Genomic DNA, 57671 nt, shown 5'->3' on the forward strand with positions numbered 1-57671 from the left:
GCCGTGGTGACCAAGGATCACGACTATTCCGGCGTCATCTGCGCCGAGATGATCAAATCTCACCATCCCGAGCTGACGACGCAGGTTTTTTCCGGCATCGTGCTAAACAACGTGGTGGGCGGGCTGAACCCCTATGCGGTCGAACACACCGCAGCAATGGGGGGCAAGATCGTCTGGCTGCCGACGCTCGCCGCCGAAAACCACCTCGCCTGGGAAGCGTCGTCCGACTGGTCACACCCGGCCTCCACCCAGAAAATCCGCCCCGCAAGCGCGGTGCCGCTTTTCGACGAGGACGGCGCGATGCTGCCCGAGCTGCTCGACATCCTCGATGTCTGCGCGGCAACCGGGCTGGCGCTCGCAAGCGGCCATATCCATGTCAGCGAGACCAAGAAAGTCTTTGCTGAGGCGAAAAAGCGCGGCGTTGAGCGTCTGATCTTCACCCATCCCGAGGACATCGTCGGCGCCTCGATGGAGGACACGCTGGAGATCGCAAACATGGGCGCGCAGGTCGAGCACTCGCTGGCTTTCTTCGTCGAAGGGTCGAAGTTCCGCAATCGGACCTATGAAGAGCTCAAGGCCTATATCGACCTTGTCGGACCGGAGCGGACGATCCTCTGTTCCGATCTCGGCCAGATGGGCACCATTACCCCGCTTCAGGGTTTCCGCACGGCGGTCGCGGCCTGTCTCGGCCTCGGCTACACGGACAATCAGATCAAGCCGATGGTGTCGGCAAACGCGGCACAGGTGATCGGCTTCGACGGCTGATCGGGCGCGGGGGGCAGGGGACTGCCCCGCGACCGGATCGTATTGAACGGTTTCCATCAGACAACGGACCGCGCACCGGGGCCGGTCGCCCCGTCGCGCGCATGAGAGGACATGGGCATGCAGGACGTATTCATTCTGGGCGCGGCGCGGACGCCGGTCGGCAGCTTTGGCGGCGCGCTCTCGGCATTCGGCCCCGACGAGCTCGGCATCATCGCCGCCACCGAGGCGATCCGCCGGGCGGGTGTGGCAGCGGAGGAGATCGACAACGCGGTCGCCGGGAATGTCATCCCGACAAAACCGCGCGACATGTATCTTGGGCGCGCTATCGGCATCGGCGCCGGGTTGCCCGCCAGCTCGCAGGGCCTGACGCTCAACCGTCTTTGCGGCTCGGGCGCGCAGGCCATCGCTACCGCCGCCGGCATGATCCGCGCGGGCGAAAGCCGCCTCTCGCTCGCCTGCGGCGCCGAAGCCATGAGCCGTGCGCCGTTTTCCATCGACGGCATGCGCGACGGTATCAAGATGGGTGACGCAAACGCGACCGACTGGATGATGGGGGCGCTGACCGATCCCTTCGGCTGCGGCGCCATGGGCGTGACCGCCGAAAACGTGGCCGACCGCCACACTATCAGCCGCGAGGATCAGGACGCCTTCGCCGCCGAAAGCCAGCGCCGCGCGGGTGTGGCGCTGAGCGAGGAGCGCTTTGCCACACAGATCGCCCCGGTGACCGTGAAGACCCGCAAGGGCGAGACCACCGTTGGCGTCGATGAATACCCTCGTCCGGGCACCACCACCGAGCAGCTTGCCGGGCTGCGCCCGGTGTTCCGCAATGGCGGCAGCGTCACCGCCGGGAACGCCAGCGGGATCAATGACGGCGCCGCCGCGCTGGTGCTGGCGGGCGGCGAGGAGGTCTCGGCACGGGGTCTGAAACCCATGGCACGGCTGCTGTCCTGGGGCGTGGCGGGGGTCGCACCGGAGGTCATGGGGCTTGGCCCGGTCGAGGCGGTGCCGCTGGCGCTGTCGCGCGCCGGGCTGAGCCTGAGAGACATCGACGTGATCGAATCCAACGAGGCCTTTGCCGCGCAGGCCATCGCGGTGAACCGGCTTCTGGGGCTCGACCCCGAGAAGGTGAACCCCAACGGCGGCGCCATCGCGCTTGGCCACCCGCTGGGCGCCACCGGCGCGATCCTCACGGTCAAGGCGCTATACGAATTGCAGCGCACCGGCGGGCGCTACGCGCTGGTTACCATGTGCATCGGCGGCGGTCAGGGCATCGCACTGGTACTCGAAGCGCTGGACGCATGAGCAGGGTAGGGAGGACCACACCATGACCGCCACTTTCAGAGACCGTCTCCGCGCCGGAGAGCTTCTGGTCGGCACCTTCGTCAAGACACCATCGCCGCATGTGGTCGAGATTCTCGGCCATGCCGGGCTCGACTTCGCGGTGATCGACCAGGAGCACGCGCCCATCGAGCTGGGACAGATGGACATGCTTGCGCTGGCGGGCCGGGCGGTGGGCCTGCCGCTGCTGTCGCGACGCTGGGGCAAGGGCACCGACTGGATCGCCCCGCTGCTCGATCTGGGGCTCACGGGCGTGATGGTGCCGCATGTGCTGGATGCCGAGGGCGCCGAGGCGGTCTGCGATGCCATCCGTTTCGAGCGCAACAAGCGCGGGCTGTCGCCCTCGCCGCGCGCGGGCAATTACGGTGGCATGAGCATCCGGGCCTATCGCGCGGCCAGCGACGGCACCAGCGTCGCCATGGTCCAGATCGAGGATGAAAGCGCGCTCGACCATCTCGACGCGATTGCCGCCATCGAGGATGTCGATCTGCTCTTTGTCGGGCCGGCGGACCTGTCGCAATCCATGCGTGTGGGTTTTCCCTCGCCCGAGCTGGACGCCGCAATCGAGCGCGTGATCGCCGCCTGCCGTGCCGCCGGACGTGCCGCCGGGCTTTTCGTGGGCGATCCGTCCCAGATCCCGGCATGGCACGAGAAGGGCGTGACGGTGTTTGTCTGCGGGTCCGATCAGGCGCTGTTGCGAAAATCCGCCTCCGCATTGATGAGCGTTGCCCGGGGCTGACGCCTCGTGGATCCGGCGGATCTGGCCCGCCGGATCCGTCTTCCGTTTAGCGATTGCGACGGCCTAGCGGACGTTCAGCTCGCCCACCGGATCCGCCTCTTGCAGCCAGTCGAGCAGCGCCCGTAGCTGACGGTCACGCTTTGCGACCACTTCTTCGGGCGTATCCTTGAACCTGTACCAGCCCGCGCCGTTGATCGCGCCCAAATGGTCCTGCGCTACCAGATCGCGCAGCACCTTGCGGCCCTTGTAGGTCTCGTCGCCGGTCTGCTGGTAGATCGAGTCCGTGACCGCGAGCGCGGTCTTTTTGGATACGATAAGGTCCTCGGTCAGAAGCGGTCCCCAGAGCGCCAGTCGCGGGCCGAGGCTCAGCCGCACCGCATCGTCGATATCCTCGCGGGTGGCCAGCCCCTCATCCATCAGGCGATAGATCTCGGTCAGCATGGCGAACTGAATCTTGTTGACCAGAAAGCCCGGGCGCTCCAGGCAGGCGACGCCCACATGGTCGATGCTCTTCACCATCGCTCGGGCCCAGGCGATCAGTTCCGGCGGCGTGGTCGGGCTGTGGATCAGCTCGACGACCGGTACGATATGGCCGGGTGTGACATAGTGAATGCCAATGACGCGCTCCTTATGCGACAGCCGTTTCGCGATGTCGGAGATCGGAAGGGACGAGGTGTTCGTCGCCAGCACCACGCTGTCCGGACACAGCCGGTCGAGCTCTTCAAACAGCGCCTGCTTGATCTCCAGCGATTCCTGTATCGCCTCATGCACCATGAACGCGCCGTCCACCGCCTCGGGAAGGCTTGCCTGCCGGACGACCCGTTGCAGCAGCGCCTCGACCTGCGCATCGCTTTCGACCAGCCCCGCCGCGATGGGGCGCGCGCGCTGGGAATAGCTGTCGAGCATAGCGGGATTGCTGTCGCAGATGACGACATCATAGCCGTGATGCACGTAAAGGGTCGCGATCACGCAGCCCATGAACCCGGCACCGACAACGCAGATGCGGCCCCCCTCGGGCGGCTGTTTTCCGAACGCGTAATCTGTCATACGGTCTCCTCCTTGACCTGTTGCCCAGGCCGCATCTCTTTGGCGGCGATCATTTCGAATGCCGGAGGTTTCGTGCGGGTTCGGGCGCTGAATTGCACCTTGTTGTCATACGCGGTCCGCGGCGCTGTCTAATATCTATTCATCGACAAAATATACCTAATATCTTATGTGTATGAAGGAGTAGCTTAGGGGTTTCTCCGAATCCTGGTCGGAAATATCTTGATTTCAGTATGATTCGTGTGGCGATTTCGATCTGGAAACTGGTGGGGAGGTGACGTGAAATGAGTCAGGATACGCCTGATGAGCCGTTGGACGCGCTGTCCCCGGATCTGTCGCGATCGCGCAACTTGACGCTGCACAAGCTCAACGTCTTCTGTACCATCGCAAGGTTCAACAGCGTCACCCGCGCGGCTGAGCATCTCAATATTGCCCAGCCGGCCGTGACAGCGCATCTGCGCAGTCTTGAGGACAGCCTCGACGCGCGGCTGGTGCGCAAGGTCGGGCGCAATATCGAGCTGACCGAGGCCGGGCAGCGAACCTATCAGTGGGCGACGGAGGTCATGCAGCGCAGCTCCGAGATGCTGCTCGATCTGGCCGATATCAGGAAAGGCATTTCCGGCAAGACCAAGATCGCCACCTCCATGGTCGCGGGCACCTACAAGCTTTCCGAGATCGTGATCGAGTTCAAAAAGCATCACCCGTCGATGAATATCTCGGTCTCGACGGCAACACCCTTTCTGGCGACCGAGGCGGTGTTGTCGGGGGACTGCGATTTCGGTGTGACGCTGATAGATCCCAGCCGCGACACCTCCCGGCTCGAGATGGAGCTGCTCTGGCGCGAGCCGCTGTTTCTCGTTGCGGCGACCGACAGCAAACTGGTCGGCGATGTCGCTTATATGCATGAAATCGCCACCCTGCCGCTTGTGACGCCGCCCAAGGGGCAGATGGCGCGCGAGCTGATCGAGGAAGCGTTGCGCGCCGTGGGCGTCGTGCGGACGAACAGCGTGCTGGCCTTCGGTCATCCGGAACCGATCCTGAACGCGATTCGCGCCGATATCGGTGCGGGCTTCGTATATCAGAGCGCTTTGCCGCCCGATCCGGAAAAGGAGGGTCTGCGGCTGGTGCGCACGCCGGAAATGAACATCTCGCTGCCGCTGTTCCTGGTTTATGACAAGCAGGCGACGTTCTCTGTCATGCAGACCAAGTTGCTCGACATTATCCGGCAGAGATTTGCCGCATTGGCTCCGGGGGCGATCAGGATGGCCGCGCAGCCAGTGTCGGAGTACTGAGACGGGTGCGACGACCGGTTTGCGCACCCTGCCATGCCGGATGTCACGGCAGGGTGGCGGCGGCGAGGCCGGCGTTGAGAGGGGTGGGAGTGTTCGCCGGTTTCGCCACAGCAGTTGGGGCGGTCAGGAGTCCAGGCTGTATGGAATCTGGACCGGTCCCTTCGTCTTGTTGATCTTGCCGGTGTCGGCGTCATAGTAATTTTGCAGGAAACCACCGACCCGCTGATCGCGGAAGATAACGCCGACGACCGGCTCGTCGCCGGTATGTTCGACGTGAATGTCGTAGGGCCGGACAAAGTCGATATAGCCCGGCTTCACCACATGATCGGAGATCTTCCTCAGATCGGCGTGTTCGTCATCCGCGGCATCGGCGGGCTTTTCGTCGGTGCGTTCGAAGCGGATCACCGTCTCGGTCCCGCGCAGCACGCCGTAGAGTGTCCAGGTATGCGCATGGTCATGGACCGGGGTGCTTTCATGCGGCTTTTTCAGAAGGGAATTCAGAACGAATTTGTAATCGGGATCTTCGTAGAAAAGAAGATTTTCGATATAGCCCTTTTCCGGTTCGTTCCGGAAGGGCCACGCTTTCGAGGCTTCTTTCAGCTCGTCGTCTTTCAGAAGCTCCTGGAGCAGCGGTCTGATTTCTGCAAAGCGTTCCTCCATGTCGTCTACGCGGCCATAAATCTCGCGTACCTTTCCGATAAAAGTCTCAACAGCCGTCAGCATTGCATTCCATCCTTTTCTGAAGAGCGTAAATCCAGAAATTGCGCGCCTTGGCATTCGCTGGCGGGCAACATGACTTAATGGGGTATTGAGCGCGGGTTCTTCTGGCAAGCGCCGCTCCCGAATCCCCAGGGATTTGCATGGATATGAAAATTTTCACGGATTTCGCGCAGGTCTGCGGAGAGGCTCATCGCGGTCCGGGAGCGGGCGCGGTTACGGGTCGGCCGATCCGGAACGGGCACCGTCCCTCCAACCTTTCGGCTGAGAAATGCGCCGCGAAGGGACGCGCGCGACGTCCGCGACGCCCGCGTTCGGCGACCGGGATCGGGCGGGGCCCGCCGGGGCGGATCTGGCGAAAAATAAATACACATATGTGAAATCGTCACCCGCCGCTTTGTTTGACGCAGCGGCGCGCATAGTCTGGAGGTTCGCTGGGGGGAGGACCGGTGATGACACGAAATTCGGTGAAATCCGCCGAACGGGTATTCCAGATTCTGGAGTACTTCGCGCACAAGCGAGAGCCGGCCAGGCTCAGCGATGTGGCGAACAGCCTTGCGCATCCGGTGTCGAGCGTGAGTGCGCTGCTCAAGTGCATGGTCGATCTCGGTTACATGAATTTCGACGACCGGACGCGGCGCTACATGCCCGCGGCGCGTATCGCGCATCTTGGGTCTTGGCTGAATTTCGATGCCTATGAACAGACCTCTGTTCTGGAGGCGATGTATCGGCTTCGCGAGGCGGCGAACGAGTCCGTCGTTCTGGCGACGCCAACGGATATCTATCTGGAATATATTGATACTTTGCACGGTTGGGAGGGTATAAACATTCGCCGGGGCACCCGCCGGCTGTTGGTTCAGTCCGGCACCGGCTGGCTGTTTCTGGCGCGGATGGATCTGGCCGAGGCGCTTGCCATCTATCGACGGACCATTGAGGCCGGCGAGCTGCGGCGCGACGAGTTCACCGAAACCGACTTCCTGAAGAAGCTGCTTGAGCATCGCGAGATGGATATTTCCTTTATACATGCGCGCGAGCTGCTGCGCCCGACCGCGCATTGGGGTGCCGCGATGATCTCGATGATCATTCCCACGCCGCCGGGACACAGGGGGCTGGCGATGGGGGTTCACGGGCTTTCCGAGCGGCTCGAAACCAAGCGCGCGCATGTAAATCAGGTGCTCTATGCCGTCGCGGCGGAGCTTGAGGAGGAGCTGTCACGCGAGGCCGAGAGCAAGGCGGCATCGCCGGCGCTCTGAGCTTTTCTTTGGGCTGAACCGGCCGCTGTTTGCATGTCCGGGTGCCTCTGAAAACGGTGGTTTTCATCGGCGAAATGGCGGCGCCAAAAGCTGCATTGTAGATTACACATATGTGCAAAAATGGAGGCTGGCGTGCTTCGAGTTGACTTGAGAGGGGGCAGGCGGAACCCTTTGGGAGCGAACTTAAGGTCCGGGACAATGTGCTAAAAGATGACTTTCTTTGATATCTAAGGCAGTGGTCAGAGCCGGGAGGACGGTTCGGCGAATACCCAAGGGAGGAGAAAAATGAACAAGGTCTTTAACACGGTTGCGGCCGGTGCACTGGCATTGGCGCTCGTCGCCGGACAGGCCCAGGCCGAAAGCATGCGGGTTCTGGCAAGCTGGGATCAGAGCTTTCCGTCGGTGGGCAAGGTGCTCAACGCCTTCACCGACTATCTCGAAGAGAATGTCGCGGATCTGAAGATGCCCATCTCGGGGCCCGAGACGGTGCCGCCGTTCGAACAGTTCGAACCGGTCTCGCGAGGGCTGTTCGATGTGCTCTTCACCAGCGGCTCGTATCACTACACGACGCTCAGTATGGGCATGGCGCTCGACACGCTCAAGGGCGGGCTCGACGACTGGGACGATGCCGGAATCCTGGCCTATGCCGACGAGGAGTACCAGAAGCTCGGCATGAAGCTGCTGGCGGTGCTGGTCGATCCCGGCGGATATCAAATCGTGCTCAAGGAGCCGCTGACCGGCGACGCGCTGACGGGGCGCAAGATCCGCGGCACGCCCAGCTATCACGCGGCGCTCAACAAGCTCGGCGCGTCGCCGGTCGTGCTTCCCGGCTCGGAGATCTATCCGGCGCTGGAACGCGGCACGATCGACGGCGCGGCCTGGCCGATCATCGGTGCGGTGTCGTTCCGTTGGTTCGAGGTGGCGGACTACATCATGCGGCCGTCTTTCGGTCAAACCGCCTATCTTGTGCTGGTCAATCTCGACACCTGGAACGGTCTTGACGAGGAAACCCGCCAGCAGATCGAGACGGCGGCGCATGCGTTCGAGCCGATGGCATCGGATCTCTTCCGTGAGATCGTCGATAACGAGGTCAACACCATGCAAGAAAACGGCATGCAGGTGACCGAGCTGACCGACGACCAGGCGAGCGCGCTGCAACAGGGCTGGTTCGTCGGTCAGATGGACCTCGCCACGACCACGAGCCCCGACCAAATCGCAAAAATGCGCAGCCTCGCGAGCGAGGCGGATCTCAGCTACTGACCTTTGCGGCCAGAGCGCGAGCAGAGGCGTCCGGGTTCGGGCGCCTCGTTTTCGACCCCGCGAACCGGAGGACTAGATGGGGACGTTCCTAACGCAGGCAGGCCAGTCCCTGCTGAAACTGCATGATGCGCTGTCGAAAGGCGCCTTCATTCTCGGATCCGCAGCGCTGGCCGTCATCGTGGCGAGCTTCGCCTACGAGGTCGTCATGCGGTATTTCTTTAATGCGCCGACACGCTGGGCCAGCGATCTGGTGTCGTTTCTCCTGCTCACTTCGGTATTTCTCGCCGCGCCCTGGCTGACGCGGGAGGGCGGGCATGTCTCGATCACGCTGCTGCCCGACCTGCTGCCGGCGAAATGGGCGCGCCGGGTCATTGCCGCCGGCTTTCTCGTCGCGGCCATTGTCTGCTTTTGGGCCGGGTGGATCGTCTCCGGCGAGGTCCGGATTCTGTTCGAGCGCGGCACCAGGACGCTCAGCGCCGTGTCGGTGCCGAAATGGTGGTTCACCGCGCTGATCCTGTTCGGGTTCATCAACAGCGCGTTTTACTTTCTGCGCCGTGCCTTCGACCCGTACGGCGACGCGACAACGGAAGATACTGGCAATGCCTGAAGGAATTCCCGCCATTTTCATGGGCGTCAGCCTGCTGCTTCTGCTCATGGCGACGGGCATGCCGGTCTTTGTCGCTTTCCTGCTGATCAACCTGATCACAGTGGGGCTGTTCATCGGCCCGGCAGGCTACAGCATGTTCACCAATAGCCTGTTCGAAACCACGACGAGCCAGTCGCTTGTGACGATCCCGCTGTTCATCCTGATGGGTGAGATTCTGTTCCGGAGCAGCGCCGTCGAGGTTTTGTTCCGCGCCATCGACACGTTGGTCGGGCGCGTCCGGGGGCGGCAATATGTGCTCGCGATCGTGCTGGCGACCGTGTTCAGCACGCTCTCCGGCGCCGCGATGGGGGTGGCCGCGATGCTCGGGCGTTCTCTGCTGCCGGGGATGATCGAGCGCGGGTATCACCCGCGATTGTCGGCGGGCACCATCCTTGCGGGGGCCAGTCTGGCACCGCTCATCCCGCCCAGTGTGCTGGTGATCATCATCGGTACGCTTGCGGGCGTGTCGATTGCCGGGCTGCTCGTCGCCGGTATCCTGCCGGGGCTGATGTTTGCAGCGCTGTTCCTTGGCTACATCTTCATCCGGATCTGGCAAAACCCGGACATGGCACCGAAAAACAGCGATGTGGTGCAGGATGTCAGCGCCATGGACGCGTTGCGAGCGGTGCTGAGCCTGATCCCGTTCACCATCATTATCGCCATGGTGATGGGGTTGATCCTCGCCGGCATCGCGACACCGACGGAATCCGCCGCCATGGGGGTGATCGGGTCTCTGGCCACCGCCGCGATCTATCGCAGCCTCAGTTTACGCATGATCTACCAGTCGTTGGGGGCGGCGATGAAGGTTTCGGCGATGATCCTCGTCATCATGGCAAGCTCCAAGCTTTTCAGCCAGTTGCTGGCATTTTCCGGTGGTGCTTCGGCGCTGACGGAATGGGTGGTTGGCACCGAGATGCCACCGTGGCTTCTGCTGGCGCTGATGATGGCGCTGCCTTTCGTCCTGTGCATGTTCGTGGATCAGATCGCGCTCATGCTGATCGTGATCCCGATCTACTTGCCCATCGTGGCGGCGAACGGGTTCGATCCGATCTGGTTCTGGCTGCTGTTTCTGGTGAACATCACCATCGGAGGGCTGACACCCCCGTTCGGCTATGTGCTCTTCGCGCTGAAAAGCACCTGGGCCGAGGGCACGCTGAACGATGTCTATGCGGCCTCCTGGCCCTTCGTGATGCTGTTTCTTCTGGGCATCGTGATCCTGGCGGTCTTTCCCGGTCTCGCAACCTATCTGCCCTCGTTGTTGTAGCGCTTCATCGGGCAGAGATGCCGTATCGATCCCGCTGACCGGGCCGGCGCAGAAAGCTGCGCCGGCCTTCGGTGTCTTTCCGCCATCGGCATGGTGTGAAATCATAAGTAATAAATTATATGTTTTTCAAATCTTCCTATTGGACAATGCGGTGTTTTCGCGGTCGAAATCTGCCGGTGCATTCCGATAAGACCATGCAGTCATGGCCGGATTTCGTCCCGCTCTATTGCTGGGTGGAATGCGTGAGGTAAATACGATTCGGCGGGATTTCACATATATGCAAATGGGGGTCGGTGCCCTTGTATCCGTTGACTTAAAATCTTTGCCGGTAGACATTTTGTCGCAACGGCACGGGGGAGTGCCGTGCGTCAGGGAGGAAAAAGCATGACGAATTTCAGGGATATGAACATACGTTTGGGTGTGTGGCGGTAACCTGCCCGACCATTGGCCCAACTGATCCAAAACCGGGTCGCGGGCCGGATAATTCTTAGAAAATTCAGCGCCGACGCGGCGGGAGATTCAAGGTCTTATAGGCCGTGATTTATTCGCAAACGGGTATGCATTGCCTCAGGCGACGCCCCTCCGCCCTCCGCTTCGGCAGGATCTGATCAAAAAGCTGCGAGTTGCCCGCAAGCCGTCGCCGGTTCGCCGAACGGTGGCCGCTACGGTTTTGCTGTGCCCGCGCGGAGGCGGGCGGAACGAAGGAGATGTTGAATGAAAGTACTGGTGACCGGAGGGCTGGGCGTCAACGGCGCGTTTGTCACGCGGGAGCTTGTGAGCCGTGGCCACGAGGTCGTCGTGGCGGACCGTCAGACCGACATGTCGCTGCTTGGGCCCGTTGCCGGCGAGGTCGAGCTGCGCAATGCCGACATCATGGACCGCGACGCGATGAGCGACCTGTTGGTGAGCCACCGGATCGAGGGGGTCATTCACATGGCCGCGCTGATCTCGGGCCTTCAAGAGGATCCGCTCAGGGGCTTCCTGGTCAACGGGCTTGGCGCGGTGCAGTTAATGGATGCGGCGTTGAAAGCGGGGGTGAAGCGGTTCGTCTACACCAGCTCGCGCGCCGTCTATGGCAATATTACCGGCGAACACGCCTACCCGACCTACAAGCCCGTCGGCGAGGATCACCCGCTCGACGCGAACAGCGTCTATGACGCGACCAAGCTCGCGGGCGAGATGATGGGCCGGAACTTCGCCAAGCTCGGGCTGGAATTCGTCGCCCTGCGTTTCGCGACGATCTACGGCCCCGGCAAGCTGGTGCGGCACGGCCCCATGGGCATCCTGTCGCGGATCATCGAGAACGGCATGCTGGGTGTGCCGCTGGAGATCGCCCAGGGCGGCGAGGAGCGCGACGACATCATCTATGTCGGCGATGTGGGCCGGTCCTGCGTGGCGGCGCTGGAGCATGAAAAGCCCGGCTTCGACGCCTATAACATCTCGTCCGGAACCGGCGTCACGCTTGGCGATTTCGCAGACGCCGCGAAAGCCCAGGTGCCGGGCATTGATTTCAAGATCGGCCCCGGCCTGGATTTCTTCAATGCCGGCGTTCGCTATGCCGGCGTGCTCGACAATTCCCGGGCGAAAACCGATCTGGGATTTGCGCCCAAATACGATCTGAATACCGGGATCGAGGCCTATATCGCGACAATGGACGAATTGGGGCTTTTGCCGACCGCGACGTGATTTCCGAAAGCTGGCCGGGCATTCGGTATTTTCCAAGGGAGGAGAAATAATGCAGCAGGTTCTGAGAGGGGTCTCTCTCAATCAGGAGCAAATGGTATTGGCGATATCCGCCGTGCTTTTCGTTCTGTTTTCCGTTGCGCTCGAAAGCTTTTTTCAGGTCTCGAACCTTCTGTCGCTTTTGCAGAACGTGTCGATCCTTGGCATTCTCGCAATCGGCATGTCGGTGGTGATCATTGGGCGCGGGATCGACCTGACGATGGTGGCGGTCATGGTGTTTTCCGTCGGCTGGAGCTTTTCCATGTATCTGGACGGCATGGCCATCGGCCCGGCGCTGGCGCTCGGCCTGCTGCTGGCGCTGGCGATCGGCGCGGTCAACGGCATCCTGATCGCCTATGTCGAGATCCCGGCGATCTTTGCCACCCTCGCCATGGCCACCGCGATCTCGGGTCTGGGGCGTTTCGCGCTCGTCGATACCGACACGCTCTTCATCACCCAGGATCTGGGGCTGCTGGGGCAGATCGGGTCGGGCCGTCTCGGGGCGGTGGTGCCGATGCCGGTGGTGCTGTTCCTGGTGCTGGCCTGCCTTGCCTATGTCGGGCTGCGCTTCACCCGCTACGGGGCCTTCGTCTACGCCATCGGGGACAACTACATGGCGGCGCGCAACAACGGCATCGCCAACCGTCCGATGACCGTGCTGATGTACACGGTGTCCGCCGCCATCGCCTTTGCGGCGGGGCTGATCATGACGACCACGGTGTCGACGGTGAACACCAAGCTCGCCAACTCGACCATGGTCTACGACATCATCCTCGTGGTGGTGATCGGCGGCATCGGGCTTTCGGGCGGCAAGGGCAGCATCCGCAACGTGCTTTCGGGCACGATCCTGATCGGGCTGCTGCTGAACGGCATGACCATCATGAACATCAGCTATTCGGTCCAGAGCATCATCAAGGCGGTCATCCTGCTGGCGGCGATCATCGTCGACTCGATGCTCAACCCGCGGGACGAACAGACCTCTCAGCAAGGGGACATCTGACGCCGCCATCTCAAAAACATTCCAAGTCTCAAGGGAGGAGAAATCATGGAATTCGGAAAGCTCAAGACGTCACTTGCCCTCGCCACGCTGCTTTGCGGTGCGGTTGGGGTGCAAAGCCCCGCCTTCGCCGAACGGCCGGATGACGGGCTCTACGATCTCTACGAGGCGGCCTTCGAGGGCAAGCGCGTCGCCTTCGTGCCGATCTCTGCCGGCTACGATCTCACGCAGGGCTGGATTGCCGCGCTCGAACGCGATGCCGAGCGGCTGGGATACGAGCTTCAGATCCGCGATCCCAACTGGAACATCGACGCCGGCGCGCAGGCGCTCGAACAGTTCATCGCCGAAGAGCCGGATATCCTGATCTTCCAGAACAACGACATGCACGCCTATACCAAGCTGGTGCAGCGGGCGATGCGCGCCGGCATCAACGTGATCCAGATGAACCTCAAGACGCCGGTCAATTCCGACGCCTTTATCGGCGGCGACTGGTACAAGGTCGGCGCCGATGTCGCCAAGGAGGGCGCGCGCATGTGCGGCGAGGGCACCTCTGGCAAGGTCGCGGTGCTTCAGGGGCCGGTGACCAGCCCGCCCAGCCTGCTCGGCGTCGCGGGGATCGAGGACACGCTGAAGGACTATCCGAATATCACCATCGTCGCCAATCAGGCCGCCGACTGGGACGCCTCCAAGGCGCATTCCATTGCCTCGACGATCATCAAGCAGCACGGCGATCTCTGCGCCTTCATCGGGCTCTGGGACAATCAGGATATCGGCGCTGCGGCGGCGGTGCGCGAGGCCGGGCTTCAGGGCAAGATCAAGGTGGTGACCGAAGGCGGCGGCAACCAGAAATCCGGCTGCGACAATATCAGCAACGGTATGTTCGCCTCTTACGTGAAGGTAGACACGCGCGATCAGGCCAAACAGCTCGCCTCTGTCGTCGAGACGCTGCTGCAAACCGATCCCGAGCCGGGTTCTGCGCCTTTCGGGCTCTATACCGCCAACACGCTTCTCACCCCGGAAACGGTAACGGCGACCTCCTGCTGGACGGTCGATCAGATCCAGGCCGGCAACTGATCTCCCCACCAGCCGGCTGCGGCCCTTACGCGGCAGCCGGCTCCCGAACATTCTGGAGCATCGAATGAGTGCAAGCGAAGCTTTCATGCGCTGGCGGTATCGCCTCATCCCCGATCATGTGGTGGGCGAGATCCTGTCGAAGAACTGGATCGACAACGCCATTCCCATCATTTTTCTCGGCGTCGCCGTCGCGATCTTTTCCACCATCCTGCCGGGGGTCATGACCACTGGCAGTCTCGCCATCCTCGCCCGGGTGCTCGGTGAATACCTGTTCATTGCCATGGGCATGACGCTGGTGCTGAAGGCCGGCGGCATCGACCTCAGCGTCGGCTCCAACTTCGCCCTGTGCAATTTCGGCGCGCTCTATCTCGTCAATGCGCTCGGCCTGCCGCTGATCGTCGTCATCCCCGCCGTGCTGTTTTTGGGCGGTCTCGTGGGCGCGGTGAACGGTTTCCTTGTCGGTTACCTGCGGCTGCGCGCCTTCCTGACCACGCTGGTGACGCTGATCCTCGTGCGCGCCATCGTCGAGCTGCTGTCGCTCAAATACAGTGTTGCCGCCTCTTATTCGACGACGCCGGTGCCGCAATGGGATTTCCTCGGCGCCGCCGACATTCTCGGTGTGCCCTTCAGCCTCGTCGTCGCCGGCGTCGTGGCGGTCGCCACCCATATCCTGATGACGCGCATGCGCTTTGGCTGGCATCTGAGCGCGGTCGGCGGCTCGCGCCGCTCGGCTTTCAATATCGGACTGCCGGTGAAGCGGATCGTGGCGCAGACCTATATCTTCAGCGGTGTGTTCACCGCCGCCGGTGCGCTGTTTTATGCCTCGCGCCTCGGCAGTACCAGCGGCACCGTCGGGGTCGGGCTGGAGATCATCATCCTGACGGCGGCGGTTCTGGGCGGCAACAGCCTTGGCGGCGGGCGCGGCTCGGTGGCCAAGACGGTGATCGGCACGATGATCGTGGTTCTGGTCTCGAACGCGCTGATCCGCATGGGTCTGCGCACCGGCGCGAGCGAGCTGGTGCTGGGCAGCATCATGCTGGGCGCCGTGGCCATCGACGTGAAGTGGATGAAGAACCGCCTCAAGGTGCTGAACAAGGCCTATGTCTCGCCCACCTTCCTGTCGCTGCCGCCGAACCCGGAGACGCGCGAGGGCTCGGGCTCGGTCTATGAGGTCAACAACAAGCTGGGCGATGTCGGCGTGATCGGCAAGGGCGAGCTCGACGGCCCCGAAGACGTGATCCTCGACGAGGACGACAACCTCTATTGCGGCAGCCGTCACGGCGATGTCGTGCGGTTCTTTGCCCCCGATTACACGCGGCACGAGGTCTATGCCCATATCGGCGGGCACCCGCTGGGCATGGCGTTCAACAGCGATCAGGAACTGGTGGTCTGCGTCGGCGGCATGGGGCTCTACAAGATCACCCGCGACCGCGAGGTGGTGAAGCTCTCGGACGAGACCAACCGCTCGCTGCTCTCGGTGATCGACGATTCCCGCATGCGGATCGCCGACGATCTCGATATCGCGCCGGACGGGCGGATCTTCTTCTCCGAGGCGACGATCCGCTACAACACAAGCGAATGGATGCTGGATGCCATCGAGGCGCGGGGCAACGGGCGGCTCATCTGCTACGATCCGCGCGACGGATCCTCGCGCACGGTGCTGTCGAACCTCAAGTTCCCGAACGGCATCTGCATGACCGATGACGGCGAGTCCTTCCTCTTCGCGCAGACCTGGGATTGCAGCATCACCCGCTACTGGTACGACGGGCCGAAGAAGGGCAGGCGGGAAAAGATCATCCCCGATCTGCCGGGCTATCCCGACAACATCAACCGCGCCTCGGACGGCCATTTCTGGTGCGGTCTGGTGGGGATGCGTTCGCCCACCTTCGATCTGGCGCTGCGCATGCCGCAATACCGCAAGCGCATGGTCTATCGCGTCGCCGCCGATGAATGGATGTATCCGAACATGAATTTCGGCTGCCTCATCAAGTTCGATATCGACGGCAACATCCTTGAGGTGCTCTGGGACCGCGAAGGCGCGAAACACCCCTCGCTGACCTCGATCCGCGAGCACAAGGGCAAGCTCTATCTCGGCGGTTTGTTCAACGACCGGATCGGTGTCTACGACATCCCGGGCGCCGACCCGACCTGGACCGGGATCAAGCATTACTGGGGAGGGAAGAAAGATGGGTAATATAATCTCCCGCTATTTCGACCGTCTGCGCGGCAGCGGCGAGGCGGCGATCACCCTGCCGCCGATGGACGGCGCGCTGCGTCCCAACAACCGCATCGAAGAGGCCGCGCTCGTGGCCTCTGTCGAGGCGCCGGACAATCTCGTGTCGCACGAGGGCAGGGTGCTGTTTTCCAGCGGCGCGGGGCTCTGCGCGCTGGGGCCCGACGGCCAGGTCGAGGATCTGGCAGCGGCCTCCAGCCCGATCAGCTTTCTCGCCAGCCATGCCTCCGGCGCGCTGGCCATGGGGCTCGAAGAGGGGCGCATCGACATCAAGGGCGGTGCCCATAACGGCAAGTCGTTTACCGCACTGGGTCAGACCCAGATCATGGCGCCGAGCGCTGCGGTCTTTGCCGATGCCGATACACTGCTGATCTGTCTGGCCAGCCAGCGCAACGTGCTCGCCAACTGGAAACACGACCTGATGACCTTCGGCACCAGCGGCTCGGTCTGGTCGCTCGATCTCGGCAGCGGCGAGGCGCGTTGTCTGGCAAAGGGTCTGGCCTTTCCGAGCGGCATTGCGCTCGGCGCGGGGGACGCGCTTTTCGTCTCCGAAAGCTGGCGGCACCGGGTGCTGCGGCTGACGCCCGACGGCACGGTTGCCCCGGTGCTCGACGAGCTGCCGGGCTATCCCTCGCGGCTCGTGCGCGGGCCGGGCGACGAGATCTGGATGTGCGTCTTTGCCCCACGCACCCAGCTTATCGAGTTCGTGCTGCGCGAGAAGGAATATCGCGAACGCATGATCGCCGAGATCGAGCCGGAATACTGGATCGCGCCCTCGCTGCATTACCCCAGCTCCTATCTGGAGCCGATGCAGGGCGGCGGGCTCAAGCAGCTGGGCGAGCTCAAGCCCTGGGCACCGTCGCGTTCCATCGGGCTGGTGGTGTGGCTCGATGCCGAGGCGCAGCCGGTGGAAAGCCTGCATTCGCGCGCCGATGGCCGCCGCCACGGCGTCACAAGCTGCCTGGCCGACGAGGCGGGGCTGCTGATCGCATCCAAGGGCGGAAACGCCATCCTGAGGGCAGAGCAATGAGCGTAGTGGCGATGGACCGCCAGCCGCTGGTGGAAATGCAGGGCGCGACCAAGGAATACCGTGGCGTCCCGGCCATCCGGAATGTCGATTTCAAACTGGCCGCCGGCGAGGTGCATGCGCTCTTGGGCGAGAACGGTGCCGGCAAGTCGACCCTGACCAAGATCATGGCCGGGGTGACCGAGCTGACCTCGGGCACGATGCTGCTCGACGGGTGCCCGGTCTCGTTTGCGACGCCGGGCGAGGCGCTGGAGAACGGTATTGCCATGGTGTTCCAGGAGACCAGCCTCGTGCCCTCGATGACGGTGGCGCAGAACCTCTATCTGGGCGAGGAAAAGCTCTTCAACCGGTTGCGGGGCATCTATATCGCGGCGCAGCAATTCATGCAGTCGCTCAATTTCGACGTGGACCCCTGGGCCGATGTCGCCACGCTCGGTGCCGCCAAGAAGCAGATGGTCGAGATCGCGCGGGCCGTCCGGCAGAAGGCGCGGGTGATCATCTTCGACGAGCCCACTGCGACGCTCACGCCCGAGGAGAAGCGGCACTTCTTCAACCTGGTGCAGCAGCTCAAAAGCCGTGGCGTCGCGGTGATCTTCATCAGCCACGCGCTGGAGGAGGCGCTGGCCATCGGCGACAGCATCTCGATCCTGCGCGACGGCGAACTGGTGGCGAGCGGCCCGGTCGGCGATTACGACCGCAACTCCATCGTGCAGGCCATGGTCGGGCGCACGCTCTCGGAAGAACTCTACCATTCCCATGGCGAGGACGTGACCCGCAGGCCCGGCAAGAAGGTGCTCTCGGTGCAGAACCTGTCCATGTCGAAGGTGGTGAAGAACAACTCTTTTTCGGTCTATGGCGGACAGATCACCGGCATCTTCGGCCTGATCGGGTCGGGCCGGACGGAGGCCGCCAAGGTGATCTCGGGCATCTACAAGCGCGATTTCTTCCATGGCGGCGAGGTGCGGCTGAACGGCAAGCCGGTGCGCTACCGCACGCCGCGCCGAGCGGTGAAGGACGGCATCGTCTACGTGACCGAGGACCGCAAGATCGAGGGCTTTTTCGAAAGCATGTCGATTGCCGACAACATCCACCGCGCGGCGCAGGCGGCGAATGTCAGCTCGGGCGTCTTCGTGAACTATGCCGAAGTGAAGGAGATGGCGCGCGAGTGGAGCCGAAAGCTCAACATCAAGGCGATCAACTCCAATGCCCGGGTGATCGAGCTGTCGGGCGGCAACCAGCAGAAGGTGGTGATTGCGCGGGCGCTCGTGCAGAAGCCCAAGGTGGTGATCTTTGACGAGCCGACGCGGGGGGTGGATGTGGGCGCCATCGCCGAGATCCATCACCTCATCAACGAGCTGGCCGATCAGGGCATCGCCGTTGTGGTGATCTCGTCTTACCTGCCGGAGATCCTCAACATCTCCGACCGTATTCTGGTGTCGCGCGCCGGGCGCGTGGTCGAGGAATTCACCCCCGAGGAAGCCACCGAGGAACGCATCATGTTCGCCGCCGTCCACTAAGCGGGCCTCTCCCCCCTCTCGGCCCGTGGCGCCCGGTGTCTGACACGGCATCGGGCGCCTTTATGCTTGAGGGGCTGCCAGGGGCATGTGCAGCGATGCCTCCCGGCGTGACAGGATCGGGCCGGGTGCGCGGGCCCTCATATCGTGATGCGGTTCCGGTACGCACCCGGCCGATGGGCGGCTCGGTCAGATCCGGCATGGCGGGATCGCATTGCGGTTGGGTGATACCGTGTGAGGCTTGTTTGCCCGAAGCATGTGTGCATTATTCCAAGATGATTCTTGGAATAATGGCTGTTCATCTGTGACGGCACGCTCACGTAAGGATATCACATGCACATAACAGACGCTTCCGGGCAGTCCGACGCCAACTGGCCTGCGGTATTTTCCGTCTCCTTCGCGATGTTCTGTCTGGTGACGGCGGAGCTCCTGCCCATCAGTCTGCTGTCGCCGATGGCCGCCGACCTGGCCGTCTCGGTCGGCGCTGCGGGACAGGCCGTGACGCTCACCGCGATCACCGCCGCCGTCGCCAGTCCTCTGTTCATTCTCGGGGCCGGACAGGTCGACCGGCGACCGCTGGTCCTGGGTCTCGTTGCCACACTGGCCCTGTCCGGTGTGCTCTCGGCGACCGCAAGCAGCCTCTGGATGCTGCTTGTCGCGCGCGTTCTCCTGGGTGTCGCGCTCGGCGGGACATGGGCAATGATCACCGCGCTCGCGCTCCGGCTGGTGCCGCAGGACAAGCTGGCACGGGCCATGTCGATCATCCTGACCGGGGTTTCCGCCGCGAGCGTCGTGGCCCCGCCCGTCGGCGCATATCTCGGCGATATCTGGAGCTGGCGCGGCACGTTCATCGTCGCCGCCATTCTGGGAGTCATCGCTGTGGCGGCGCTTATCGCCACCCTGCCGAAGCTGCCTCCCGCCGAGGCGCCGGGGCTCTCCTCGTTCGGCATCACGCTGACCCGTGGCTCGGTTCTGGCGGGGCTTGTGGCGATCTTCCTCGTCCTCTCGGGCCATTATGCCGGTTTCACCTATATCCGTCCGTTTTTCGAACAGGTCGTCGGCCTTCAGATCCATACCATCTCGCTCGCGCTGTTCCTGTTCGGCGCCGGTGGTGTCGCGGGGAGCATGATCGGCGGCATCTGGGCGTCGCGCAGCGCGTCTCTTGCGGCGGGCGGTTCGGCGATTGTGGTGATGCTTGCCGCCGGGGCGCTCATGCTCGCGGCTACGACCTTGGCCTTCGCGGCGACGGCGATCTGGGGCTTTGCCTTCGGTGCATTCTCTGTGGCGATTGCGACCTGGAATGCCGAGGCCGCACCGGACCATGCCGAAAGCGTCGGTGCGCTTCAGGCATCCAGTTTCCAGATTGCGATTGCGATCGGGGCAGGCATGGGTGGGATTGCCGTTGCGGCCTACGGGCCGGCGGGTGTGCTGATCTATACCTGCGCGGCGGCGCTGGGGGGCGCTGCCCTCATTCTCACCGCCGGATTTCGGGCGCGCGGGCGATAGATAAATGAGACGTCCCCGGAAACGTCCCGGGGCTGTCTCGTTCGTGGTGCCTTTGCGCACCCGAATGAGCGAGGGCAGATTGGTGGCGATGTGCTGGTGGAACAGTATCAGCACGATCTGGCCGACCAAAGGACGAAGGGCGGGACCATCACCAGCGTCAGCAGCGGCCATGGAGGTATCTCGGCGCTGGCCATGATATCTTTGTGCCCACCGGCTGAAAGACCATGCGGACACCGAGGCGGCGATAGATTGAGGCGCCGATGTCGGGCCGGAGCGTTGCAGCCTCCTTCCGCCTGACTATGCTTTTGCAGGACCGCCGCCGCGAAACCGGCCCGGTCGGAGCCGTGGCGCGATCCGTGCCGGCGGCGCCAAGCGCATCGCAACGAAGGATCTTGCCCGAAATGGACGTTACGACATCACCGGAGCTTTCGGAGCTTCACGACCTGCATGTGGGGATCTTCGATCTCGACGGGGTGTTCCGCCACAAGCTGGTCAGCGCCAAGAAGGCCGCGAAGCTGATCGACCGTGGCTACAGTTTCTGCGATGTCGTGCATGCTTGGGATAGTGCCGAGGTGCAGTGGGAAGACGACCGGACTTATATTGACCGCCCCGCGACGATCTTTCCCGAGACTCTGCGGCGCTGGCCCTTTGGGTCGGGTGCCGGTGTCGCCATCGCCGATTTCACAGGCGCCTATGGCGAGAATTCGCCCCGAAACCACCTCCTGCGGCAGCTCGAAAAGGCGGATGCGATGGGGTTCGGTGTGACCGCGGCCTTCGAATACGAGTTCTTCCTGCTCGACGAAACCGCCGATACGCTGCGCCGGAAGGACTATCGCGACCTGGAATTTTTCGCCAAGGCCAACCGGACTTATTCGCTTCAGTCCGCCGCCGCACATGCGGATCTGTTCGATGGGCTGCGCGCCTGCATGCAGACGCTGGATATCGGCCTGGACAGTCTGCACACAGAGCTCGGACCGGGATGTTTCGAGGCGCCGCTGGCGGCGGCTACCGGGGTCAAGGCGGCGGATGATGCGGCGCTGTTCCGGAACTTCGCCCGCGCCTATTTCGCCCGCAACGACCTGACCACCGTCTTCATGTCCAAGCTCGATCCGGAGCTTTCGGGTCAGTCCGGGCATTTCCACATCTCGCTTCAGAAAGACGGGCAGCCCGTGTTTCACGACCCCAGCGCCTCCGATGGGCTGTCGCAGATCGCGCGGCAGTTCATCGGCGGGCTGCTCGCGCTTATGCCCGAACTGCTGGTGATGACCGCGCATACGGTGAACGCCTACAAGCGTCTGGTGCCCGGGGCCTGGGCGCCGACATGGTCGAGCTGGGGGGTACAGAACCGCACCACCGCGGTGCGGATCATCAACGACTCTCCCGAGGCGACCCGCGTCGAGTTCCGCGTGCCCTCGGCGGATGCCAACCCGCATGCGACCATGGCGCTCTGTCTCGCGGCGGGTCTGTGGGGGATCGAAACCGGCGCGGAGCCCGGTGCGCCGCTCGACCGTAGCGCCTATGACGTTCTGCCCGACCGCGACACCCGCTTCCCGCGCGACCTGGTCGAAGCCACCGATCGCCTGGAGGCAAGCGAAACGGCGCGGGCGCTCTTCGGGGACGGGTTCGTCGACCATTTCGTCCGCTCGCGCCGCTATGAGGTGCAGGATTATCTGCGTCAGGTCACCGACTGGGAAATCAGGCGCTATCTCGAGCTGTTCTGAGCGCTGGCGGGCCGCCGTGCCTATTCCACCGGCCCGGTAAAGGCCAGCGCCCGCTCGAGCTGGCGGTCGAGCTTGGTCTGCTCCCGGCGCGTGGTGGCGTATTCGCGCTCGGCTCTGCTTTGCGCGGCGCGGCGGAGAAGGGTGAAAACCGGCGGCAGCGGAGCCGTGCGCGCAAGCCGCAGCAGCGTGGGGGCGAAGCGCGTAAAGAGCGTGTCCTCCAGGCTGACGATGGCCTCGGTCGAGCCATTGGCCCCCTGCCGGCCCGTGCGCCCGTAGAGCTGCCGGTCGATCCGGGCGCTTTCGTGGAACTCGGTCAGGATCACATGCAGTCCGCCTGCCGCGTCCACGCCCTCGCCGAGCCGGATATCGGTGCCGCGACCGGCGATATTGGTGGCGACGGTGATCGCGCCGGGTTGGCCCGCCTGCGCGATGATCTCCGCCTCCTCGCGGTCCTGCGTGGCGTTCAGCACCTCATGAGGCAGCCCCAGCGCCGCAATGGCCAAAGCGCAGGCCTCCGACGCCTCCACCGAACGCGTGCCGACCAGCACCGGGCGCCCCTCGGCATGCATTTCGGCGACCCGGGCCGCGACGCGCTGCCATTTCGCTTCGGCATCGCGACAGAACCGCGCGCCCAGATGGCGGGTGCGGTTGCGGCGGTGGCGCGGAATACGCGTGGTGAAAAGCCCGAACGTGTCGCGCAGCTCGCCGGCGAGCTCCATTCCGGTGCCGGTCATGCAGGCCAGCCGGAGATAGCGCCGGAAGAAGCGTTGATAGGTGATCCGCGCCAGCGTTTCCTTGCGGCCGGTGATCTCCTGCCGCTCCTTGGCCTCGATCATCTGATGCAGCCCGCCCTGCCAGCTGCGGTCCGGCATGACACGCCCGGTGAATTCGTCGACGATCTGCACCTTGTCCTCAAGCAGGACGTAGTCGCGGCCCAGTTCGAACAGATGCAGGGCCGAGAGCGCCTGCTGCGCCAGCTCCTCGCGCGCGCGGCGGATCCGCCAGATCCCGGTGAGCGCCGCGCAACTCTCCTCCAGCGCCGACTTGCCGGCGTCCTCCAGCACGATCTGTCGGTTCATCCGGTCGACCGTATAGTGCCGCCTTTCGCTCAGCGCGCGGGCAACCTCCAGCGCCGTGGCGTAGGTGTTGCCGGCCTCCGGGTCGTCGGCGGTGGAGGACAGGATGAGCGGGGTGCGCGCCTCATCCACCAGCACCGAATCCGCCTCGTCGACGATTGCGAAGGCCAGCCCGCGCAGCATCAGCGGCTGCGCTGCGTGGCCCGAGACCATCTCCAGCGTCTTGCGCCGGGCGCGTCCGCGGCGGCGGGCCAGCGCGATCCGGTCGCGCAGGTAATCGAAGGTCAGGTTGTTGTTGGACACATAGGCGATATCGCGGGCATAGGCCTGCTGGCGCGCGTGGGGGTCCATGTCGCTGTCGATCACGCCAACGGTAAGGCCGAAGAAATCGTAGAGCGGCGCGGTTTCCTCGGCGTCGCGCCCGGCGAGATAGTCGTTGACCGTGACCACATGCACCGGCTTGCCCGAGAGCGCGGCAACGATGGCGGCGGGGGTGGCGGTCAGAGTCTTGCCTTCGCCGGTGGCCATCTCGATCATGCGCCCCTCGTAGAGCCCGATGGCGCCCATGATCTGTACCTTGTAGTGCCGCTTGCCCAGCACCCGGGCCGAGGCTTCGCGCACGATGGCAAAGGCCCGGTCGATGGCGGCGGCGTCGGTGCCGCGCAGCAGGGCAGGGCGCAGCCGCTGTGCCGCGTCGCGCAGCTCCGCATCGCTCAGCGTCGCCAGCGCCGCCTCATGCCGCAGCACCCGCGCCGCCCGCCGGTCGAGCCGGCGGCGGGTTAGCGGCAGCCGCGCCGCCAGCCAGCCAAGCCGCCGTTCGAGCCAGAGATCTACCGCGTTGCCGCGCAGATCCGCCAGTTCCGGATATGGGCCGGTGCCGAGCCGCACCCGGCCAAGGCCGAGGAAACCCGCGAGCTCAGGCATTGAACTGCTTGAGAAAGAGCTGCCGGACGCGCCGCCAGATCTGCAACGCCGCCGGTTCGCTGCCATGATCGAACCGAACATAGACCCGTGTGCCGTAGGGGGCGTCCTGAGCGCTTTCGGGCAGCAGCAGGTCGAAGATAAAGGCCTGTTCCAGCAGAGTGGCGCCCTCGCTATCCGTCGGGTCGATGAGGAATGGACCACCGCCCGCTGTCGTCAGCACCGCCGCCGGCGCCTGCGGTGTGGCCTGCGGCACGTCGCGCAGCAGTTTTGCAGGGACGGGCCGGTCGAGATGCCCGGCGATCTTGAGTTCGACGCCTTGCAGCCGGTTGCGGACCAGCGCGATGTCTTTCTGCGGCACCAGCGCGCGCACCTGGCGCGGCCCGTCGGGCAGCACATAGGCGATGAGATCGCCCTCCGAGACATAGCGCGAGACCAGCTCGCGCCCGGGGAGAGCGGGCTGGAAAGTGCCGGGGATCGCGGCGCGGATCGTCAGTTCGGCGATGCGGTCGCGCTCTCGTGCGAGCTCGGCCTCTGCCTCGCGCAGTTCTAGCCGCGCCACCTCGGCGCTGCGCCGGTCCTGCACCTCGGTCGCGGTGAGCCGCCGCCGCATTTCCTCGACTCGCCACTCGAGTACCGCGATGCGTGCCCGCACGGTCGGTTCCTCCATCTCCGCGACCCGGTCCTGTGGCCCGACCCGCGCGCCCTCCGCCGCGATCAGATCGGTGACGAAGCCCTGTGTGCGGGCGCGCAGATGCGCCTCGTCCGGCAGCCAGACCACCCCTTGGGTGTCGGTACGCAGCGGCAGCGGGATCAGCAGCGCCAGTCCGAGCGCCACGCCGATGCTGCCGAAGGTCCAGGCATTGGCGCGCCGCCGCACCTTGCGCAGCGCCGGTGCGGTCATGACATGGCGGATGTTCTTGAAGAGCGGTTTCACCACCGCGTTGAACACCGACCAGATCGCCAGCAGCACGCCGAGCAGAAAGAACTTCTGCGCCACATAAAGCGCGATGCCGACCATGATGACGATGCGATAGACAAAGGCCGCCGGCGCGTAGAGCACGAACCAGGCCTTTTCGCCCGGCGTGGCCACCTCTTCGCGAAGCTGTTTCGCGCCAAAGACATGGCGCTGGACGATATGGCCCCAATACTTGTTCGCGCGATTGCCCAGATTGGGGATCTCGACGATGTCCGACAGCACGTAATAGCCGTCGAACTTCAGAAGCGGGTTGCCGTTCACCAGCAGGGTGGAGAGCCCACCCACCAGCACCACGTTATAGGCCACGGCCCGCACCATGCCAGGCTCTGCCGAGGCCCAGACGATCAGCGCCACGGCGGCGGCGAAGGTCTCGACAAAGATGCCGCCTGCCGAGACCGCCGCGCGGTGCCATTTGTTGCGAAAGGCGGCGGCGGCAGAGGCATCGACATAGGGCACAGGGAAGAAAACGAGGAACATCACGCCCATTTCCCGTACCTCGCCGCCCCGCGCGCGGGTGAGATAGCCATGCGCCAGTTCGTGGACCGCCTTGAGCAGCGGATAGGTGATTGCGGCGATCATCAGGTTCGATGCCGCGAGCATCTGGTCGGCGATATCGCGGGTCAGCGGCGCCCAGTTCATCGCGGCGGTGATCAGCCCCCAGCTCACCACAACGAGCCACAGCAGCAGGCCGAACCACCCGGTCAACGGCCGCACTGCCGGCAGCGTTTTGCGCAGGAACGCGTCGGGGTCGATCAGCGGCAGGCGAAAGCTCATCGGGTTGAGCATGTTCTGCTTGAGGATCTGCCGCGTGTTGCGGTTGTAGCGCTCCAGCAGGTCCGCCACATCGGGCGATCCGGCATATTGAATCAGGTCGTTCTGGTGCAGCCGCGACAGCAGCCGTATCACCTCGTCCTGCCCGGGGGCCTCCTCGTCATAGGCCTCCGCCAGCGACCGCCAGACCTCGTCCACGGTGCGGCCGCCATCCATCTGCCCGATGAGCATATAGGCCCCGGGGGAAAACCGGTGGACCCGCCCGGAGGCGTGATCGTGCAGCACATACCAGGGCCGGCCCCGATAGCGGTGCCGGTGCACCTTCACATGGCTGCGCAGGCGCGGCTGAAGGTCGGCGACACGGTACCAGATCGAGCTGAGGTAACTTTCCGCCATGTCACGGCTGCCATGTCCAGAGCGTGCGCTGCAGCCAGTCGACCAGCCGCCGAGACCAGACCCAGGAGAGCAGCTCGCGGCCCGCGTCGATCTTGGCGACGCCCTCCATCCCCGGGCGCAGGCCGGGCGGGGTGTCGCTCAGCCAGGCCTCGACGCGGAAGGTGTTGGCACTGTCGCGCAGCTCGGCGATGGGGGTGAGGCGCGTGGTTTCGAAGGGCAGGCCTTCGGTCGGCTGCCCTGCCAGCGCGAGCTGCCCGCTCTGGCCGGCAGCGACGAAAGGCAGGTCGCGCTCGTCGACATAGATGTCGACGCGATAGCGGTCGGGCGGGGCGATCTCGAACAGTACCTCGCCCAGCTGCACCGGCGCGCCCAGCTTCTGGCTGAGATCGCCCGAGACGATCATGCCGTCGATGGGCGCCACCAGCCGGGTGCGCGCCAGCTCCGCCTGCGCCAGTGCGAGTTGCGCCCGGGCCTGTGCGATCTGCGCCTCCAGCAGCGCCACCTGCGCGCGGTCGTACTCGGCCTGCGCCTCGCGCGATTGCGAGACCAGCCGGTCGATCTCTGAACGCCAGCGCAGCTCTTCGAGCCGTAGGTCGCTGTCGTCGAGCCGCACCAGCAGATCGCCGCGCGCCACGCTGTCGCCGGCGCGGCGCGGCGCCTCGTCGATGAAGCCCGCGAACGGGGCCACGACGCTGCGCATCTCCTGCCCGCGCAGTACCGCGTCGGCCTGCACGCGAAACGGGCCCGGCACGGTCGCGGCCGCCACGACCAGCGCCAGCAGCAGCACCGCAAGCAGTTTCCAGCTCAGATGACGCGGCCCCAACAGCACGCCCAGCACATGCAGCGCCGTATCGACCAGGCGCCCGCCGAACCAGCGGTTGTTGCGCTGCTTCATCTCGAGCACCGGGCCGATCAGCGCCGCGATGCTCTCGGCCATCAGCAGCGTGTCCTCGTCGAAGGGCGCGTCCGCGGCGCGCCGTTCGCAGGTCATCGCGCCGATCGGGCCGTCCTCGTCCGACAGCGGCACGGTGATCATGTGGCTGGTGCGGCTGGTGCGCACATGTTCCGCATGTGCCACCGACACGGCGCGTGCGATGGATGGTAGCGCCGGGTGGCTGACGCTCGCCTGCTGGTCAAAGGCCTCCTCCATCGCCGTCTCGATCCCCTCGGTCACCGCCGATCGCTTGCGGAACCAGGCCGAGTAGGACATTGCCAGCAGCTTGATCCGGGATGCGCTGCGGCGGCGCTTCACCAGTCCGATGGAGATCTGGTCGCAACCGAGCACGGTCTGCGCCTCGTTGACGATGGCCATGGCGGCGGCGGCCGGCTTGCGGTGCTCGGAGGCCACGGCGAGAATGTCGAGCGCCACATCGGCACGCCGCAGCATGGCCACGCCGTCCTTTGCCGCCGTCTCCCAGAGCTGCGCCGCCAGCCAGCCCGCCGCCCAGTGCATATCGCGCAGCGCGGTCTGCAATTCGGCATCGGCACAGCCGCGCAGCTCCATCGCGACGACAAAGCCGGCGGGGCCGTCGCCGGCGCGCACCGGGCAGGCGGCGTAGCTTACCGAGCCGTCGCCGGCGCGGCTGGTCGCCGGGCGGCCGCTGGCGATGGTCTTCTGTGCGATCTCGCCGAGCGCGGAGAGGTCGCGGCGCGGGTCGGGCACCACGGCGAGCGGCACATAGGCACCGGCGCCCGTATCGGGATGCAGCAACACCCCGAGTGTGGCGGAGGGCACGCGATTGACCAGCACCGCCAGCCAGGCGGTCAGCCGCGCGGTGTCGCTGCGGGCATTGGCAAAGGAGGACCAGAGGCTCTTTTCAAGGCCCAGCGGCGCCGGGTCCGAAGCGGCTCCCGCCGAGGATGGCGGCATGTCCGAGGCGCGTCCGATCGCCATTCAGCCGATCCTGTCTCAGTCGCCGAGCTTGCCGTATCTCGTCTCATGCTCGTCGATCAGCCGCACGAGCATGTCGCGCAGGCGCTTGGCGGCATGGGGCGACATGACGACCCGGTGTTCGAGCTTTACCAGAAGCTGCGGCGCGCCCATGTCCCAGCTGTCGTTGACGCCGAAATTGACCACTACCTCCTCGCGCGTCGAAGAGCCGTTGCAGACATTGCAGTAGCTGCTCTTGAGGGACTGCGTGTCGAATTTGACCTGGCTCGGCGGCACCGTCGTCTCACGTTTGCGCGGGCCGGTTCCGGTGCTGTGCTCGGTGCCGTTGCTGCCCTTGTCCGCCGCGGCGGAGTCCGCTGCCGGAGCCTTGTCTTCTGCGGTTTTGGCCATTGCGTCTAAGTCCTGCTGAAATGTACTGCGTCACTGTTATTTGTCGGGCGCTCTCACCGGGGCCTGAACCATCGGAACCGAAAGCCGGCCCGGCGCTGCCGCTGCGATACTGTAGGGGGCCGCCGGCGCGCCTGTCCAGTCGGAGAGTTCTTCCTCGACCGGCAGGTCGGCTCCGTCGACCTGCAATCCTTTCAGACGGACCGTGCCGGTCCGGCGGCCCTGCGGCGGACGGGTGAAGGCGATGCAGGCGAGCGCCGCCATTTCGGCGAAGAGCGCCGGCAGATCGGACACGGTGACCGCGATTTCGCCCGCCTCCGGCCGGTCCTCGACCGCAACCGAGGCGCCGTCGAGCAGCGCCAGGGCGGCCTCTGGATCGGGTGCAAGCCCGTCATAGCCGAGCGTCATCGTCACCCGCTCCGCTCCGGTCAGACCGCTGAAGCGCAGCGCCAGGAAGCCGCCGAGCACCGCTTCCGGGTCGATCAGTTTCTCGCCCGGTCCCGATGCGCCGAAGCCGCTCACCGTCACGTCGAACGCCTCTGGCAGCTGTGCCGCCTGTTCGAAATGCACATCCTCCACGTCGATCAGCAGCGGCGTACCGTCCGCCGGTGACGGCGCCTCGGGGGCATCCTCGACCGGCTGGCCGTTGATCTCGATGGCACGAATGCTCAGATCGGCCTGCATCGGGTTGCCGCCCAGCAGGATTCGCAGGCGGAACAGGTCGAGCACACCTTCCGGTAGCGGCTGTTCCGAGGTCACGGTGACCAGCATGCGGGGCTCGTAATCCTCGCCGGTGACGCGGCTGTAGATCGTCACGCCATAGGGCAGGCAGACACCGGATAGCGCGTCGAGCATCCAGATCGCATCGGGACGGTGAGTGATCTCAACGACCATCTGCGTGATGCCGCCGGAGCTTTCGAAAAGCACAGGGACCATGTGGGCGCCATTGCCGCCGCTGATGCCCGACACGTTCCTGTCGCTGGTCACGATGGGCTGCACAAGCCGGCCTTCCCATGGGGCGGTCGAGATCCGGCTCGGCGGCACTGGTGCTGAGGGAGGCGTCACGCGGCTCAGACGGACCTGATTGTAGACGACGCGGCCCGGGCCGGTCGGACGCGGCGCACTGACATTGATGTCGATTTGCGCGTCTGCGCTGAGCCCGTCGCCATCGGTGACGCGCACGGTTGCCGCGGTCTCGCCGGCATGGCCGGTGGTGTCGGCCACCAAAAGCCCGGTGTTCGGGTCGATGCTCAGCCAGTCCGGACCGTCGATCAGTCGGTAGGACAATGCCTCGAGCGGTCCATCGTCGTCCCGAACGCTCATCATCGAGAAGACCGGCTGACCGGCGACGAGGTCGAAGGACAGGTTGTCGGCCTCGGGCGGCGCATTGACATCGACGATAAAGTCGGTTTCCGCGACCAGCCCGTCGGCATCTGTGACCGAGATCCGCACCAGCGCCTCGCCGGCCTGGCCGGTCGTGTCGCCGCTGATCGTGCCGGTGGCCGGGTCGATGGAGATCCAGTCGGGGCCTGCCAGTATCCGGAAGGTCAGCGCCGAAAGCGGGCTGTCCGCGTCCGCAACTGCCACCGGGTGGGACAGCGCTTCGCCGCGGATCAGCGTCACGTCGCTGCCGGTCAGGACGGGCACCGCATTGACGTCGATGGTCAGCGTCACCTCGCCTGACAGACCGTCCGGGTCGGTGACCCGGAACCGGGCCTGATGCGTGCCGGCCTGGCCGTCGCTGTCGCCGGTCACCCGCCCGGTCTCGGAATCGACGGCGATCCAGTCGGGGCCACTGACCAGCGTATAGCGCAGGTCGCTGCCGGCGGTGTCGCTGTCGCGCCCGACAAGTTGCAGATCGAGTGCCGCGCCTTCGATCAGCGTGACGTCGTCGCCGCTCAGCACGGGGGCCGCACGCACGGTCAGCACCAGTGTGGCGCTGTCGGTCAGGCCGTCGCTGTCCGCCACTTGCAGCCGGACCTCGTAGACACCGGAGCGTCCGGTGCTGTCGCCGCCGAGTGTGCCGGTTGCCGGATCCACCGTGACCCAGTCGGGGCCTGCGAGCTTCACGAAGCGCAGCTCTTCGGCGGGCGTGTCCGCATCGGTTGCGGAGATTGGGTGGCGCAGCGTCTCGCCCTCGGTGAGCGTGGCATCGGCTGCGGTGATCCGGGGCGTGCCGAGAACGACGAGAGAGAAGCTTTCTTCAGCGCTCAGATCGTCTTCGTCGGTCACCCGCACGGTGACCAGCGCGATCCCGGTACGGTTCTTGCTGTCGCCGGTCAGGCGCCCGGTCTGCGGGTCGATGGCGAGCCAGTCCGGACCGTCGACGAGCTCGAAACGCCGCATGCCCGCCGGGTCGTCTGCGTCGGTCACCGCCAATGTGCTGTCGACGGCGACGCCGTCAACCACGGTGATATCGGGCGCGGTCAGGACCGGCGGCGTATTGACGTCGAGCGTAAAGCTCGTTTCCGCACTCAGCCCCTCGGCATCGGTCACCCGCAGTGTCACCGATGCGCGGCCCGCCTGGCCGGTGCTGTCGCCGGTGATTTCGCCGGTCGCGGCATCGATCACCACCCAGTCCGGCCCGGCGAGCTTGGCAAAGCTCAGCTCGGCGAGCGGGCTGTCTGCATCGCTGACAGCCGGCGCGATCCGCAGCGGGCTGCCGGCCACGATTGTCGTGTCGGCGACCGAAATCTGCGGCACCGCGAGCACGGTCACCGTAAAGCTTGTCTCGGTGGTGAGCCCGTCTGAATCGGTGGTGCGGAGGCGGACCTCGAACGCGCCGGGATGGCCCGCGCTGTCGCCGGTGATCGTACCGGTCACCGGATCGACGCTGATCCAGCCGGGGCCGAAGAGCTTTTCAAAGCTCGCGGGGCCGTCCGGATTGTCTGGGTCGGCGACGTTCGGTTCGAGCCGCAGCTCGCCGCCTTCGACCAGCGTGGTATCGGCGACCGAGAAGCTCGGCGGGGCGTTGACGTCGACGCTAAAGCTCACCTCGGCGCTGAGCCCGTCCGCATCGGTCACCTGAACGGTCACCAGCGCGGCGCCCGCCTGCCCGCTGCTGTCGCCCGAAACCGTGCCCGTCGCCGGATCGACGGTGATCCAGTCCGGCCCGGCCAGTTTGGCGAAACGCAGCGCGTCGGTGGGTGTGTCGGCATCGGTCGCGGTGACCGCATGGCTCAGCGTCTGGCCCTGAACCAGCGTTACGTCGGTGGCGCTGATCTCCGGGCGGCCGCGCACGGTGAGCACGAAGCTCACTTCGGTGCTAAGCGCATCGGCATCCGTGACACGGACGGTCACGGTGCTCTGGCCGGTGTGGCCAGTCGAGTCGCCGGTGATCTGACCGGTCTCCGCATCCATCGTCAGCCAGTCGGGGCCGCCGGCGATCTCGAACCGGCGCGCGCCGTTCGGGTCGTCCACGTCGGATACCTCCGGCGTGATGTCGATACCGGTGCCTTCGATCACCGCGATGTCGGACAGCACCAGGACCGGCGGGGTGTTCACATCGACGGTGAACTGCGCCTCATCGGAGAGGCCATCGGCATCGGTTACCCGCAGCGTCACCTGTGCGACGCCCGCTTGCCCGCTGCTGTCGCCTGTCACGGCGCCTGTCTCGGGATCTACGACGATCCAGTCGGGGCCGGCGAGCTTGGCGAAGCTCAGTTCCGCCGCCGGGCTGTCGCTGTCGGCAACGGCAGGCTGCATCGAGACCGTTTCGCCCGCGACCACGGTGATGTCTGCGACGGTCAGAACCGGGCGCGCAAGAACCGTGACGGTGAAGCCGGCTTCCGACGACAGCCCGTCGGGATCGGTGATCCGCACCCGCACCTCGTGGCTGCCCACTTGGCCACCGCTGTCGCCGGTTACGGCGCCGGTTTCCGCATCGACAGTGATCCAATCCGGGCCGGAGATCGTGGCAAAGCGCTGGCTGCCCGCCGGGTTGTCGGGGTCGGTGACCCGCGGCGTGATGCTCAGCGCGTTACCTTCCACGACAGTGGTGTCGGCGATGGTAAAGCTGGGGGGCGCATTGACATCCACAGTAAGGGTGACACTGGCCGAAAGTCCGTCCGCATCGGTGACCGACACGGTCACTTCCGCAGGGCCGGCCTGACCGCTGCTGTCGCCGGAGAGCGTGCCGGTTTCGGGATCGACCGCGATCCAGTCCGGCCCGGCCACCTTGGCAAAGGTGAGCTGGTCGGCGGGGGTGTCGGCATCGGTCGCGGCGACCGCGTGGCTCAGCGTGTCGCCCTGGATCAGCGTCACGTCCTCTGCCGCGAGGGTGGGTCGGGCGCGGACGGTGACGGTGAAGCTTGTCTCGTCGCTCAGCCCCTCGGCATCGGTGACACGCAGCGTGACCTCGACGGCACCGACATTGCCGGTGCTGTCGCCGGTGACAAGACCTGTGTCGGGATCGACGGTGATCCAGTCCGGGCCGCTGAGTTTGGCAAAGCTGAGCTCATCCTCTGGGCTGTCGGCATCGGTGGTCAGCGGCGTCGCCGAGAGCGGGTCGCCTTCGACGAGCACGAGGCTCGCGGCGCTGATGACCGGCGCGGCATTGACCGCCAGCACAAAGGCGGCCTGGGTGGAAACGCCGTCTTCGTCTGTGGCCTGTACCGTCACCGTGTAGCGCCCGGCATGGTCGCTGCTGTCGCCGGTGATGGCCCCGGTGGCCGCGTCGATCTCCAGCCATGCGGGGGCGCTGACCAGCGCATAGGTGATCGCCGCATCGTCGCCGTCCGGATCGGTGGCGGAGACGGAATGCGCCAGCGCCTCGCCCTCCAGAACCCTGACATCGGTTGCCGTGAGCACCGGCGCGGCCATTACCGACAGGGTGAAGCTGCGGGTAACGAAGGCGCCGTCCGGATCGGTCGCCCGGACTGTAAACGTCTCGGTGGAGACCGCCGTAGGCGTCCAGGTGATGAGGCCGGTTGCGCTGTCGATGCTGGCACCGTCGGGCGCCGCGTCGAGCGTCAGCGTCAGCTCGGTGCGGGCGTTGTCGGGATCGCTCGCTTCCACCTGCACCCGCGCCGCCTGGTTCTGCGGCACGCGCGCATCCGGGATCGCATCGAGCGCGGGGGCGTCGTTGACCGGTGCGATTTCGATGGTCAGCGTCACCGCATCAGAGCGGTTCACCCCGTCGAAAAGACGGTAGGTGATCGTCTGCTGCCCCGAGGCGTTCGGTTCGGGCGTGTAGCGGAACAGCCCGCCGGCGACCGGCAGCAGCGTCGCCGCTCCGAGGCCGCTTTCGACCTGAACGATAAGCGGGTCGCCCTCGGGATCGCTGTCATTGGCGAGCAGGTCGATCTCGACTGGCGTGTCCTCCTGAGTGGCGGCGGTCTCACCCCGTGCCAAGGGCGCGTCGTTGGGCGCGAGCCCCAGCAGGGTTACCGCATCGACGCTGACCGCCGCATCCGCCGCGCCGAGCCCGATCAGATCGAAGGCGATGGCGAGGCTTTCGGGGCGCTCGGCGAGGCCGGTCAGGTCGATGGTGACCACCATGGTGCCATCCTGACCGCGCGCGACGCCCACCGCCGCGGACTGGTAGAGCGTGCCGTCCGCCTGAAGGTTCAGCACCGCGTCGGTGCCCGCCAGATCGGCGATGGACGGCAGCAGCGCCGCCCCGGTCTCGCCGTCGAAAAGGGCGACCTCGAAGGCATCCGGCGGGCCGTCATCGGGCTGGCCAAGCGTGATGTCGGACAGGGTAAAGCGAAGCCCGGTGATCCCGTCGGGGAGCTGGAAGCCCTGCGCCAGTCCGGACATGACGCCCGAGGCTTCGTCGAGCCGCGCCTTGCCGCCGGTCACCTGCACATTGCCGGTGGTGGTCCAGCCGGTCAGCCCGTCATCGAACCCGCCATTGGTAAATGCCTGATCGGTATCGACCGTCAGCGGCGCGGCGGTGACAGCCGCCGCAGCGGCGGTGCCGCTCGTCGTCGGGGCGCCGCGCTGGATGCCGTCGGCGCCGGCGATGTCGTTGGCCTCTTCGATCAGTGCCGACCAGTCGCCCACATCCGGCCCTGAGGGCAGCCGGCGCATGCCGGTGTCGATGATCGGGCTCATCAGATAGGTGCTGCCGGGATCGACGTGATCGGGTACGCCGACGATGTTGCCCATCTCGTGCATCAGCACGGTCAGCAGGTCGATACGGCCCTCGGCCCCAGAGCCGGTTTCCGCGGCGAAGAGATGCGGCAGGTCGGTGGCGGTGAATTCGGCCTGGTCCAGCGGAGTCGCGTCTAGGAACCAGCCGTGCCCGGCGGCGTCGGCGTCGATGGTGATGGTGTTGCCATCGGCCAGCGCCAGCGCCGCGCCTTCAAGATCGGAGATCTGAATCACCAGATCGGAGAGCTTGCCCTCGGCATCGGGGATGAGCGCGCTGTCGATCCAGATGCCCTCGGCCACCTCGGCCAGCGCCTGGGCTTCGGCGACGGTGATCGCTACCGCACCATCGCCGACGCTGCTCGCGGTCTGGTTGGAGGCGGTCTTGGTCAGCTTCACGTCGTCGATGACCATGACGACCGATGCCGCATCCGACAGGGCCGCGCCAAAGCTGAAGGTCGACAGGAATTCCGCGAACTGCTCGGTGAAAGACTCCGCCGGCGCGCGTTCGAGCCCGGTATTGGTGATCGTGACGTTGGCGACCTGGCCTTTGACGTCCTTGGGGATCTCGAAGCGCGCGGTCTGGGTCGAGAAAAAGCCCGGCTTGAAGAAATACTTGTCCTTCCGCTCGGTCACACCGTTGTCGTTCGTCACCAGAGCCTTCGCGTGGTGCGCTTTACCGTCCATCGTCGTGAAGATCACCTCGGCGGTGACGTCATCGTTGGGGTTGAGCGGCAGGAACGCCTCGAACTGGATCGTCTCCATATCGCTGGGGATATGCATCCGGTTGTGGGTGATGGAGTCGATCTGGCCGATCGCATCGATGGCGCTGTCGAACACATCGGGCAGCGACATGGTGTTGCCGCCGATGGTGAACTGCGTTTCCGGCAGGAAGGTGCGGATCAGTTCCTTGAGCGATTTCGAGCCGCCGAAGATCAGCGCGTAATCCGGGTTCAGATCCCATTTGAACTTGTGGGTAAAGAAGCTGAGCAGGTTCTTTCCGGCCCAGGAGGCGAAATCGGTGAATGCCTTGGCACGCGCGGCCTTGGATGCCGCGATAGTGTCGTCATTGGTGCGGTCGATCGGGGTGTCGAGGATCTTCACCAGCGACGGCACACCGCCGTTCAGCGCGAACTTGTCGCCAGCCCAGCTCTTCAGCGTATCCGACACGACCGGGTCGCTGGCCGCGGCGGAGACGAGGAAATCGAAGACCTGCGCCAGCACACGCATCGCAGTGCTGTCGTCGATCACGAATTTCAGCGTCGCATCGACATTGCGCGACAGCGCATCGTTGCCGAGCAGCGTCTCGCCATCCTTGACGATCTTGAACCCGTCACCGTCCGGCACGACCTCGCCGCCGACGCTGGCAGCGTAGTCCTTGCGGATCAGGTCTTTTTTCTCCGTATCGGTGTATTCGCCGGTGTAATTGTCGTTGGTGAACTTGTCGGCGAATTCCTTCAGCTTCTTCTCGAGCAGCGGCTTGATCACCCGGCCGATGACATCGAGCGCTTCGGCACCGAAATTCATGTTCATCAGGAACAGGCCGGTGATATCCACCGGGCCGGCAAGCCCCCAGCTTTCGGCGGTCGCGCGCGAGAACAGGTCGAAGGTATAGGATGTGCCCTCGTCCACCCCGTCGGGGAACTGGGCCCGGTTGTCACTGTCGGTGCCCGTGCCCTCGATGCCGCCATGCATCGACCAGCCCGGCAGATCATAATGCAGCGGGAAGCGGCCCAGCTCGGGCGGCAGCTGCGGCAGGAGCGCGTTCACCGCCGAGGTCTTCGCGCCGAATTTCTTCACGCCGGAGACATTGGCGTCGCCGGCCTCCTTATAGGCCTTCTTGAAGTCGTCCCAGCTGCCGCCCACGATCGAGGAGAAGCCCGAGCCGAGGATCCACTTCACGTAATTGGTCATCGCGTGCCGGGTGCCATGCGAGAAATCGCCGTTGAACACGGTGGGCACGGGCTCGTAGACTGCTTTCTTGCCGTCTTCGAAAGCCGGGCGAGACACTTCGGTATTGTCGAAATCGAGCTGGGTGCGTTTGCGATCCGCTGCCGGCGGCCGGATATCGGGGTTGCCGGCGACGGTCGAGAAGTAGAAGCCGGTGCCGATGGCCTCGGTGCGGGTGGAGTTGGTCTTTTCGGTGCCCGGGTTGACGTTGGCGTTCTCGAAATACTTCTTGAAATGCGTCTTGACCGCCGTCCAGCCTTTCTCGAAGGCCACCGGATCGACGCCGTAATAGGGCTGTTTGGTGAAGCCGTCGTCGAACATGTTGCCGAGCTGACCGAACAGGCCCTCGTCGCCGGTGCTGTTGATCGCCAGCCCCTCGTCGCCCATGGTGCGCGGGATCGCGACGCCGCCGACAAAGCCCGAATTCACATCGGCGGTGCCGAGATACCAGTTGGTAATGCGGCTGTGCGGTGTCGCCAGCGCGTCGGCCTCGGTAAAGCCGGGCACTTTCGCCTTGGTGAAGTCGAGTTCGATATCCGGCACGCCCATGCCGTGCTTGGTGGGCTGCTTGTCCTTGCCGTCATTCGCCGTTGGCACGGCGGTGCCGTTGGGTGTTGTTACCGGGAAGAATTTGAGCCCGGTCAGCTTGTTGAAGTTGCTGTCGCCGGTGGGGGCGGTGGTCTGGAAATAGTTGTCGGCAAAGTCGACATTCGACCAGACCTGCACGTTGGGATCGTTGAAATCGTCCCACGGGATCGACGCGGCCTGAAGTCCGACATAGCCCGCCAGCTTGAACAGCAGCTGCGTGCCCGTCTCGACGCCGTTGATCACCCGCAGCATCGACGCGCCGAGCGCGGGGTTGGCGAAGGAGGTCAGCGTTGCACCGAACTTGAACGCGGTGATCCAGCTTTCGACGATCTTTTGCAGCTCGACCTTCAGCGAGTCCTGCTTGAAATCGTGCGGATCGAGCGTCGTCATGTGGATGTCGATGTTCTTCCCTTCGCTCTCGGGGAAGCGCACGCCGAGGCGCTGGATGATCTCGGAGTTCACCGAGGTGCCGCGGCTATGCCCGATGAAGTGCAGCGGGCTCTTGAAGATGTCGCCATTGGTATCGAGATCGAGCTGCACCAGCGAGGCAAAGAACGCATCCGCCGCCGCCTCCGAGAAGCCGCTGTCGGAGATGTTGCTTTCGCGGTACCAGTCGAGGACGAGGGTCACCGCCTCCTTGCGCTTGAGCGAGCCGGGTTCGACCGCATCGTCGGAGATGCGCGCGCCTTCGGCCTCGGCGGGATCGTATTCGTGCCATTTGCCGGTTTGGCGGTTGTAGACAAGGATCGCGCCGCCGCCCGACGCCTTGTTGAGGATCTCGGCGGAGTTCAGCCAGGCCGCCAGCGTGTCCTCGTTCAGCGGTGTGTTGGCGTAATCCGGCAGCAGCCCTTCGATCTGGAAGCCATGCGTCAGCACGTTCACGGTCGAGAAGGGGGTCTGTTTCGGCATCACCGCCGAGGTGGTGAAGCGGCGAGAGCCGGTCAGCGAGCCGCCGGTATTCTTGACCTCGACACCCCAGTAATAGCTCTGCCCGCCGGTCAGCGCGTTGCCGAAGCCGGGCGCGGCTTCGATAACGACCGCGTGTTTGGGATCGCCTTCGACATCCTCGTCCGTCAGGTCGCGGGTCTTGGACTCGTCGATGGTGCCGTCGCCCTTCAGCACGTAATATTTGCCCGATTTGAAGGCCCATTTGCCCTCGGTGTCGGCGGTGTTGATCAGGCGGTAGCGGTGATAGTCGGCAGACTGGGTGGGGTCGTCATTGCCCAGCCAGGAGCGTTCGCGGAACGGATCGCCCGGGAACAGCCCGTCACCCGCAGCCTGGGTCGAGACATAGAGATCCATCTCGAATTGCGGCACGCCGATCTTGGCGGGATCGAGATGCACTTCGAACCGGAGCTTGTCGGCATCGGGCCCGTTGGCGGTGATCTCGCCCTGCGGCGCGATGAGTTCCAGACCCACCTCGCTCTGCACGTCGAGGCCACGGCCCCAGAACACGATGTCGAGCGAGTCGCCATAAAGCTTGGTGCCGTTCACATCGGTGCGGATTTTCGCGTCGCCGATGCCGAAAAGCCCGCGTTCGAGGTCGATGGGCAGCGTCCGGTTGCGGCCAAGCTCGGTGCCGTTCGCGCCGCTGATGGCCAGATCCGACGCCAGGATGATGCCGTCGGTGTTCAGCGTCACCAGAGCGCCAGAGTTGCGGAAATTGGCAAAGACCTGGCTGCCGTCCGGGCGCATCGCCAGCTCGCTGAGATACTGGTCGGGGATCGGGCTCGTCGAGCCCACCAGCCCGCGCGTGCCGTATTTGTAGCTCACGCCGCGCGCGACGTTCAGCTCTTCCCAGGCGGTCTTGTCCATGCTGAACGGGTTGCGGATCAGGCCGATATTGTTGCCCAGCTCGTGCCGCCGTTCGATCTCGTAGGCAAGCACCGGATCGCTGAAGAGCAGATAGCGCGACAGATCGTAATCGGCCACGAAGGCATAGGACATGTCCGGGGTCACCTTCACGGCGACGGGGTTGCGGATGTCGAGATCGTAGCGCTGGCCGCTGAGCGGCAGGTAGTCGTCGATCAGGATCGGCGGGAACGGCAGGACGAAGCCGTTATAGCGCACACCGATATCGCCTCGGTTGAGTTCGAGCGGGAAGCGGTTGGGCTGGGCCTGATCGGGGATCGCGGGAAGCGGTTCGACCCAGGCGTCGTAGCCTTCGGCGGTGTCATCCCGGACATTGATGAAATACATCCCCTGCCGCTGCTCGCCGCGCGACACGAAGGTGAGCTTCTTGGCGTCGCTGGTCGGCTCGATATCGTAGGGGTCGGCATGGCCGTTGAGCTCTCCGATTACCGACAGATAGGTGGTGGATTCGCCGTTCAGCGCCCGCTCGGCATCGGCGGGGTCGACATTGATGACATAGATCTTGCCGTCGTCGCCGCGCGAACGCGCCCAGCCGCCATCGCCGAACATGCCGGCAAACGGTACCGCGACATAGAGTTTGCGGCCATCGGCATCGAGGGCGATGTCGTTGATCTTGCCGTTAGCGCGCTCGCGCGCCTGATCTGGGATCGGCAGGTTGATCTGCCGCTGCTTCAGGTAGTCGGGCGATTGCGGGCGCAGATCTATTACGTGGATCGTCCCGTTGCCGGCGGCGTAGAGGTAGTCGCCCTTCGCTGAGAGCGTCAGCTGCTGCACCGCGCGGCCGGGGATCTTGATGATGTTGGTGCCTTCGAGCTCGGGGAAGGCATCGAACTGGCGCAGGCTCAGCATGTCGACGATGGCGATGCCCTGATAGGTCGCCACATAGGCGGCGGAGAGATCCTTGGACAGGACCACATCCGTCGGCCAGCCGGTGATTGGCTGGGTGCCGTCCATCAGCTTGATATTGGTGACGACCTCCGACTGTTCGGGCACGCCGCCACCTTCGGGTTCGCTGGTCTCGTTGTTGATGCCGGCGGGCAGCACATCGAAAACCTGAAGAATGGTCTGGTTGACCGATCCCTCATATTGCGAGCCGCCGACAACCCCGTAACCGCGCTCGTTCTTGACGGTGAAGCTCTGCGACGGGATCGCCTCGGTTGAGGCGCTCCAGCCGTCCACGTTGCCGGCCGCCCCGTTGGGTTTGGGCCGTTCGAAAGTGTATTCCGCCCGCGACACCAGAATGTCGTTTGGCAGCGCGACGTTGAAGGAGCCGCTGCCGGTGTCGAGGTTGATTTCCAGCGGCGTGAACTCGCTGCCCTGGATATAGCGGACATAGCCGCCGATCTTGATCTTCAGTCTGGTGTTGGCGAGGCTCGATCCGAAATTCGCGGCATTGCCGCTGTCGGTGCCATAGAACAGATTGTCGCCCTTCACCGTAAGCAGCACATTGCCGCCCGGGGTGAGATGCGGGTCGACCGAGGTGATCCTGGGCGCTTCACCAGGCGCGGCGGTGAGCGGTGTCGAAGGCACCTTGGCCGAGATATTAAGCCGCCCGGTGACCCCCTGCGGGTCGGCGTCGGCCTCGTATTTCGACCATGTCTTGCCTTCCAGGAAATCCTGATAGACGTCGATCCGCTGTTTGGCCGGCGTCATCTTGAACGCCATGTAGCTGATGCCCGCCACCAGACCGAGCCCGACCACGGCGCCGGCCAGCCCGCCAGTGGCGAGGCCGATGGCCATTGCCGGGATCACCGCGACCGAGGCGCGCGCCAGCGTCGGCAGGTAGAGCGATGCGTCCATCAGCGGCTGGTTCGCCTTGGCGACCAGATAGCTCGCGCGTTCGGACAGGCCGGGGAAGGGCGGCGACGCGGTGCGCGCCATGCCGTTCTCGTCCACGGTGCCGCTGTCGACCAGACGCCAGATCTGGCCGTATTCGCCGTCGGTCTGTTCGCTGAAATCGTCGAGGACGAAGAACAGCACCTCGTCGCCCGCCTGCGCCACGTCGCCCGAAACCTTGGTCGCGAGCTGCATCGGGCCGTTGAGTTCACCACCCTGGATGTCGATCACGCCGCCGCTGACGAAGTCGAAATCGGGCGGTACGTCGAGATCCAGTTCGGCCTCGGTCTTTGCCTCGGCGGTGATCGTCGCGTCGCCGGACAGCTGTCCGGCGCCGATGGCGATCTCGATGCCGTCGGGAGTGCGCATCGCGCCGCCCTCGGTGCCCATCTCGACGCTGGCGCCCTCGACCGGCGGCGCCACGGTCACGGTCAGCACCTCTTCGGCGCCGCGATAGATCACGGTGACGGTGGTCTGGCCCTCGCCAACGGCCTCGATCATGCCGCCATCTGTGACCGTGATGATATCGCTGTTGCCGGGCACATAGACCACGCCGTCCTCGGCGCCGGTCACATAGTCGGTGCCCAGCGTGCCGAGCTCTGTCACGATCTGGCGCCGTCCGCCCTCGGGCACGATGGTGACGCTGTCGGGATAGGCGTCGATGCCAAAGATCTGCGCGACCGAGCCGTTGGGATCCTCGGCGATGCCGACGGCCACGGCGGTGGCGGCGCTCAGACTGCCGCGGTCGGCGCGGATATAGGTATCGCCTTCGGTGAGCGCGGTCAGCAGTCCGTTGTCACTGATCTTGACGATATCGGGATCTGCGGAGGAGACCGAGACGTAATCGAAGGGCAGGATGACATCGGCCTCGTCCTCGAACTGGCCGACCACGACCAGCTCGGTCACCTGACCCGCTTCCTGGAAGTAGAATGCGCGTTGCAACAGCGTCAGCTCGGTCAGCGCCGCATCGGAGACGGTGATGTCGAGCGTGATGTCCGGGGTCGAGGCATAGCCGTCATCCGCCGAGACGGTGATCGAGGCGGCGCCGGTGAAATTGTCGTCCGGGATGATCCGCAGGAATTCGCCGTCTGGGGTGAAACGCGCGCCGACATGTTCGGTCGAGACGATGCGGAAGAACACCGGATCGCCTTCGAGATCCTTGGCGATCTCGTCGAGCCGCACCAGCACCGGCAGATCCTCATGGGTGAAGATCTCGGGCAGGGTCTCGGCCACTTCCGGTGCGGCATTGCCGCGGATGCCGAAATTGACGTTCAGAACCTGGCGGTCCTGCACATCGACCACGCCGTCGCCGGTGATATCGCTGCCCGCCGCGCCGTCGCGCAGCAGATCGCTGTCGGTGCCGTTGACCGCGCCGTCTCCGTTCAGATCGCCCGCCGCGCCGACCACCAGGTCGAACGCGCCGCTTCCCTCGATGCCGAGCGTATAGAGCCCCGCCTTGGCAAAGCGGTAGAGCGCCACCGTCTGGCCGCCATTGCGGTGGGTGCCGAGCAGCAGCGCGCCGTCGATCTCGAGCTGGGTATCCTCGCCGGAGGTTGCGACGCGCACGATGGGCCCGTTGCCGCCGGCGCCGCTGACGAGATCGCTTTCGCGGATGGTGAGCGTATAGAACTGTTTGCCGGCGGTGGCGTCGCCCGCGACGCTGCGCCCGGTAAACTGGGTGATGCCGCCGAGATCGTCGGTCACATCATGCTCGGTGATGCCGCCCGCACCGTCGTAGACGATGACTTTGCCGCCGCCGGCCGCGCCTGCCGAGACGACCAGGTCGTCGCCCTCATAGCCGAACTTGCCGCCCGAGCCGTCTTCGAGCGAGCGGTAGCGGGTCAGCCGCCCCTCGCTGTCGTAGCTGTAGACCGTGGCCTTTCCGTCCGGCGTGGTTACGCGGACGATGCGGCCCGCGTCGTCGCGCAGGAAGCTCAGCACCGCGCCGTTCGCCGCCGTGACGCCGCTCGACCCGACGAAGAGCCGCTCTTCGCCGATGCGGATCTCCTGCACGCGGCCCTCGCTGTTCACGGCGTATTTGGTGCCATCGGGGGCGGTCAGCTCGAAGGGTTGGGCGCTGCCGATGAACGGATCGGTCGGATTGTAGGGCAACCCGTCATCGGCGGTGAAGTAGTGCCCGCCGGATTTCCGCAGCAGCATATTTGCAGAGCTCAGCGTCCAGCCGCTCTCGCCGTCCGCGACCCAGGCGGCGCGGTAGAAACTGCGCGCGCCGACGGTCTCCTCGACGGGCTGGAAGGTGAAGCCCAGACGTTCGCCGGTGGGGGCGGTGAGGTAGAGCCGGGAGTCGTCGGCCAGCGCGGAATAGATACCGTATGCCTCGCGCCCGGTCTTTTCCGCGCTGAGCGCGATGTCCAGATCGAAGCCCGCCGACCAGCTGCCGAAATCGCGGTCGGTGCCCGAAAGGCTGTCGTAGCGGCGGGTGAGTTCGAAGGGTACGCCGCCCAGATCGACGGTCAGGTCGGTCTCGGCCGCCAGGTAACGGCCGATCTTTTCGCTGCCGTTCACCTCGATATCGACATTCCGCACGGAATAGCGGTTGCCGATATCCGCCGCCGTCAGGCGCAGCGAGTAAAAGCCGTTGAGCAGGGTGCGCGTGTCGAGTTCGGCCAGCAGGCCGCCGGTGGCCTCTTCGCCGGAGGCCAATTCGCGGATCAGGGTCTGACCATCGGCGGAGCGCAGCTCCAGCTTCCAGAAATCGAGATTGCTGTCCTCGACCAGTCCGCCGATCTCCACCACACCGTCGAGCTGGTAGAGGTTGAGCCCGTCGCCCATGAAGATCACCGGCGCGGCGCGGTCCTCGGGATCGCGGACTTTGAGGTCGAGCGTCTGGGTGCCGATATTGCCGTCCGCGTCCTGTGCAAAGCCCTGAAGCTCGATCTTGCCGGCCTGGGTGGGGGTTAGCAGGGTGCGGCCGAAATCGTCGAGCGTCAGCTCGTTGCCATCGGCCCAGAGCGAGATTCCGGTGATGTCGGACAGGCTGTCGGCGACGATCTGGACCAGCACCTGCTGCCCGGGCACGGCGGCGAAGCTCGGTGTCAGCTCGATCCGCACGACCGGAAGCTCGGGCTCCAGCGTGGCGCGCATGACGATGGTCTGGCGCGACTGGTCGCGGCCGTCACCGGCGATGAAGGTGACGTAGTAATCCCCTTCCTGCCCCGGTCCCGGCGTCCAGGTGACCACGCCGGTTTCGGCATCCAGCTCCGCGCCGTCCGGCAGCTCGAGCGCCGAGAAGGTCAGATCGTTGCCGTCGGGATCGCTGGCTTCGAGAGTGAAGGATTTTTCCTCGCCGATCAGGAAGCTGCGATCCGAGACCTGCATTTCGGGTGCGCGGTTCACATCGGCTACGATGATGTCGACCGCGTAGCGCGCCTCGGCGCCGGAGGTGTCCTGCGCGCCGAAGATCACCGTGTAGGTGCCGGTCTGGTCGTATTGCGGGTTCCAGACGAATTCGCCGCGCTCTTCCGAGAAGGCGGCACCGTCCGGCAGGCCCGAGACGACGCTGAGCTTCAGATCGTCGCCATCGGGATCGTCGGCCACGACGGTAAAGCGCATCTCGGCGCGGTCGCGGCCGAGCTGCGTGGTCATCGGCACGAAGACCGGATCGCGGTTCGACTGGGCGATCTGGATGGTCACGTCTTCGCTGCTGGCGCTGTGGCCGTCCGAAACGGTGACATTCACCGTGAAAGTGCCTGCCTGCACCGGAGAGGGCGTCCAGTCTAGCTTGCCCGTGGCACGGTCGAACACCGCGCCGCTGGGCAGGTTGGCCGCGCTGTAGGTGAGCGCGTCGCCGTCGGGGTCGCTGGCGCCGAAGGTGACCGAGATCGGGTCGTTTTCGACCCCTTCGATGAGGCCGATCGGATCGAGGATGGGCGCCGTATTCGCCGCCCGCACCGTCAGCCCGAAGGCCAGCGTGGTGGTGGCAGGATCGGTCAGCCCCTCGGCACCGGTATCTGTGGCCGCGACCTCGGCGGTATAGCTGCCGATCTGCGCCGCCGTCGGGGTCCATGTCAGCACTGCCCGGCCGTAGATCAGCGGATCCATGGTCAGCAGCGCGCCGTCAGGCAGCCCATCAAGCGCAAAGGTCAGCGCGTCCTGATCGAGATCGGAGGCGTTCAGTTCGAGCGACAGCTCTTCGCCCGCAACGGCGACGATATCGCTCTGATAGGCGAATTGCGGCGGCTCGTTGTCGCTCTGCACGTCTATGACGAAGGTGTGGAGCGCGCCGCGCCGCGTGCCCTGATCGCCGCCATCGTCATAGGCGACCATGGTCACCGCGTGCTCGCCCCGGTCGCCGACGCCCGGCGCGATGCGGATCACGCCGGTGCCGTCGCCATTGTCGGTGAAGGTGATGAAATCGGGCAGCGGCAGGCCCGGCTGCTCGTTCATCAGGGTGAGCTGGATCGGGTCGCCATCGGGATCGGTGGCCGAGACCGGAATCTCGCGCACCTCGTCCCGCGCGAGAGAAAGATTGGCCAGCTCCGACAGCACGGGCGGCAGGTTGAGGTCGCGCACCTTGATCTCGACGGTTTCCTCCACCGAGAGCGGCTCGCCGGTCTCGGCGCCGTCATCGGTGGCGCGGAAGGTGATCTCATAGGTGCCCGCCTGGTCCGCACCCGGCGTCCAGAGAAGTTCCCATGTTTCGGCGTCGAAGCTCGCGCCGTCGGGCAGTTCGCCCACCACCTCGATCTGTACCGTCTTGCTCAGGTCGCCGAGCTCGTGGAACGTGCCCTCGCCGTCGCGGTAGCCGGGTTCGTAGAACGGATTGTCGGGATCCTTTGCAAAGGCGCGCAGGGCAAAGCGCTGGCCTTCGAAGATCTGGAGCCCGTCGAAATTGTCGAAGACGGGTGCGCCGTTGTCGGGCGTTACCTCGATCTCCATGGTCTGCACCGCGACGCCGGTGCCGTCCGAGACCGCAAAGGTGACCTCGTAGGTGTCGGCCTGGGTGTAGCCCGGTGTCCATTCGAATTCGCCGGTGGCCGCGTTCAGCGTCGCGCCGAAGGGCAGGGAGCCGTTGACCACACCGAAGGAGAGCGGCGCGCCCGGCTCTGCCTCGGCTTGCAGGTTGAAGCGGATGCGGTCGCCCTCGGACGCGGTCAGGCGCCCGGGCGTGCGCAGGGTGACGGGGCGGGCGGCCTCGGCGATCAGCAGCGTCACATTGGTGGCGATCTCGCGCAGCCCGTCCGAGGCGCGCACGGTCAGCGTATAGGTGCCGGCATGTTCATAGCCCACCTGCCAGGACAGGGCGCGGCGCTCGGCGTCGTAAACCGCGCCTTCGGGCAGGTTGTCGACCCAGATCACCACCTCGTCGCCATCGACATCGGCGGCGACCACCTCGAATTCCACGAGCTCGCCCTCGCTGGCGCGGACCTCGGCGGGCACGGAAAGGAATTCCGGTGCTGCGTTGCCGCCCTCGACGCTCAGCACGAAGCGCAGCACAGTGACGGCGCCCCGGGCGTCGAAGACCTGCACCGTCACCGGCTCTTCGGAATTGGCGGTCTCGTCCGGGGTCCAGGTCAGGGCACCGGTGGCGGCGTCGATCTCCATGCCCGCCGGGCCGTTCATCAGGTTGTAGATCAGGCTGTCGCCATCGGGATCCTCGGCGGTGACGGTAAAGGCGAAGGCCTCGCCCACAGTCGCCGTCTCGGGCGGCGTTGCCGTCAGCACCGGCGCCTTGTTGGGGCCTGTGGAGGCGGCGATCCCGGCGGAGAACTGCACCCGCTGACGATCGGGCGTGGCGATGGCCACGGTCTGGCCAGTCGTGCTGGCGCCGGCGGCGAGCCGGCCGTCCTCCGGCAGCGAGGCGGACAGGTCGAGCAGCCAGACGCCCTGGTCGGTCTGCCCGTCCGCGTCGCCGGGCACGCCGGAATAGCCGCGTTGCGGGTCGAGCAGCAGCAGAACCGGCAGCACGATATCGCCGTCGCCGGTATTGGTGACGGTCACGTCATAGGACACTGTGCCGAGCGCGCGGTTGTAGCGCGTGGCACCGAATTCCACCTCGATCTGCGCGGTGAGATCCTGGATGCCGGTGAAGCCGGTCACGTAATCCGCGCCCATCCGCAGGCCCTGCGTCGAGGTCACGTCGCCCGACACAGTCAGGGTGTAATCGTCGGCGCCGAGATTGGAGACCTTGATGAGCACGACGCGGTTGGCCGCGTCATAGATGATCGTGTTGGGGGTGATCTCGCCGCCATCGGCACCGGTGATCGTGTAGTTCTCGGGATTGGCGACAGAGGCGGTGGAGGTTGCGTCGCCCGCGAACATGTCCTGATCGAAGCGCACCGTCAGCACGCTCAAGGGCAGCGGCACCACCGCCTCGCTGGGCGGATTGGTGGCGACGACCATCGGCGCATAGGCCGGGCTCACCACATCCACCTGGTTCGACTGGCTGATAAGGACGCGCCCGTCCGAGGTGGTGGCGACGACGTCGCCTCGCGTGCCGCCTTTGGCGATCTCGATGCGCTGGAGCGTTTCCAGATCGACCATGGTCAGCGCCGCGCCCTCTGCCGCCTCGCCGGTATCCGACACCGCGCCGGTATTGGCCGAGATGAAGAGCAGATCCTCCAGCGCCGTGCCCTCGCGCCCGAAGGCGAGCGAGTCGATCTGGCTGTCGAATTCCAGCACGATCTCGGCGCGTTGGCGCTCGGTGAATTTGACCACCTGGCTGCGATCCGGCCAGGTTACCGCCCAGAGCGTCCCCTGATCGTCGAAGGCGATGGAGCCGATGCGCAGGCCTTCGTCGCGGCTCCACTGCTTGAAGGTCTCGCTGACCGGATTGAAGGTCAGGATACCGGAATTGGCGCCGACATAGATGAGCCCCGTGGACTCTTCGATGGCGAGCCCCATCGTAAGGCCATCGCCGTAGCGCGCCACCACGCCGCCGGTCTCCGGATCGAGCTTCAGCAGCGCGCCGCCGCCGGTCGTGGCCCAGATCGCGCCATCCGCATCCTCGGCGAGGTTGAAAATCGGGTCGTCGAGCTGGATGAGCCGCGTGGTCCCGTCCGCCGTACCGCCCTGCGCGTCAAAGCGGAACAACTCGCCGCGGTTCAGCCCGCCGGAGATCAGGACATCGCCGGTCGAGGTCTCGAGGATCGCCATCGGCGCGATACCGGTCTGCGAGGACTGGAAGCCGGTTGCGAAGGCGTTGCCAAGGAACGGGTTCAGGACGCTGTCGAATTCCGGCAGATCGACCAGCGGGTCGGCCGCAGGCACGTTTTCACTGGCTTTGACAAAGAGGTCGTTGGTCGAAGGCGTGTCCTTCGGCGCCGGGGCGCGGCCAAAATTCGGCGCTGTCGTTTCGTCGACCGTCTCGGTTCCGCCGAGATTGACCGGCTGACCGTCGGCGGTCACCGCCGAACCGTCGGAGGGCTCTTCGCGGTTGCCGGCGATATCGGTGGCGAGCGCCAGGAACTCATAGCTCTTGCCGGCCTCACCCTCGAAGATCATGGTGCCGCTCGGCTGCTCCAGCCGCCGCTGCCAGATGCGGAAATCGCCGCCGTCCTCGGCCACGTAAATCGTCACATGGCGCACGCCGGAGGCGCCGGGATCATCGACCGAGTCCCATTCGATATCGTAGCTGTCGGTGCCCTCGATCCGGGTCGCGCCGATGGTGGTTTCGGGCGCGCGCCCGTCGACCACCTGTACCAGCTCGCCGGTGTCCTCGGGCGCGGCGGTGTCGAAGAGCACCCGCGCGGAAGAGGTGATGCGCGAGCCGGTGTCGATATCGTCGGCGGGCTTGACGGTGTAGCCGACAAAGCCCGCACCCTTGCCGCCCTCGGTGTTCGGCGGCAGCAGGCCCTTGGTGGTGCTCTGGATCTTTTCGCCGGTGAGCGGGTCGATCGCCTGGATCACCCAGCGCGCCGTAGCAGGATCCTGAAACAGGTCGATGCCCGCGCTGATCCGCACGACAAAGCCCAGCGTGTCGGAAAAGTCGATCTCGTCCTGATAGAACCACCGGTCGTCCGGCACGTCGATTGTGATCTCGCCAATGCGGATGTCGCCAAGGCGGAAGCTGCGCGGGTCGAGATCGTCGTCGAGCTGGGTCACCACCTCGATCTGGTTGGCATAGGTCGAAGACGCCGGATCGTTCTCGAACTTGACGGTGAAGGGCAGATCCTCGCTGCCCGGCAACCAGCCCTCGGTCTCCAGCGTTTGCGGCCCGTTGATCGACGCCAGCGCGCCGGTGTTGGCAGGATCGGCGAAATAGTCGGAGAAATCGAGCGCTTCGAACTCGTCGCCATCCACCGTAGCCGGGCTCTGGTTCATGAAGTCGACCGGCAGCGCCGCACCGCGCTCTTCGAAGGGCACCCAGGGCACGTAGATGCGCACCGCCTCGAAATGCGTCTCGTTGCTCAGCCCGAGATCGTAGTCGGCGAATTCGGGCAGCGCGGGCACCGGGATCTCGCCGATATAGCAATCGCTCTGGCGCTCGTCCCAGTATTCGATCTCGGCCATCATGCCTTCTTCATGGCCGTAAAGCGTGCGGAGCTGCTCGAAGAAGCCCAGAATGTCGCCGTCCGAGCGTATCTCCTGCCCGGCGGGGCCAAAGAGAATGCCCGAGGCCAGCGTCGCCATCAGCGACAGGATCTCCTGCTGTTCGCGGATCGGCGGGATATCTGCCTCGTCGCGCAGGATGCCCGCCTGTTCGAGCCCAGCGAGATAGAAGTCGATCCAGAGATCGGGATCGGCGACGATGGCGACCAGCGGCGCCGCGGCGTCATCGGCGGCGAGGATGTTCTCGCGCAGCTCCAGCGCGATGGCGGTCTGATGCGCGACGAACTCGTCGCGGGTCATCGAGGTCGCGGTGGCGTAGATGTGGAAGCGGAACGGGATGAAGGGGATCTCGCATTCGCCCGGCTTCGCCACGTTCTGGTTGTAGAGGTCTTCGAAGGGGAAGGCGGCCATAGCGGCGCCGAGCGCCGGGCTGGCCTCGGTCGCCTTTTCGACCACCGCGTCGTACCATTCGCCGATGGCACCTTCACCGCCCTCTTCGAGAATCCCGTCGAGTTCGGGCAGCACGGTCGACATGCGGGCGCGGAAGGCGTCGAACGCCTCGTCATGCAGCGCCTGGAGACCGGGATAGGCCGCCACGTTGAAGGTGAAACCGGCAAAGCCGTCGGCGGGCAGATCGTAGAGATAGCCGCGCGTGGCAAGCTGGCCGTCCTTGTTGACGATGCTCTCCAGTCCGGCCCAGAACACATCCTCGTTGTCGCTGCCGGCGGCGCCGTCCGGCTCGCCGCGGACATTGGTGAAGAAGTCGAGGAAGGGCAGGCCATAGACATAGGGGTTGAAGTTCAGCTCGGGCACGCCGACTTCGAAATAGGTATAGGGCGCGTCGAGGTTCTGGAGGTTTTGCAGCGCCACCGAATAGGTCTCGGTTTCGCCCGGCAGCACCACGCGCGAACCGCCGATGCCGATGGTCACATCGCCCTCGATGCCGCGCTCGACCAGGAAGCGGTAGGGCGCCAGCGCCTGCGCGCCGGAGGGATTGGTGACGATGACGTCATAGAGCCCGTGCGGCGCGTCGGTCAGATCGAAGGTGGCGATGATCTCGCTCGAATTGACGATCCGATAGTTGACCGGCGCGAACTCGGCGATGTTCGGGCGCACCAGCTTGACCGTGGCGTTCTCGGCGAACTGGGCGCCGGTGATGCGGGTGGTGACGAAACTGGAATCGCCACCGCGGTCCGTATCCACGTCGGTGATCACCAGCGGCAGCAGCTCGGCCAGGACGGTGAGGTCGGTGCCGCCCTCGGGGCCGGAGAAATTGCGCAGCGACACATAGTAGGTGCCCGGCTCGGTCGAGGGCACCAGCGCCATGAGGTCGCTGGAGAGCGGCCCGTCATAGGTCGCGTCGAAGGCATTGGCCGAGGGCAGCGCGTCATGGCGCAGGAAGATCTCGTTGAGCGCGTTCTCTTCCGAGGAGAACACGGTCACGCGCAGGGTCTCTTCCGGCGGCACGGTGATGCGGTAGAGCTTTTCGCCGCCATTCTCGACGGAAACGGTGGTCGGCGTGCCGATCAGCAGCTCATCGACGGTGGTTTCGATTGTGTCCGGGCTGACCGTGGTGTTGTTGGCCTCGTTCACACCCTCATGGATCTGATTGAAGATGTCGGTGCGCACGATGACGCGATACCCGCCCGGTGTCGCCGCCGGCATCGTCGTCTCAAGCGTGACCGTACGGCTTTCGCCCGGGTTGAGCGGGCCGGCGCTCTGCACCCGGCCGATGGGGCGGTCCTTGAGATCCCAGGTGCCATCGGTCGACAGGAACGCGGTGTCCGACCAGGCGCCCTCGGCGATCACGTCGTCGGACTGGTTGGTGACCGTCCAGCTGATGGTGATCGGCTCGCCGGCTCGGGCCGAACTGGGCAGGGTGATATCGGTGACTTCGAGATCCGTGGGCGGCGGCAGCTCGATCACCATGGGTACATCGGAGCGCGCGTCGTTATTTGCGTCGTCGACCTCGTAGACCGTGCCGCGATTGCCGCTGCGCGACGGGTCGGTGACGACGAAGACGTAATAGGCCTCCGTCGGCATGTCGGTGGGCACGGTGAAGGTGCGCTCGACATCGTAGCTTTCGCCCGCGCCCAGCGTCTCGCCGTGCCGGATCGTGCCGATGAAGCGGTCGGAGCGGATATCGAGCAGTGCGTCGCGGCTGAGATAGACCAGATCGTCCCATCCCGCCTGCTGGAAGGGGATCGGGCCGCCCTGATTGGTCACCGTGTAGCTGACGGTGAAGTCCTGCCCGCGCACGGCGCGCTCGCTGGCATCCATTTGCGTGACCACCAGATCGGGCGCCACATAGGGGCCGATCTCGACCGCCTCGAAGGTGGTGTTGTTACCCTCGCCCTGGAATTCGCGCACCACCCCGGTGGAGCTGCCGTTGAGCCCGGGGAGCCGGTCGGAAATCGTCGAATGCGAGCGTGAGCTGTCGGACAGGTCGGCATCGGCCACGGCGAGGATGTGGAAATCGCCTTCGATCTCGAAGGGCAGGGTGACCGTCACCGTGGAGGTATAGCTTTCGCCCGGATCCAGCGCACCGACATGAAGGTTCGCCGCCCGTACTTCGCGCGTGCCTTCCTCGCGGCGCAGCAGGAAATCGCCCACGTCGAGCGAGCTGTCGAGCGACAGGTAGACACGGTCGGTCCAGGAGGTTTCGCGCGTCGCCCGGTTGCCGACATTGGTGACCTCGAAGGAAATATCGATGGTCTGGCCCGCATGCAGATCGTCGGGAATGTCGAGCGCGGTGACCTGTAGGTCGGGTTCGCGATAGGTGACGTCGAATGTGCCCTGAAGCATCGCGCCTTCCGGATGCTCGAAGGCGTTGCGACGATAGAGGGAGCCGCCGGAGGAGATATTGCCGCCCTCGATCGGCCAGGGGCGCCGGTGCTCTTCCAGTTCAATCCCGGTATTGGTGAAGACATAGACGTAGTAAGGCCCGTCGATGCCAGGTGGCAGCGTGCCCTCGACCGTGCGGCTGTAGCTCTCGCCGCCGGCCAGACCGGCGGCATTGGAGATGGTCAGGGTCTTGAGCTGCGTGGCGCGGTTGCGGATGAAGGTCGGATCCGCCGAAATCCAGACCTCGTCGCGCCAGTATTGCGTGCCGTCCCAGATCGCGTCTTCGCTGTCGTTCAGGACAGTATAGGTGAATTCCACTTTTTCGCCGGAGAAGGCCTCTTCCGGCGGCACGATTTCCACGACGCGCAGGTTGGGCTCCTGCGACTCGATCCGGGTGGTGGCCACCGCCGCGTTGTCGTCGGGGTTGGAATCGCCGGGTTGTCCCGCAATGGCATGGATATAGGCCGCGTCGACCCCCGGCGGCAGGAGGAAATCCTGCGTGACGGTGACGCTGCCGCCGATGCCGATCGTGTCGAGATCGAAACGTCCGAGGTTCCAGCTTTCCTGACCGGGTGCGCTGAGGCTGGGCGAGGTCGTCAGCACAAGCTGCACAGAGCCGCCGCGCGCTTCCTTGTCGCCGGTATTGCCCAGCGTATAGGTCACCGAGAAGGCGTTTTCGCCCTCGACGCCGGAGATCGCCTCGGGTGTGACCGCGTCGATTGCGATATTGAGGTCGGGGCGGGTCAGATCCGGCGGATCGCCGATTATGCTGAACACGGGCGGCTGGCCGATCACCTCGCCGCCACCGGCCTTGTAGTTGTTGGAGTTGAGCTCGGTCGGATCGTCCTCGTTGACGTTGACGGCGAGCGTGTCTTCCAGAAGCGTGCCGTAGGGATCGACCCAGGGCGTCAGGTAGTAATTGCCCGAGCGCACGGAATCGGGCAGCTGCACCGTCACCGTGCGGTCGTAGCCATCGCCGACATCGAGCACGCCTTCGCTGTATTGCAGCGTATCGAGCAGAATGTCGCCCTGCCCGGGATGCGGACGGTTCTTGTCGACGGTCAGCCAGATCTGTTCCGCCCAGGCGCCCAGATTGGTGGCGCCGGCGCCGCGGTTCGTAACCGTATAGGTCAGGGTGACCTGATTGCCCTCGAAGGCCTGCGTCGGCGCGACCACATCGTGCACGACGAGATCGGCGAAGGGGATCGGCTCCACATAGATCTTCTGAACGCCGAGATTGTTGCCGTCGTTCGGCCATTCCTCGACCGCGTCGCCGCTGTCGGTGTTCACCAGCAGATAGACGTCGCCGCGGAAGCGCATCGGGATCTGGAAGAATGCCTCCTGGCTGAGATATTCCTCGCCGGTATCGAGTGCGGCCTCGTTGGAGAAGCTGCCCAGGCGGATGTCGTCGAAGCTGATCTTGTCGTCGAGCGACAGATAGACGCTGTCGGTCCAGTTTGGCACATCGGTGGCCACCGGCCCCTGGTTGATCACCGTCCAGCGCACCGAGCCGGTGCCGCCGGCGGTGAAACTGTCGGAGGTCTGAAAGCCCGAGATCTGAAGATCGGGACGCGGCAGCCGCGACACGAGAATCTGCGTATCGGCGGCGGATTCGTTGTCGTCCTCGTCGTTGTGCTCGTAAACGTCATTGCCGAAATCGGTGATGACGATCAGGTCGTAACGGTCGTTGGTCTCGGTCGGCAGGATGATCTGCTCGCGCCGCGTATAGGTGGTGTTGGCCTGAAGCGGCCCGTCATAGCTGTAGCTGCCGATGGTGATGTCGTTGCCAGACCCGTCGGATTTGCGCAGCACCAGCCGGTCGGTCCAGGGGCCCTCGGCGGTGCCGGTGCCGGCATTGCGCACCGTCCAGGTGACATCGATGGGCGACCCTTCGGGCGCCGTTTCGGGCGCGGTGATGGCGGTCACCACCAGGTTCGGCGGTGGCGTCAGCGTGACCTCGACCGCGTTCGAGACGCCGTTGTTCTTCTCGTCGGTATAGACGAACTCGTAGGGCGCAGCGAAGCGGTTGGTGTTGGTGCCGCCGGGTACGTCGACGAAGAAGTAGGCGGGCCCCCCCCAGCCGTCTGGCAGACGGACCAGCGCCTCGCGGGAATATTCCGCATCCGGAGCAAGAAAGCCCAGATGTTCGAAGCGCCCGACCAGCTCGCGGTCGGTGCCGTCGGGATTGTCGGCGATATAGACCAGATCGGTCCAGTTGCTGGTTTGTGTAAGGCCGATGCCCTCGTTCTTCACCCGCCAGCTCAGCCGCACCGAGTCGCCCGAATTGGCGGTTTCCGGCGCCGTGACCTCCTGCATGACCAGATCGGCGTAGGGGATCGGTGCCACGTCGAAAAAGCCTTCGAGCGCCAGCCGGTTATCGGCTTCCTGGCCGTTCTCGAAAACCCCTTCTTCGGAATCCGTGATGACGTAGAGCGTGAAGCGCCCGTTCAGAGCCGCCGGCAGATAGAAGCTCTCGCTGCGGCTGTACTCGCCATCCTTGTCGAGCCCACCGGTATGCTCGAACCGCGCCAGCTCGATATCGTCGCTGTTGCCAATCTCGTCATCGGTCGAAATCACGATACGGTCGGTCCAGCTGTCGGTGATACCGCGTCCGGTGCCGGTATTGCGCACCGTCCAGTCCACGGTGACGAAGCCGGGATCGTCCACTGTCAGGTTCGGTGCCGAGACCGATGTCACCTCGAGATCGGCATAGGGCGCCAGCGCCACGTTCAGCGCCGTGGCGCCGGTGTTGTCGTCCTCGTGACCCGGCTCGGACACGGTGTTTTCGCGGTCCGCGCCGACCAGGATGAACCAGGCGCCCGAGACCGAGATCGGCAGGGCAACGTCGGCAAAGGCCGCCGCCGTGTCGCCATCGGCGAGCGGTGCGGTCTGAGCGTAATCTCCGAGGAAAATGTCCTGCGGGTCGATCTCGGAGTCGCGGCTGAGCCAGATACCGTCCGACCAGTCGAGCCGGGCCGGGCCGGTGCCGGTGTTCTCGACCTCCCAGCTCACCCGCAGCGTGTCGCCGGATTGCGGGCTGGTTTCGTCGAGCGTGACCGTGCCGATCACCAGGTTCGGATGCCGCAGGCTGAGCGCCGCGCCCTCGCCGGAATTGTTGTCCTCGCGACCGCCCTCGAATACCTCGCCGGCGGAATCGGCACGCAGCTCAAAACGATATTCGCCTTCGCCGACATCCGGCACAGTGACATCGACCGTGACCTCGTAACTTTCGCCCGATGCGAGGTCGAAGGGCCGTTCGGTTTGGACCAGCCGCTGGCCGGAGCCGAGCCCCGGCCCGGTCAGATAGAGCGAATCCGTCCACGGCGCCCGCGCCGTCGCTTCGCCGTCGTTGCGCACCACATAGGTGACCTCGACGGTCTCGCCGGGCACCAGCGAGGTCGGTCCATCGACGGAAGTAACGCGCAGATCGGCGGAGGGGGCGGCGGCGAGGCCGAAGGTCTTGGCCGAGACGCGGATATTGTTGCCGGTCTCGCCGCGTTCATAAACCATGCCGTCGGCATTGGTCTCCACGATGATGTGGAAATCGCCGACATAGCCCGGCGGCAGCAGGAAGCTCGCCGAGCGCGAATAGCTCGCATCGACCGCCAGCGCGCTGTCGCGGAAGAATTCGCCCAGCAGGAAATCGCTACCATCGATGCTCTCGTCGGCAGAGAGATACACCCGGTCAACCCATCCGCCGGCGGTGGCGCCGATCGGGTTCGGGCCGAAATTGGCGACGCGCCAGGCGACGTCGATTTCCTCGTTGGCGAGATAGGATCCGTCCGGCGAGACCAGCGCCTGAACGCCCAGATCGGAATAGGGCGAGGATAGTGTGACCTGCCGGTGATCGGTGTTGTTGCCGCGGCTGTCGGGCTCAAGCACCGCCGCATCCGCATCGGTCACAACGAGGATATGCACATCGCCCTCGATGCCGATGGGCAGCGTCACATCGGTGGAGACCGTGTATTCGCCGTCGATATCGAGCGCGCCGGTATGCGTGACAGTCGTCACCAGCGTGTCGGTCTCGTCGAACACGGCGTCCTGCGAGACATAGACCCGGTCGACCCAGGCGGCGGCCTCGGTCGCCACCGCGCCCTCGTTCACCACCTTCCACGAGATCGTGCCGCTTTCGCCTCCCCGCGGTTCGGCAGGCACACCGGTGATGGTCGCCACCAGATCGGCATAGGGTCGCGAGATGGAGGTGACGTCGAGCCGTGCGTCGTTGTTGTTTTCGGCCTGGCTGACCGAGAGCCCGTCGCGGGCTTCGTGCAGCGTCGTGCGGAAACTGCTGTCGCGGTTTGTCCAGACGGTGACGCGCAGCTCTCCGACGCCCGCCGCGCCATGCGGCAGATCGAAGGCCATGCTGCGCGTGGCATCTTCGCCCGATGCGATGCGCAGCCCCTCGGTGGCGACAGCCACGTCATGCAGGATCTGACCGGTCGTCAAATTGCGGATCTGCACCCGGTCGTACCAGTCACCCGGCGTTGCCGCCGCGCCTTCGTTGGCCACCGTCCAATTCACCGTGAGCGTGCCGCCCGCTGCGGGCTCTGTCTCGTCCACGGTGATCTCGGAAACCACGAGATCCGGCCCGGACGCGATCTGCGTTACGCTCTCGTTGTTGCTTTCGCCGGTATCCTCGTCATTGGCCTCGGGCAGCTCGCCGAGCGCGTCCAGCACCAGGCGGAAATCGTAGAGCCCGGTGCCGTCGAGCCCGTCGGGCCAGCCGAATTCGAAACTGCGGTCGCGGGTGCCGTCTGCCGCCAGCGGCTCCTCATCGGTGGTGCGCAGATCCTGGCTCAGGACGACGCGGTTTGTGTTGCGGTTGGTCACGATCAGACGTTCGGTCCAGACGCCCGAGGCGGCTTTGCCGCCGTCATTTGCCAGCGTGTAGCCCAACGTGACCGTATCGCCCGCTTCCCATCCCGACGCGGGCGTGACCGTGACGTCGCGCGCCACCAGATCGGGGCTCGCCGCCAGCACGATCTCCGTCTCGAGGCTGACATCGTTGTTTACCTCGGCGTCGCCTGCGTCGTTGAGCTCCTCGACATTGTTGTTCACGTCGACGCGCAGCGTCACCGTGATCGCGCCCACCGCCTGCGATCCTGCGGGCAGTTGCAGATTGGCGGTGCGGGTGATCGCGTCGCCGGCGGCGATACTGCCGCTTTCGCCCGCATCGTAGGGCACCACAAGATCGGAAAGGATCGCGCCGTCCTCGGCTCGGCGGATGGTGATCCGGCTGGTGAAATCGCCGGTCACCGGAAGATCGCCGGTATTGGTGAGCGTCCATTGCAGCGGCATCGTACCGCCGCTTTCCAGCGGATCCTCGGTCGTCACCACGAAATCGCTGGGCACCAGATCGGCGGCGGGCACATCCTCGAGCGTGAGCGAGACCGGCTCGCGCAGGGGGTTGGCGAAGACGTTGAAGCTGAAATCCCGGCTGTCGG

Annotated in this window: 23 protein-coding genes (2 of these 23 running past the window's edge); 16 read left to right on the plus strand and 7 right to left on the minus strand. The window is 65.1% G+C overall.

The window, feature by feature from the left end; genetic code table 11:
• The 3 genes from I6N89_RS16500 to I6N89_RS16510 all read left to right on the plus strand — a co-directional run.
• A protein-coding gene (locus I6N89_RS16500) for a DUF6282 family protein (RefSeq protein WP_207019522.1) crosses the window boundary here: on the plus strand, positions 1 to 765 show its 3' portion. 159 nt of this gene lie to the left of the window's left edge; 765 of the gene's 924 nt are visible here — the last part of the coding sequence; its start codon lies off the left edge, out of view; its stop codon occupies positions 763 to 765.
• A gap of 117 nt (positions 766 to 882) precedes the next feature.
• Complete coding sequence (locus I6N89_RS16505) at positions 883 to 2067, plus strand: acetyl-CoA C-acyltransferase (protein WP_207019524.1); 1185 nt, start codon at positions 883 to 885, stop codon at positions 2065 to 2067.
• Between the two features lie 22 nt (positions 2068 to 2089).
• Positions 2090 to 2842 (plus strand): HpcH/HpaI aldolase family protein, encoded by a 753-nt coding sequence (locus tag I6N89_RS16510; protein WP_207019526.1) that lies wholly within the window; start codon positions 2090 to 2092, stop codon positions 2840 to 2842.
• Between the two features lie 63 nt (positions 2843 to 2905).
• Here I6N89_RS16510 and I6N89_RS16515 read toward each other — a convergent pair whose 3' ends face one another.
• Positions 2906 to 3889 (minus strand): 3-hydroxyacyl-CoA dehydrogenase family protein, encoded by a 984-nt coding sequence (locus tag I6N89_RS16515; RefSeq protein ID WP_207019528.1) that lies wholly within the window; start codon positions 3887 to 3889, stop codon positions 2906 to 2908.
• A gap of 281 nt (positions 3890 to 4170) precedes the next feature.
• Between I6N89_RS16515 and I6N89_RS16520 the strand changes: the two genes are divergently transcribed.
• Positions 4171 to 5178 (plus strand): LysR family transcriptional regulator, encoded by a 1008-nt coding sequence (locus tag I6N89_RS16520; protein ID WP_236016680.1) that lies wholly within the window; start codon positions 4171 to 4173, stop codon positions 5176 to 5178.
• A gap of 123 nt (positions 5179 to 5301) precedes the next feature.
• Here the strand turns inward: I6N89_RS16520 and I6N89_RS16525 are convergent, their stop codons facing one another.
• Positions 5302 to 5901, minus strand: a complete 600-nt coding sequence (locus I6N89_RS16525) for a hypothetical protein (protein ID WP_207019530.1) — start codon at positions 5899 to 5901, stop codon at positions 5302 to 5304.
• Between the two features lie 446 nt (positions 5902 to 6347).
• Between I6N89_RS16525 and I6N89_RS16530 the strand changes: the two genes are divergently transcribed.
• From I6N89_RS16530 to I6N89_RS16585, 12 genes are all read left to right on the plus strand, one after another.
• Positions 6348 to 7148 carry an IclR family transcriptional regulator gene (locus tag I6N89_RS16530; RefSeq protein WP_207019534.1) on the plus strand — a complete coding sequence of 267 codons (801 nt, stop codon included), beginning with the start codon at positions 6348 to 6350 and terminating at the stop codon, positions 7146 to 7148.
• 285 nt (positions 7149 to 7433) lie between these two features.
• Complete coding sequence (gene dctP / locus I6N89_RS16535; RefSeq protein WP_207019535.1) at positions 7434 to 8408, plus strand: TRAP transporter substrate-binding protein DctP; 975 nt, start codon at positions 7434 to 7436, stop codon at positions 8406 to 8408.
• Between the two features lie 76 nt (positions 8409 to 8484).
• Positions 8485 to 9015, plus strand: a complete 531-nt coding sequence (locus I6N89_RS16540; protein WP_207019537.1) for a TRAP transporter small permease — start codon at positions 8485 to 8487, stop codon at positions 9013 to 9015.
• A complete protein-coding gene (locus I6N89_RS16545) occupies positions 9008 to 10318 on the plus strand; it encodes a TRAP transporter large permease (protein WP_207019539.1) in 1311 nt (436 codons plus the stop codon). Before I6N89_RS16540 ends, I6N89_RS16545 begins: the two co-directional genes overlap by 8 nt.
• A gap of 714 nt (positions 10319 to 11032) precedes the next feature.
• Positions 11033 to 12004 carry an NAD-dependent epimerase/dehydratase family protein gene (locus tag I6N89_RS16550; protein ID WP_207019540.1) on the plus strand — a complete coding sequence of 324 codons (972 nt, stop codon included), beginning with the start codon at positions 11033 to 11035 and terminating at the stop codon, positions 12002 to 12004.
• A gap of 91 nt (positions 12005 to 12095) precedes the next feature.
• Complete coding sequence (locus tag I6N89_RS16555) at positions 12096 to 13040, plus strand: ABC transporter permease (protein WP_236016689.1); 945 nt, start codon at positions 12096 to 12098, stop codon at positions 13038 to 13040.
• Between the two features lie 45 nt (positions 13041 to 13085).
• Positions 13086 to 14111, plus strand: coding sequence for a sugar ABC transporter substrate-binding protein (locus I6N89_RS16560; RefSeq protein WP_207019545.1), 1026 nt, complete (start codon positions 13086 to 13088; stop codon positions 14109 to 14111).
• Positions 14112 to 14175: 64 nt separating this feature from the next.
• Positions 14176 to 16305, plus strand: coding sequence for an ABC transporter permease (locus tag I6N89_RS16565; RefSeq protein ID WP_207019547.1), 2130 nt, complete (start codon positions 14176 to 14178; stop codon positions 16303 to 16305).
• Complete coding sequence (locus tag I6N89_RS16570; protein ID WP_207019548.1) at positions 16298 to 17374, plus strand: hypothetical protein; 1077 nt, start codon at positions 16298 to 16300, stop codon at positions 17372 to 17374. Before I6N89_RS16565 ends, I6N89_RS16570 begins: the two co-directional genes overlap by 8 nt.
• Entirely contained in the window at positions 17371 to 18888 is a 1518-nt protein-coding gene (locus tag I6N89_RS16575; protein WP_236016681.1) for a sugar ABC transporter ATP-binding protein, read from the plus strand. The genes I6N89_RS16570 and I6N89_RS16575 overlap by 4 nt, the downstream gene beginning before the upstream one ends.
• Positions 18889 to 19218: 330 nt before the next feature.
• Positions 19219 to 20391 carry an MFS transporter gene (locus I6N89_RS16580; RefSeq protein WP_207019549.1) on the plus strand — a complete coding sequence of 391 codons (1173 nt, stop codon included), beginning with the start codon at positions 19219 to 19221 and terminating at the stop codon, positions 20389 to 20391.
• 401 nt (positions 20392 to 20792) lie between these two features.
• Positions 20793 to 22112: a glutamine synthetase family protein gene (locus I6N89_RS16585; protein WP_207019550.1), complete on the plus strand. Its 1320-nt coding sequence runs from the start codon at positions 20793 to 20795 to the stop codon at positions 22110 to 22112.
• A gap of 20 nt (positions 22113 to 22132) precedes the next feature.
• On the opposite strand, the gene I6N89_RS16590 is transcribed toward I6N89_RS16585, so the two are convergent.
• The 5 genes in view from I6N89_RS16590 to I6N89_RS16610 are tightly spaced (at most 36 nt apart) and all read right to left on the minus strand, a layout consistent with a single transcriptional unit that may run on beyond the window.
• Positions 22133 to 24112, minus strand: a complete 1980-nt coding sequence (locus I6N89_RS16590) for a translocase (RefSeq protein ID WP_207019551.1) — start codon at positions 24110 to 24112, stop codon at positions 22133 to 22135.
• Positions 24105 to 26255, minus strand: coding sequence for a PqqD family peptide modification chaperone (locus tag I6N89_RS16595; protein WP_207019552.1), 2151 nt, complete (start codon positions 26253 to 26255; stop codon positions 24105 to 24107). Before I6N89_RS16595 ends, I6N89_RS16590 begins: the two co-directional genes overlap by 8 nt.
• Position 26256: 1 nt before the next feature.
• Positions 26257 to 28149 (minus strand): HlyD family efflux transporter periplasmic adaptor subunit, encoded by a 1893-nt coding sequence (locus I6N89_RS16600; RefSeq protein WP_207019553.1) that lies wholly within the window; start codon positions 28147 to 28149, stop codon positions 26257 to 26259.
• Positions 28150 to 28164: 15 nt separating this feature from the next.
• Entirely contained in the window at positions 28165 to 28536 is a 372-nt protein-coding gene (locus I6N89_RS16605) for a DUF3467 domain-containing protein (RefSeq protein ID WP_207019554.1), read from the minus strand.
• Positions 28537 to 28572: 36 nt separating this feature from the next.
• On the minus strand, positions 28573 to 57671 hold the 3' portion of the coding sequence (locus I6N89_RS16610) for a putative Ig domain-containing protein (RefSeq protein WP_207019555.1). It continues 10354 nt past the right edge of the window; the window shows 29099 of its 39453 coding nt (coding positions 10355-39453); its start codon lies beyond the right edge, outside the window; the stop codon is at positions 28573 to 28575.

Origin of the sequence: Salipiger abyssi (assembly GCF_017311415.1) — a bacterium.
Classification (GTDB): Bacteria; Pseudomonadota; Alphaproteobacteria; order Rhodobacterales; family Rhodobacteraceae; genus Salipiger; species Salipiger abyssi_A.

Coding starts and splice junctions, on each gene's coding strand:
- I6N89_RS16545 (WP_207019539.1), top strand. CDS start 9,008: ATGCCTGAAGGAATTCCCGCCATTTTCATGGGCGTCAGCCTGCTGCTT.
- I6N89_RS16515 (WP_207019528.1), bottom strand. CDS start 3,889: ATGACAGATTACGCGTTCGGAAAACAGCCGCCCGAGGGGGGCCGCATC.
- I6N89_RS16520 (WP_236016680.1), top strand. CDS start 4,171: ATGAGTCAGGATACGCCTGATGAGCCGTTGGACGCGCTGTCCCCGGAT.
- I6N89_RS16505 (WP_207019524.1), top strand. CDS start 883: ATGCAGGACGTATTCATTCTGGGCGCGGCGCGGACGCCGGTCGGCAGC.
- I6N89_RS16525 (WP_207019530.1), bottom strand. CDS start 5,901: ATGCTGACGGCTGTTGAGACTTTTATCGGAAAGGTACGCGAGATTTAT.
- I6N89_RS16540 (WP_207019537.1), top strand. CDS start 8,485: ATGGGGACGTTCCTAACGCAGGCAGGCCAGTCCCTGCTGAAACTGCAT.
- I6N89_RS16555 (WP_236016689.1), top strand. CDS start 12,096: ATGGTATTGGCGATATCCGCCGTGCTTTTCGTTCTGTTTTCCGTTGCG.
- I6N89_RS16575 (WP_236016681.1), top strand. CDS start 17,371: ATGAGCGTAGTGGCGATGGACCGCCAGCCGCTGGTGGAAATGCAGGGC.
- I6N89_RS16530 (WP_207019534.1), top strand. CDS start 6,348: ATGACACGAAATTCGGTGAAATCCGCCGAACGGGTATTCCAGATTCTG.
- I6N89_RS16560 (WP_207019545.1), top strand. CDS start 13,086: ATGGAATTCGGAAAGCTCAAGACGTCACTTGCCCTCGCCACGCTGCTT.
- I6N89_RS16570 (WP_207019548.1), top strand. CDS start 16,298: ATGGGTAATATAATCTCCCGCTATTTCGACCGTCTGCGCGGCAGCGGC.
- dctP (WP_207019535.1), top strand. CDS start 7,434: ATGAACAAGGTCTTTAACACGGTTGCGGCCGGTGCACTGGCATTGGCG.
- I6N89_RS16580 (WP_207019549.1), top strand. CDS start 19,219: ATGCACATAACAGACGCTTCCGGGCAGTCCGACGCCAACTGGCCTGCG.
- I6N89_RS16585 (WP_207019550.1), top strand. CDS start 20,793: ATGGACGTTACGACATCACCGGAGCTTTCGGAGCTTCACGACCTGCAT.
- I6N89_RS16595 (WP_207019552.1), bottom strand. CDS start 26,255: ATGGCGGAAAGTTACCTCAGCTCGATCTGGTACCGTGTCGCCGACCTT.
- I6N89_RS16590 (WP_207019551.1), bottom strand. CDS start 24,112: ATGCCTGAGCTCGCGGGTTTCCTCGGCCTTGGCCGGGTGCGGCTCGGC.
- I6N89_RS16600 (WP_207019553.1), bottom strand. CDS start 28,149: ATGGCGATCGGACGCGCCTCGGACATGCCGCCATCCTCGGCGGGAGCC.
- I6N89_RS16550 (WP_207019540.1), top strand. CDS start 11,033: ATGAAAGTACTGGTGACCGGAGGGCTGGGCGTCAACGGCGCGTTTGTC.
- I6N89_RS16510 (WP_207019526.1), top strand. CDS start 2,090: ATGACCGCCACTTTCAGAGACCGTCTCCGCGCCGGAGAGCTTCTGGTC.
- I6N89_RS16605 (WP_207019554.1), bottom strand. CDS start 28,536: ATGGCCAAAACCGCAGAAGACAAGGCTCCGGCAGCGGACTCCGCCGCG.
- I6N89_RS16565 (WP_207019547.1), top strand. CDS start 14,176: ATGAGTGCAAGCGAAGCTTTCATGCGCTGGCGGTATCGCCTCATCCCC.